47 protein-coding genes and 1 tRNA gene (1 of these 48 cut by a window edge) are annotated in these 50,396 nt (G+C 39.3%); 32 read left to right on the forward strand and 16 right to left on the reverse strand.

Features of this window, described 5'->3' with window-relative positions; genetic code table 11:
- The first annotated feature begins 20 nt into the window (after positions 1-20).
- The 8 genes from ACDD58_RS10135 (at position 21) to xerC (ending at position 6,698) form a co-directional block, all read left to right on the forward strand.
- Positions 21-959, forward strand: coding sequence for an ATP-binding cassette domain-containing protein (locus ACDD58_RS10135; RefSeq protein ID WP_370777283.1), 939 nt, complete (start codon positions 21-23; stop codon positions 957-959).
- Complete coding sequence (locus ACDD58_RS10140; RefSeq protein ID WP_370777284.1) at positions 937-1,635, forward strand: ABC transporter permease; 699 nt, start codon at positions 937-939, stop codon at positions 1,633-1,635. The genes ACDD58_RS10135 and ACDD58_RS10140 overlap by 23 nt, the downstream gene beginning before the upstream one ends.
- A gap of 15 nt (positions 1,636-1,650) precedes the next feature.
- Positions 1,651-2,388 carry an ABC transporter permease gene (locus ACDD58_RS10145; protein WP_317393083.1) on the forward strand — a complete coding sequence of 246 codons (738 nt, stop codon included), beginning with the start codon at positions 1,651-1,653 and terminating at the stop codon, positions 2,386-2,388.
- A gap of 28 nt (positions 2,389-2,416) precedes the next feature.
- On the forward strand, positions 2,417-3,319 hold the full coding sequence (locus ACDD58_RS10150) for a sensor histidine kinase KdpD (protein WP_118623783.1): 903 nt from the start codon (positions 2,417-2,419) through the stop codon (positions 3,317-3,319).
- Between the two features lie 459 nt (positions 3,320-3,778).
- A complete protein-coding gene (locus ACDD58_RS10155) occupies positions 3,779-4,327 on the forward strand; it encodes an RNA polymerase sigma factor (protein ID WP_370777287.1) in 549 nt (182 codons plus the stop codon).
- Positions 4,320-4,562 (forward strand): helix-turn-helix domain-containing protein, encoded by a 243-nt coding sequence (locus tag ACDD58_RS10160; RefSeq protein WP_025654191.1) that lies wholly within the window; start codon positions 4,320-4,322, stop codon positions 4,560-4,562. The genes ACDD58_RS10155 and ACDD58_RS10160 overlap by 8 nt, the downstream gene beginning before the upstream one ends.
- Positions 4,563-5,076: 514 nt before the next feature.
- Positions 5,077-5,283: a helix-turn-helix domain-containing protein gene (locus tag ACDD58_RS10165; protein ID WP_005541444.1), complete on the forward strand. Its 207-nt coding sequence runs from the start codon at positions 5,077-5,079 to the stop codon at positions 5,281-5,283.
- 20 nt (positions 5,284-5,303) lie between these two features.
- Entirely contained in the window at positions 5,304-6,698 is a 1,395-nt protein-coding gene (xerC, locus tag ACDD58_RS10170) for a tyrosine recombinase XerC (protein WP_187115995.1), read from the forward strand.
- 187 nt (positions 6,699-6,885) lie between these two features.
- Here the strand turns inward: xerC and ACDD58_RS10175 are convergent.
- The 8 genes from ACDD58_RS10175 to ACDD58_RS10210 all read right to left on the reverse strand — a co-directional run bounded on the left by ACDD58_RS10175 (position 6,886) and on the right by ACDD58_RS10210 (position 14,980).
- Positions 6,886-6,962 (reverse strand) — tRNA-Arg (locus tag ACDD58_RS10175).
- A gap of 607 nt (positions 6,963-7,569) precedes the next feature.
- Positions 7,570-8,460, reverse strand: coding sequence for a DUF3881 family protein (locus tag ACDD58_RS10180; RefSeq protein ID WP_370777289.1), 891 nt, complete (start codon positions 8,458-8,460; stop codon positions 7,570-7,572).
- A gap of 89 nt (positions 8,461-8,549) precedes the next feature.
- Positions 8,550-9,584: an HD-GYP domain-containing protein gene (locus tag ACDD58_RS10185; RefSeq protein WP_370777290.1), complete on the reverse strand. Its 1,035-nt coding sequence runs from the start codon at positions 9,582-9,584 to the stop codon at positions 8,550-8,552.
- 25 nt (positions 9,585-9,609) lie between these two features.
- Positions 9,610-10,131 (reverse strand): DUF4446 family protein, encoded by a 522-nt coding sequence (locus ACDD58_RS10190; protein WP_370777292.1) that lies wholly within the window; start codon positions 10,129-10,131, stop codon positions 9,610-9,612.
- 41 nt (positions 10,132-10,172) lie between these two features.
- Positions 10,173-11,081, reverse strand: a complete 909-nt coding sequence (locus ACDD58_RS10195) for a ParB/RepB/Spo0J family partition protein (RefSeq protein ID WP_118209755.1) — start codon at positions 11,079-11,081, stop codon at positions 10,173-10,175.
- Between the two features lie 3 nt (positions 11,082-11,084).
- Positions 11,085-11,852 carry a ParA family protein gene (locus tag ACDD58_RS10200; RefSeq protein WP_117920589.1) on the reverse strand — a complete coding sequence of 256 codons (768 nt, stop codon included), beginning with the start codon at positions 11,850-11,852 and terminating at the stop codon, positions 11,085-11,087.
- 1,467 nt (positions 11,853-13,319) lie between these two features.
- Positions 13,320-13,961, reverse strand: a complete 642-nt coding sequence (locus tag ACDD58_RS10205) for a response regulator (RefSeq protein WP_370777294.1) — start codon at positions 13,959-13,961, stop codon at positions 13,320-13,322.
- A 14-nt stretch (positions 13,962-13,975) separates the two neighbouring features.
- Positions 13,976-14,980, reverse strand: coding sequence for a sensor histidine kinase (locus tag ACDD58_RS10210; RefSeq protein ID WP_117920591.1), 1,005 nt, complete (start codon positions 14,978-14,980; stop codon positions 13,976-13,978).
- A 184-nt stretch (positions 14,981-15,164) separates the two neighbouring features.
- On the opposite strand from ACDD58_RS10210, the gene ACDD58_RS10215 reads away from it, so the two are divergent.
- A complete protein-coding gene (locus ACDD58_RS10215; protein ID WP_370777295.1) occupies positions 15,165-16,136 on the forward strand; it encodes an alpha/beta fold hydrolase in 972 nt (323 codons plus the stop codon).
- A gap of 108 nt (positions 16,137-16,244) precedes the next feature.
- On the opposite strand, the gene rsmG is transcribed toward ACDD58_RS10215, so the two are convergent.
- The 8 genes from rsmG to rpmH all read right to left on the reverse strand — a co-directional run bounded on the left by rsmG (position 16,245) and on the right by rpmH (position 23,628).
- Positions 16,245-16,961 carry a 16S rRNA (guanine(527)-N(7))-methyltransferase RsmG gene (rsmG, locus tag ACDD58_RS10220; protein ID WP_370777297.1) on the reverse strand — a complete coding sequence of 239 codons (717 nt, stop codon included), beginning with the start codon at positions 16,959-16,961 and terminating at the stop codon, positions 16,245-16,247.
- Between the two features lie 92 nt (positions 16,962-17,053).
- The gene (gene mnmG / locus ACDD58_RS10225; RefSeq protein ID WP_118209799.1) at positions 17,054-19,030 is read right to left on the reverse strand and encodes a tRNA uridine-5-carboxymethylaminomethyl(34) synthesis enzyme MnmG; all 1,977 of its coding nucleotides are present in this window, start codon (positions 19,028-19,030) and stop codon (positions 17,054-17,056) included.
- A 241-nt stretch (positions 19,031-19,271) separates the two neighbouring features.
- Positions 19,272-20,645, reverse strand: a complete 1,374-nt coding sequence (gene mnmE, locus ACDD58_RS10230; RefSeq protein WP_186900476.1) for a tRNA uridine-5-carboxymethylaminomethyl(34) synthesis GTPase MnmE — start codon at positions 20,643-20,645, stop codon at positions 19,272-19,274.
- Between the two features lie 128 nt (positions 20,646-20,773).
- On the reverse strand, positions 20,774-21,400 hold the full coding sequence (gene jag, locus ACDD58_RS10235) for an RNA-binding cell elongation regulator Jag/EloR (RefSeq protein ID WP_006857741.1): 627 nt from the start codon (positions 21,398-21,400) through the stop codon (positions 20,774-20,776).
- Positions 21,401-21,424: 24 nt separating this feature from the next.
- Positions 21,425-22,717, reverse strand: coding sequence for a YidC/Oxa1 family membrane protein insertase (locus ACDD58_RS10240; RefSeq protein ID WP_117920616.1), 1,293 nt, complete (start codon positions 22,715-22,717; stop codon positions 21,425-21,427).
- Between the two features lie 24 nt (positions 22,718-22,741).
- On the reverse strand, positions 22,742-22,951 hold the full coding sequence (yidD, locus tag ACDD58_RS10245; protein ID WP_117920594.1) for a membrane protein insertion efficiency factor YidD: 210 nt from the start codon (positions 22,949-22,951) through the stop codon (positions 22,742-22,744).
- Positions 22,952-22,978: 27 nt separating this feature from the next.
- Positions 22,979-23,317 carry a ribonuclease P protein component gene (gene rnpA, locus ACDD58_RS10250; RefSeq protein ID WP_006857739.1) on the reverse strand — a complete coding sequence of 113 codons (339 nt, stop codon included), beginning with the start codon at positions 23,315-23,317 and terminating at the stop codon, positions 22,979-22,981.
- Positions 23,318-23,493: 176 nt separating this feature from the next.
- Entirely contained in the window at positions 23,494-23,628 is a 135-nt protein-coding gene (gene rpmH / locus ACDD58_RS10255; RefSeq protein WP_015561063.1) for a 50S ribosomal protein L34, read from the reverse strand.
- Between the two features lie 690 nt (positions 23,629-24,318).
- Between rpmH and dnaA the strand changes: the two genes are divergently transcribed.
- From dnaA to ACDD58_RS10370, 23 genes are all read left to right on the forward strand, one after another.
- Positions 24,319-25,677 carry a chromosomal replication initiator protein DnaA gene (dnaA, locus tag ACDD58_RS10260; RefSeq protein WP_117920617.1) on the forward strand — a complete coding sequence of 453 codons (1,359 nt, stop codon included), beginning with the start codon at positions 24,319-24,321 and terminating at the stop codon, positions 25,675-25,677.
- 337 nt (positions 25,678-26,014) lie between these two features.
- Positions 26,015-27,127 (forward strand): DNA polymerase III subunit beta, encoded by a 1,113-nt coding sequence (gene dnaN / locus ACDD58_RS10265; RefSeq protein WP_117920595.1) that lies wholly within the window; start codon positions 26,015-26,017, stop codon positions 27,125-27,127.
- 45 nt (positions 27,128-27,172) lie between these two features.
- Positions 27,173-27,388: an RNA-binding S4 domain-containing protein gene (locus tag ACDD58_RS10270; RefSeq protein WP_015521388.1), complete on the forward strand. Its 216-nt coding sequence runs from the start codon at positions 27,173-27,175 to the stop codon at positions 27,386-27,388.
- Positions 27,385-28,491 carry a DNA replication/repair protein RecF gene (gene recF / locus ACDD58_RS10275; RefSeq protein ID WP_015561061.1) on the forward strand — a complete coding sequence of 369 codons (1,107 nt, stop codon included), beginning with the start codon at positions 27,385-27,387 and terminating at the stop codon, positions 28,489-28,491. The genes ACDD58_RS10270 and recF overlap by 4 nt, the downstream gene beginning before the upstream one ends.
- Positions 28,492-28,495: 4 nt before the next feature.
- On the forward strand, positions 28,496-30,433 hold the full coding sequence (gene gyrB / locus ACDD58_RS10280) for a DNA topoisomerase (ATP-hydrolyzing) subunit B (protein WP_370777300.1): 1,938 nt from the start codon (positions 28,496-28,498) through the stop codon (positions 30,431-30,433).
- An 89-nt stretch (positions 30,434-30,522) separates the two neighbouring features.
- On the forward strand, positions 30,523-33,147 hold the full coding sequence (gene gyrA, locus ACDD58_RS10285) for a DNA gyrase subunit A (protein WP_006857736.1): 2,625 nt from the start codon (positions 30,523-30,525) through the stop codon (positions 33,145-33,147).
- 33 nt (positions 33,148-33,180) lie between these two features.
- The gene (locus ACDD58_RS10290; RefSeq protein ID WP_370777302.1) at positions 33,181-34,272 is read left to right on the forward strand and encodes a hypothetical protein; all 1,092 of its coding nucleotides are present in this window, start codon (positions 33,181-33,183) and stop codon (positions 34,270-34,272) included.
- 37 nt (positions 34,273-34,309) lie between these two features.
- On the forward strand, positions 34,310-35,245 hold the full coding sequence (locus ACDD58_RS10295; RefSeq protein WP_370777303.1) for a hypothetical protein: 936 nt from the start codon (positions 34,310-34,312) through the stop codon (positions 35,243-35,245).
- Complete coding sequence (locus ACDD58_RS10300; protein ID WP_370777304.1) at positions 35,218-36,150, forward strand: tetratricopeptide repeat protein; 933 nt, start codon at positions 35,218-35,220, stop codon at positions 36,148-36,150. Before ACDD58_RS10295 ends, ACDD58_RS10300 begins: the two co-directional genes overlap by 28 nt.
- A gap of 324 nt (positions 36,151-36,474) precedes the next feature.
- Entirely contained in the window at positions 36,475-36,600 is a 126-nt protein-coding gene (locus tag ACDD58_RS10305; protein WP_022113191.1) for a hypothetical protein, read from the forward strand.
- A gap of 63 nt (positions 36,601-36,663) precedes the next feature.
- Complete coding sequence (locus tag ACDD58_RS10310) at positions 36,664-37,854, forward strand: radical SAM/SPASM domain-containing protein (RefSeq protein ID WP_022113190.1); 1,191 nt, start codon at positions 36,664-36,666, stop codon at positions 37,852-37,854.
- Entirely contained in the window at positions 37,847-38,749 is a 903-nt protein-coding gene (locus tag ACDD58_RS10315; RefSeq protein WP_158570866.1) for a S41 family peptidase, read from the forward strand. Before ACDD58_RS10310 ends, ACDD58_RS10315 begins: the two co-directional genes overlap by 8 nt.
- The gene (locus tag ACDD58_RS10320; RefSeq protein ID WP_022112183.1) at positions 38,746-40,359 is read left to right on the forward strand and encodes an ABC transporter ATP-binding protein; all 1,614 of its coding nucleotides are present in this window, start codon (positions 38,746-38,748) and stop codon (positions 40,357-40,359) included. Before ACDD58_RS10315 ends, ACDD58_RS10320 begins: the two co-directional genes overlap by 4 nt.
- A gap of 135 nt (positions 40,360-40,494) precedes the next feature.
- A complete protein-coding gene (locus tag ACDD58_RS10325) occupies positions 40,495-40,938 on the forward strand; it encodes a LytTR family DNA-binding domain-containing protein (protein WP_006857732.1) in 444 nt (147 codons plus the stop codon).
- Between the two features lie 54 nt (positions 40,939-40,992).
- The gene (locus ACDD58_RS10330) at positions 40,993-41,451 is read left to right on the forward strand and encodes a DUF3021 domain-containing protein (RefSeq protein ID WP_015561059.1); all 459 of its coding nucleotides are present in this window, start codon (positions 40,993-40,995) and stop codon (positions 41,449-41,451) included.
- Positions 41,452-41,593: 142 nt separating this feature from the next.
- On the forward strand, positions 41,594-44,461 hold the full coding sequence (locus ACDD58_RS10335; protein WP_370777307.1) for a glycoside hydrolase family 3 C-terminal domain-containing protein: 2,868 nt from the start codon (positions 41,594-41,596) through the stop codon (positions 44,459-44,461).
- A 255-nt stretch (positions 44,462-44,716) separates the two neighbouring features.
- Positions 44,717-45,583 (forward strand): Rossmann-like and DUF2520 domain-containing protein, encoded by an 867-nt coding sequence (locus tag ACDD58_RS10340; protein WP_370777308.1) that lies wholly within the window; start codon positions 44,717-44,719, stop codon positions 45,581-45,583.
- 32 nt (positions 45,584-45,615) lie between these two features.
- On the forward strand, positions 45,616-46,443 hold the full coding sequence (panB, locus tag ACDD58_RS10345) for a 3-methyl-2-oxobutanoate hydroxymethyltransferase (protein ID WP_118209743.1): 828 nt from the start codon (positions 45,616-45,618) through the stop codon (positions 46,441-46,443).
- 12 nt (positions 46,444-46,455) lie between these two features.
- Complete coding sequence (panC, locus tag ACDD58_RS10350; protein ID WP_370777310.1) at positions 46,456-47,301, forward strand: pantoate--beta-alanine ligase; 846 nt, start codon at positions 46,456-46,458, stop codon at positions 47,299-47,301.
- A gap of 13 nt (positions 47,302-47,314) precedes the next feature.
- Positions 47,315-47,707, forward strand: a complete 393-nt coding sequence (gene panD / locus ACDD58_RS10355; protein ID WP_370777312.1) for an aspartate 1-decarboxylase — start codon at positions 47,315-47,317, stop codon at positions 47,705-47,707.
- A gap of 179 nt (positions 47,708-47,886) precedes the next feature.
- On the forward strand, positions 47,887-49,032 hold the full coding sequence (locus tag ACDD58_RS10360) for a hypothetical protein (RefSeq protein ID WP_370777314.1): 1,146 nt from the start codon (positions 47,887-47,889) through the stop codon (positions 49,030-49,032).
- Between the two features lie 41 nt (positions 49,033-49,073).
- Entirely contained in the window at positions 49,074-49,919 is an 846-nt protein-coding gene (locus tag ACDD58_RS10365) for a fumarate hydratase (protein ID WP_370777316.1), read from the forward strand.
- 102 nt (positions 49,920-50,021) lie between these two features.
- Positions 50,022-50,396 carry the 5' portion of a Fe-S-containing hydro-lyase gene (locus ACDD58_RS10370; RefSeq protein ID WP_117920609.1) on the forward strand. 177 nt of this gene lie beyond the right edge of the window, so the window shows 375 of its 552 coding nt (coding positions 1-375); its start codon is at positions 50,022-50,024; its stop codon lies beyond the right edge, outside the window.

Below are 50,396 nucleotides of genomic sequence, written 5' to 3' on the forward strand. Positions count from 1 at the left end.
TCATAAAGGAGGTTGATAACATGAGTTCCATCATTTTACAGGCACATAGTCTGACAAAAAAATACCGGCATACTGTTGCCTTAGATCATATTGACTTGCAAATTGAGAAAGGGAAAATCTACGGTTTTATCGGTCAGAACGGAGCAGGTAAAACTACTTTTCTGCGATTGGTTACAGGGCTGGCTTTCCTGACCAGCGGTACTTTAGACTTATGGGGAAAGAGTTCGGCAAAAGATTTGCAGGAACAGAGAAAGCGGATTGGCTGCATGATTGAAACACCTGCACTCTTTCCGGCCATGACAGCTTATCAAAATATGGAGATACAACGCATCCAACGCGGCATCCCCGATAAAGCAGTGATTGAAAAGACTTTGAATATGGTTGGCTTAAAGGACACTGGCAAAAAGAGTGTTCGTAATTTTTCTTTGGGTATGAGGCAACGGCTGGGAATTGCAATCGCTCTCTTGAACACGCCAGAATTTTTAATTCTCGATGAACCGATCAACGGACTTGACCCTGCCGGGATTGTCGAAGTCAGAAATTTGCTGAAATCCTTGAACAAGGAATATGGTATGACAATTTTGGTGTCCAGCCATATTTTGGAAGAATTATACCAAACTGCAACAGAATTTATTTTAATTGACAAAGGAAAAATCATTGAAGAAATCTCCGATCAAGAATTGAATGAACGGTGTAAACGGCATATTGCAATCAAGGCTACCGACCCGCAAAAGGCGCTGCTTGTATTGGAAGAAAAACTTCATACAGAAAATTTCAAGTTGATGCCGGATGGGACAATTCGCCTGTACGATTATCTTGATGATTTGGAAAAAGTCGCGGCTGTTTTGTCGGATGCGCATATCCTCGTTACAGGGCTTTCTGTATCCGGCGATACATTGGAAGATTACTTTTTAAGTAAGATAGGAGGTTCAGAAAATGCTAAATCTCCTAAATACTGAGTTTTATAAACTGTTTCATAGCCGGTACTTTTGGGGGATTGTGGCGTTTAATCTTTTTTTGAGCAGTGTGCTGCTGTTAGACAGTATTGGAGAAACATCCAGTCTATTCTTTGCATCACTATATAATGTGCCTATTCTCTTTTTTCTGGCAATCGTCTTTTCTGCGTTGTTTGTTGGAAATGACTTTGGACAAAGAACGCTGCAATCATATATCATTGCAGGCCATAACCGAGGACAGATATTACTTGCAAAACTGGTCGCCTATCAAATAGCCTGCATGACGATTTTAGCTTTACCATTACTGGTACATGGATTGATTGGAGGGATTTGCTTCAAAGAAAGTTTCGTGAGTGTTAGCGGCAATCTCTATACCGTTTTGGCAGTTTTGGTTTCTTTATTTGCAATGTGCCTGTTACCGTTTTTCTTTGCTTTTCTGTTTCGTGATATAGGAAAAACTTTAGCTGTCCCGATGGTTCTCTTTTTCCTGATGATATTCTTGATGAATGGAGATCAGGCACTCTTTATTTCGCGAATATTGCCAATGGGACAGCTCCGACTGATTGCATTACAGCAATTTACCCCATCTATGGTGCAATTTGTTTTCACGGATTTTTGGTGGATATTCATTTTATATTTTGGCGCTTATTTGGGATTTAGGCGTTCTGACTTGAAGTGACAGGGAGGTGTCGAAATGAGTAATCTATTAAAAATGGAAAGATACCAATTATCACATAATTTCTTGTATTGGTGTGGCATGGTCGGCATCTTTCTAATTGGCTTTTTTACGGCAGAAACTTATGTCCCGGAAGTTATGGGGACAACCGGCGGGGCTGCTACTTCCCTTGCGGATATTTTCAACGGAATGGTTTATGACTCTACATTTCTTCTCATTCTGATGTCCAGTATTTTAGCTTTGATTTTAGGACAGGAGTTTTCTTACCGGACAGTCGATCTTGAAATAACTGCGGGCCATTCCAGAAAATCAATCTTCTTTTCAAAGGTAATCACATATTTGATTGCCTTTAACGTCATGGCTCTTGTTTATCCCATTGCCGGGTGTATAAGAGAATTTTTCAGATTTGGATTTATTGATGGAGGGAACTTTATTTATCAGGCTGCTAAGGCGGTTCTATACTCTTTACTTTTGAACAGTGCTACTTTTTTCATTGCAATCTGGATTTGCTTTTCACTGCGTAATTCTGCAAAAGCGATTGCTGTTACAGCCGTTACGACGTTTGTACTTAGTCTTTATCTGGGTTTTGGAATGATGTTGAAATTTCCAGTAGCTTTTTTGCCAACTTATCAAATAAGGGAGGCAGTTACCAGCACAGCAATCTTCCAACCATTCCCGATTTTGATTGGAATTGTTTGGGTCGTTGCGCTGTTGATTTTATCATGGTGCAGCTTTCGGAAATGTGAATTAAAGTAGATTTCAATTAGAAAACGGAAAGAGGGAGGTGTCTAAAATAGAGCTACTGCTATTGATTGTATTTTTGCTGTTGCTTATCTTGCTATTCAAATATCTACAAACAAAACGGCAAATCCGCAATCTATCAAAACAGATAGCTGAATTGGTAAATGGCAAATCTGAGAAAATGCTGGACATCTCTTTAATTGACAAAGATTTGGAACAACTGGCAGGAATACTAAACCAGTATAACGATAATCAAAGGCAGTTGATTGCCAGTACGCTACGCCACGAGAACTATCTGAAAGAGTCGATTGCAAATATTTCACATGACCTGCGGACACCATTGACCGTTATACTCGGACATTTACAGCTATTAAGAAAAGAACCTCTGACAGACAGGCAAGCACAGCGAATAGAAACCATTTTTCACAAAGCAGAAAGAATGAAAGAATTGGTACAGACTTTTTATGACCTGTCTATTTTGGATGCCGAGCAGATAACACCCCGGCGAGAAGATTTTAACCTGTCTAATTTGCTGATAAATCTTATTACAGAAAATGCTCCTGCATTGGAAGCAAAAAATATATCCCCTGAAATTGATTTGCCACCCCATTCTGTCTATCTCAATTCTGATTACAGCATGGTGGAAAGGATTTTACAAAATCTTTTGACAAATGCGATACGTTATTCATCCGGCGACATAAAAATGAGCTTAAAGCAGGCAAGGGAAAATAGGGCTATTTTCACGATTGAAAATCCGATTGATAGCAAAACTGAAATAAATCCCGCCCGCCTCTTTGAACGATTTTATACAGGGGATGCATCCAGACACAACAGTGGTACAGGAGTAGGACTTGCGGTTGTAAAGTTACTGACGGATAAACTGGGCGGAAATGTTTCTGCTGAAATTAAATCCAATGTATTGACTGTGACACTCGAAATACAATAATTTTTCATTCATCTGCCGGACGACGGCAAAAGAAAAAAAGCCGTCGTTCGACAGACACTACCCATGCTTATTTATCGCTGCGGCGGCTTTGAATAAATCAAGGCCGCCGTTCTTTATGCCCTCAACAAAGGAGTGTTGCCCATACGCTGACATGGCGGCTTTAGGAGGGAGCCGCCATGAAGCACACTGACCGCCGACAAATTCAGACGATATTTGCACTATCGACAAAAAAGCCCGGCCACCGAACCGGCCTCGTCTGGCAGGCAGCGCGAAAATTGTCAAAATATAACTGAATACCGTATTTTTTGCGCTCGAATGGCTTTTTGCTGTCCGGGCGCTTTTTCATACCTATGGGGCTGGAACATCGGGCCATCATGGCCCGAACCTTGCCCCCGGTGCCGCTCCCCGCCCCGTTTCGCTCTGACCCACTGGCCTGAACGAAACGAAAGGAGCTTATCTATGAGCGGCAAGAAAATTACATATAATCCCCCCGCAACGAAGCCAAAACGGCCTATCGCTGAACGAGTAGTGAGCGAAAGGGGAAGAAAAGAACTGCCTCCCGGCACGAAGGGAGGTGAGAACTTGAAACCTGACCGCCACTACGAGCACAAGCAGCACGCCTTTGACAGCTACTGCAAGAAGGTGCTGAAATACGAGGCGTACAACGGCTATCGTGAGATCAGCCGCCGCCAGAAGTGTGAGGCATTGTTCAGCGAACTGTCGGAGGAGGAATTGGCCCAGCTTGCGGTTTATGACCGCTACTCCTGGGAATACACGGCCTTCCCCGTGGGAGGCGCTGTGATCCTGATTGAGGATGACCGACTGGCCGAGGCGCTGAACGCCCTGCCCCAGAATAACCGGGACATCTTCCTGATGTACTGGTTCCTGGACATGGCAGACCGCGAGATCGCCGAGTACATGAACATGGCCCGCCGGACGGTCAACACCCGCAGGCAGAAAGCCTATCGGCTGCTGAAGGAGCTGATGGGAGGTGAAGCGGATGATTAAATCTGCGTGCACGCGGGCGTCGCTGATCCCTTATCCGGTGATCGCCGCCGCTGTCGGGGGCAACCCCGAAGCGGTGAACCGGGTAGTCCGGCACTATTCCGGCTACATCGCCGCGCTGTCTACGAGGACAAGCTATGACCTTGACGGTTTTCCTCGTCCCCAGGTAGATGAAGATTTGCGCCGGCGGCTGGAAACGAAGCTGATTATCTCCATCCTGGGCTTTGATCTGAACTGACCCAGGGCCGGGCGCTGCGTGTTTTCCCCCTTTCCACGCGGCGTCCCCGTATAGCTCCTTGACAAAGAAAGCCCGTTGGGAGGCCAACGCCGCAGTATAAGGCAAACGGATACATTCCTGTTTGTGCCGAGCCATACGGCCGGTGCGCCATGACCTCGTTTCAAGTCCGCAGGACGGGACCACTGTAACGGGCGAGCGAACAACGCCAGACCGCAAAGCAAGCGTGGCAGCTTGTGGGCGATGACACACGGGCAGGGTTAAAGATACTCGCGCATTGAACGCCCACAAAGCATTGTGCGCCGCACCCATCAGCATGGGCCGGGGTGAAACTCCCGTGGAGCTATGCCAACAGCCGTCCGTAAGCCTACTTTTCTTTTTTGAAAGTTTATGGATAGATCGTAAACTTTTCAATTAGCAGCAGACAAACACGGAGCAGCACGGTAAAATGATGGTGGAAGTTATATTACCCACACATATTCGTGCTGTTCCTTTTCATAACTGAAAGGGGGTTCTCATGTCTCAAACATGGAACGGCACGAAAAAAGAAACCCCTGAAAGAAGGACATATACGGTTGACGATATTGCTCAAATTTTGGGTATCGGAAGAACTTCCGCATATATCCTTGTAAAAGAAGGGCACTTCAAAATCGTGCGAATTGGTAACGCCATACGCATTTCCAAGCGGTCATTTGACGAGTGGCTTGACTCCCTCGACCTGTGATCCAAGAAAGGAAGAACGATATGGCATCTATAATCAAGCGAAAGAAAAACTATTCCGTTGTTTACAACTATGTGGATGAAAACGGAGAAACCAAACAGAAGTGGGAAACCTGGCATACCCACAAAGAGGCCTTGAAGCGCAAGGCGGAAATCGAAAATCAGCAGCACACGGGAACTTTTCTCCCTCCAAGCAATCAGACGATCACCGAGTTCCTTTATGACTTCGTATCTCTTTACGGAGAAAAGAAATGGGGCGTGTCTATGTATGACGGCCAAACGGCACTGATTGCGAACTATATCAATCCGATCATCGGTGATATGGAGGTACAGGCGGTTACTCCTCGTGCGGTTGACGGTTATATCCAAACCTTACAGAAAACCAAGTCGGTGTCTACCAAGACCCGAAAGGCCGTTACCACCTATGTCAGCGACAAGACCATTGAAAAGATCATCAAACTCCTGCGGTGTGCGTTTAAGCAGGCGGTACGATGGGAAATCATTGCAAGAAATCCCTTTGACAATGTGATCCTCCCGAAAACGGAGTATGCGAAACGGGATATCTGGACAGCGGATATGATCCGTCTTGCCCTGGACAAATGCACGGACAGCAAGCTCTATGTAGCAATGAACCTTTCCTTTGCCTGCTCTCTGCGTATGGGTGAAATCCTGGGGTTGACCTGGGAAAACGTCCATATTTCTGATGAAGATATTGCGGCGGATAACGCCTATGTCTACATCGACAAGGAGCTGACGAGGGCTTCCAAACGGGCGATTGAAACGCTGGGTGAGAAGGATATCTATTACATCTTCACTCCGCTCATGCCGAACACCAGCACAAGAATTATTCTGAAAAAGCCGAAAACCGATTCCAGTATCCGTAAGGTGTGGCTGCCGAAAACGCTGGCTTACATCCTGCGGGAATGGAAGAAGTCCCAGGACGAGCTGAAAGGCTTCCTGGGCGACGAATATCAGGACTTCGATCTGGTGGTGGCACTTCCCAATGGACGGCCCTGCGAGGATCGGATCATCCTCAAAGAGTTTGCAAAGCTCCGTGAGGACGCAGGGTTGCCGAAGGTGGTCTTTCATTCTCTCCGTCATTCCAGTACCACCTACAAGCTAAAACTGAACCACGGCGATCTGAAAGCCACCCAGGGCGATACAGGCCATGCCGAGATCGACATGATAACCAGTATCTATGCTCACATTCTGGACGAGGATAGAAAGGTCAATGCTCAGAAATTCGAGACTGCCTTCTATGCCAAGCCTGATCTTCGCAATGTCCGTCCGCCAGAGGAACCGGCAAAATCGGAGCCTGCGACCCTGGACCTTGAAAGCCTTGTGGAGCAGCTTCAGAAGTCGCCGGAGCTGGCAAGTGCGCTCGCAGCCCTGATAGCGGCGCAAGCCCCGGCAAAGTGATCCGAAAAATCGAATTAGCAAAACGCAGAATTTTCTTAGCAAATTTCTGAAAAGCGTTCGAGTCCAATTAGCAAATATACATCATGCGGCGCATAAAAATCTCCCGGTAACGGAAGTGAAATTACCGGGAGAAGGAGGAACAAAAAAACGCTGCAAACCCCGAAAAAAGGCTTGCAGCGGTGCTTTCTGGCGTCCCAGAGAGGATTTGAACCTCCGACCCCACGCTTAGGAGGCGTGTGCTCTATCCAACTGAGCTACTGAGACATTTTTAAGATTTATGCAATTTTTACTGCTCGAAGGAATCGAACAATCTGCCGCTTAGGAGGCGCTTGTTATATCCATTTAACTACGAGAACAAATGCCGTATTTTCAAGCTTTTCAGCCTTTTTCGGTTACGGTAACCTTCTTTATGAACTCAATCACTTTTGTGATGAATCATCTGTTTTCTTATTTCGACATTTCTATATGCCACAGTTCAAATCGAACTCTTAGTTATCGCCTTTTACTCACTCACGGCTTTAACCATGGTTATATCTTAGGAGGACCCCGTTATATCCATTTAACTAAGGAGACAAATGCCGTATTTTCAAGGTTTTCACACCTTTTGGGCTACGGTTGCCATATCTATGAATCCAATCACTTTCGTGATGAATTTCCATTGTATCTTACTTTGACATCTTCGTCAATCCCTGTTGGAATCGAATTCCGATTTACCACCTCTGTGTTTTCACTGGGTTTAACCATGATTAAACCTTAGGAGGCGCTTGTTATATCCATTTAACTATGAGAACTTATATAAGATATATGCTGTATGTGGTAAATCCACATACAGCTTTTTTATTCTATCATACTTCCTCAAAAATATCTATACTTATTCTCTATATTTTATACTTCCCTGCATCCATACAATGCCCTTAAATCGTCTGCCAACCTGTGGTTCCCCAACCAGATCTTTCTGATTGATACATACACCAAAATTCATTTCATTGCAACAGATATCAAGTACCCATACATTCTCACCGGTAAGATTATTCTGCTCCATCCTGCAGTCCATGATTTCGCCAAGGATTGCATACTGATCGCTTTCAATACCATATGGCATAAAATAAGAATCGACAATGCTGAGTACATCCTCATGGGTAATGCGTCTCGATAACATGGAATATGTATCAATATCTTCTAATGTTAAATTTTCAATCGCATTCTCATCCCCGTCTCTTGCAGCTGCAACCAAATAATTGCGATCTGTGGTATTCTGCTGATTCTGTTTATTTTTTTTCTCAGCTTTGTTAATTGGGAGCAAAATTTTTCCCTCTGTGGAAAGTGCACCTAAAATGACACCCTCTTCCAGATTCATATATCTTTTTGATCCTTTTACTGCCAGAAAATCAACAACATTCTGCAGATAGAAAATTAATGTTACACCTATCCGGACTTCATCACATATCCCCGCATAGGACTCTTTTTCCGCATGCTTTTCCACTTCTGCCTGTTCTCTTGTGGATAACATTGTGCCAAAAAAATATGGATAGTAATAATCCATCTCAAATGTATCATCTTCCCTATAGGTACCTCTTAATGTCAGACCAAAAAAGTCACCAAATTGATAACAAAGTTCTGCAAATTCATTTCCTTCAGAATCCTCTGCCACCTTAATCGTATCTGGTTTTGCTTCTATATCTTTACATATTTTTTCGAGTTCTTCTTTCTTAATATCAGAAAGACCGACTGCTCTTAAAAATTTATGCATACTTATCTCCATTCCTGCGCTTTCCTCCAGCGCATCTCAAGTTTGTGTGCCAGCACAAATCTTGTGTGTGAAAAATGTATTTTTCACACTAATCTCCATTCTTAAACCAACTGCAGAATTGATATTTTTTTATTTTTTGTCAGGTCATACCTGATTTCCGTCATTTGATTCGTCTGATCCAATACCGCAACGATTGGACGAATCGAATTATCCGTCTGGCATATGACAATCCCTGTTTCTCCTGTATTCAGCCTGATTTTCGTACCAACCGGATAATATGCAACAATTTTCTGTATTACTTTTACAATTTTCCGTTCAAATAAGAGGTCTGCCGCCTCGATCATTGTCTCAAGTGCCTGCTGTACACTGATTCTTTTACATTCCATTCCGGAAATCATACAATCAAATGCATCACACACCTGTAATATATTACACTCTATATCCTTTGTTTTTTGTTTTAAAGGATATCCTGATCCATCTTTTCTCTCATGATGTGTTAATACCATTTTTTTTGAGACCGGTGATATCCAGTCTTCACCTTCTAACGCTGAATATGCCAGTATTGTATGTTTTTTTAATTCAAATACTTCAGATGCCGGTCTGCTATCCATATCAAAATTAATATATGGAACCGTAGTATAACGCATACCAAGATCATGCAATAATGCCCCTATGGCAATATCAATATAATCCTCTTCTTTTACTTTTAACATTTTTGCAACTGCCAGAGACAACATAGTCACCTGTACCGTATGCTCATAAAGATTTCCATTGCGTTCTTCTATATCTATTACCTTAGGCTGTTCTGCTTTTGTTATTTCACTGACAATTTCATTTGCCAGCTCAGCCATTTTGCTCAGTGAATTTTTTCCATGGTATATATGATTCTCCAGAATTTTCTGTACTTCACTGACATAATACTTTTCTCTTTCTTCATTGATAATCAAATGTGTTGTTTCAAAGGCTTCATACGGATCTTCGATACATACTGTATCAATTCCCAAAAAAGAAATCAGATCCAAATACTCCGGTTTTAACACAGTTCCGCCGGATATCAATATTTCTTTTTCTTTCGTTATAACCGGTTCCGCCAGTGTTTCTCCGCCTACAAGTGATTTGACCTGCCGTATTATCATTATCTCTCCATTATCTTATTTTTCATTATTCCTCATTTGAATTTTTCAAATCGCTATTTGGATTCATTGCACGTTTTAAAGCTTCCTGCTCTTCCTCTGATAAAACAATTACAGAATTGCCATCAATAATTTCTTTAATATATGTATAGCAGCCTTCTCTGGTGTGCATTGCGTTAATAATAAATCCATTATTGCGCATATCTAACATTGCAAGAGAAAAACTTAATTTTCCGCCCATCTCATGAAATGCATCATACTTAATAAGTCCCATTTTCTGATAGGTACACTGCATATTTTTAGAGAGTACTTTAATATTTCTGTCATTTTCTTCATTTGATTCTAACAGGGAATCAACCTGATCGAGCCTTTGAATCAATGTATCTTCCAATGTCTTCGCATCTTTTCCGCTCATAAAAATACGATAATTCTTTTTCAGTTTTTTCATCTGAACAATATTTATAATCACCAATATAAATAAAATCAACAGACCCCCACAGAGTCCTATAATAATATAATCTGAATCAATTCCTAAATACTTTGAAATCATTATTTTACCTTTCGTTATTTAGAACAAATGTTCTGTGTATTTTATGCGATTGTACGAATCAGATCAATAATCCGGTCTAATTCATCCATAGAATAATATTCAATTTCGATTTTTCCTTTTTGATCATCCTTTTTATTGATAGCGACTTTTGTTCCAAGGATTGATTTCATCTTTTCCTCTAAGTCATGATAAATTGCTTCCATTGCAGGATCTGAAACCTTTTTCTTTTCTACAGGAACATCTTTATTCTTTTGGATTTTTTTTACCAGCTTTTCTGTCTCACGTACGCTCAAATTTTCGTCAAAAATTTTCTGAGCCGTTGCATATTGTTTTTCCGCATCTTCAATTCCAAGCAGTGCCCTTGCATGACCAGTTGTAATCATATCATCAATTACCATCTGCTGAACACGTTCATCTAATTTCAAAAGTCTCATCGAATTGGTTACTGCCGTTCTGCTCTTAGAAACACGCTCGGCAACCTCATCCTGTTTCAAATGAAATTCTGTCAAAAGTCTTTTATATGCAAACGCTTCCTCAATTGGATTTAAATTTTCTCTCTGTATATTCTCCACCAATGAAATTTCTACTACTTCCTGATCCGTAAGATTCATGATCCGGACTGGAACTTCTTTTAATCCTGCAAGTTTTGCAGCTCTCCAGCGTCGCTCACCTGCAATGATTTCGTAATAATCCTTTTTATCTAATACAAGCAATGGCTGAAGTACCCCTACCTGTTTAATGGACTCTGATAAATCTACTAATGAATCTTCATCAAAATTTTTTCTTGGCTGTTCCCTGTTTGGTTCTACTTTATTAATATTGACAAAAATTCCATCTTTCTTCTCAGAATCTGCATTTACCTTTATTGTCTCTGATTCTTTATTTACATTTACTTTATTTGGAATCAATGAATCTATTCCCTGTCCCAAACCACGTTTTTTTGTTGCCATATTTTATACATTCTTCCTTTCCATAACTTCTTTTGCTAACATGCGATAGCTCTCTGATCCTGCAGATTTCGTATCATACATGTTAATAGGTAATCCATGTGATGGTGCTTCTGCAAGACGTATATTTCTAGGTATTAATGTATCATAAATCTTTGTATCAAGATTTGTTCTTACATTTTCAACAACCTGGTTTGATAGATTTGTTCTTACATCATACATGGTAAAAACGATACCATCAATATGAAGTTCAGGATTCAATCTCTGCTGTACAAGATCAATAGTGTGTATCAACTGACTGAGTCCCTCTAATGCATAATATTCACACTGGATTGGAACAAGTACAGAATCAGCCGTAGTCATGGCGTTAATTGTCAACATATTCAATGACGGCGGACAATCAATAATTATAAAATCATAATCATCCCTGACATAATCTACAGCATTTTTCAAAATATATTCTTTATCTTCAATGCCTAACAGTTCAATTTCTGCTCCTGCAAGATTTACATTGGACGGTATAATTTTCATTCCTTCCACTACCGTATCTACCATACTTTCTTTGATAGAACATTCATCCAGCATTAATTCGTATACCGTGTTTTCCAATTCATTTTTATTTACACCTAATCCACTCGTCATATTTCCCTGCGGATCAAGATCAATTGTCAAAACTTTTTTTCCTGCTTCGGCTAAACAGGAAGCAAGGTTAATCGCCGTTGTTGTCTTACCTACACCACCCTTTTGGTTGGCGATTGCTATTATTCTGCTCATTTTAATCCTCATTTCCTTTTTTATTGTTTTCATTATAGCACTTATATATATGCATTTCTATAATAAAATGTTTCACGTGAAACATTTTGTATAATTTTACTTTTATTATTCATCTGGAATTAAAAGAATTATATATTTTTATCGAATTAAAAAATATTTACTTCTTCATCTGATAAAGAACCTTTTGTAGCTCTTTCGTATACTTGGACTGCCCCGTTTATAGCCATTTTTGATCAGGTACAATTTCTTGTCAAAATGACTTTTATATTCATAAGACACAATTATCTGTGGAAATTTTGGTAGTAAAAAACTTTTGTATAAATTATCAGCCAACAAATCACACAAAGTCAAGGCTTTTGTATAGCTTTAGTTAAAAATTATTTTTTTTGGTCATAATATAATATTTTACAATAATATAACATAGGTCTAATGTCTCATATGTAATGTCTCATTGTTCACGAATCATTCAAAAGATATATATTCCTAATAAAAAATTTTAATTTGACAGATAAGCATATAAATTCTATTCTGATGCTTTCAGATTGTGTGCGATTTTATTGATATAATAATATGTACCTCCTATTATCATGAGCTGAAAATGTTTCACGTGAAACATTTTTAATGTTTTCTTTTTTATATTGATATTAATATAAAATATATTTTTAGTTTTGTCCTTGTTACAAATTTCCATTATATAAGTATAATTTTAAATATATGAATCTTACTTTTACACTATTCTTCCTTGAATATTTATTTTAAGGAAACAATTAATTTATAAATATAATTAATCAACTTCTTTTTGAGAATGTTTCACGTGAAACATTCTATATATAACCATCTTTATAGATTTAATAATAGTCTGGTCAGATATCACTTATAAATTAGTTTTTAATGTAATATATTACAAAGTACCAAAATTAATTTTTCGAATTCAATAAAATCAATACATTTTTACTTTTTTTTATCTAATATGCTAATTTACTAATTTAATTTTCTGAGCAAATTTGTTGTAAAGTAGTAATGTAATTATCCCATTTACGATACTATCAAATGTATCTGTTTTGTTTAGGAACAATAAATAAGCTATTAAACTTATTTGTAACCTAATTTTAAAATAACCTATACCAAGAACAAGAAATGACACACATTTTAAATTCACTTTTACGCTAGAGCGGTGACAAAGTGGTGCTGTTTACAGCTAATTTTTCCACGAGGTGTTTGATCCTGACCAAAGGAATTTAATTCATAGGGCGCATTTTTCTGTAAAGATCCGGATGTCAAAAGATGATTTTTAATTTTTTGATTGGCATATTGCACAAAGTTATGAATCACCTTTTGACACCTAAATTCTATAAATTTAAAAAACCCATATAATGTTTCACGTGAAACATTACATGAGCTTTTTATTTATTACTAATCTTATATATTTAGTAGTAATTTTCAACTCCGCAAACGTATTGACTATGATTAAATTGTAATCAGATTATTACGAATTGCAAATACGGCTGCCTGTGTACGATCTGTAACTCCAATTTTCTTAAAAATATTAGATACGTGATTCTTTACCGTACGTTCACTAATATTTAACTGCTCTGCAATTTCTTTATTATAAGTTCCATAGGAAAGCATCTTTAAAACTTCAAGTTCTCTTCTGGTAAGACTTTCAATTTTACTGCTGTCGCTGTCACGATCAAGCATCTTAGAATTTAAAACCGGTATTAAACTTGGCTGTATATAATCTTCCCCATTAACAACTGCTAAGATTGCTTTTTTTAATTCTGCAGATTCAGAATCTTTTAATAAATAACCATTTACTCCAATATCAACTGCCTTCAAAAGATATTCGACCTCATTATGTACTGTTAAAACCATTACTTTAATTTTCATTTTCATATCTTTTATTCTCTGAAGGACTTTGAGTCCATTCATATTTGGCATATTGATATCAAGTAATAATATATCAGGTACAACTGTTTTTAATTTTTCAAGACAATCTACTCCATCACATGCTTCTGCAATAACCTCAAACTCGCCTTCTAACTCTAATAACTGCTTTAAACCTTCACGAATCATTGAATGATCATCTGCTATCATAACTTTTACTGACATCGTTTTGTACCTCCCTATTCGGCAATTGGAACTTCAACCTGAATCTTCGTTCCTGCATTTGTTTTTGAATGAATGTCTATTTTTCCAGATAAAAGATATACTCTTTCTCTCATCATTGACAAACCAAATCCAGAATTATCTGCTTTGCAATTACACTCATTCTCCTCATATACAAATCCCTTTCCATCATCTTCAATAGAAAGTATAATTGTTCCCGGTTGATAGTTTAAAACTACCTTTATTACAGAACAATCTGCATGGCGGATTGCATTACTGCAGGCTTCCTGAATAATTCTTAGCAAAGTAATTCCAATAACAGGATTTATTTTGTAAGACTCACCAACTACAGAAAAATTTATCTTTTTTGTTTCACTGCTCTCTAACTTTTCTAACGCACGTTCAATCGTAACTTCTAAGCCTATATCATCAAATGACATTGGTCGCAGATTGTAGATCATATTTCGTGTATCATTGATAATATCACGCAAAGTTTTAGACATGATATTTAATTCCAGTTTACATCTGACCTTATCCATATCGATTAATTTACTGCATAATTCTGTTTTATGAACCAGACTTGTCAGATTCTGCACCGTTGAATCATGTAATTCCCTTGATATGCGCTGTCTCTCATTTTCCTGTGTTTCTAATAATTTTAACCGGAATATCTCATCGCTTATATCAGAGTTATTATCATTTATTTTTTGTTCCAGCTCAGAAATTGCCTCATTTAATTCATTCAGCTTTGTAACACAGGATGTATATTCTTTTTTTCTGGTATCTAACTGTTCCTGTAAAAGTTTCTGCTGCTCCTCTAAATGTAAAATCTGTTCCCTGCCCTTTGGATTAACATCCCTGGGGCTGAATGATTCATAGTTTGAATCATTTTCTTCTTTTAAAAGCATTATAAATGCCTTATTTTCTTTCATCTGTAATTCCAGTGTCTGAATCGATTTATGTATATCTTCCTTATTAGTCATCAGCTCCGACTGAAATTTTTTTAAATATTCACTTATCATATACTTCCTTCGAACGTATGTTTTATATTACATAAATAATAAACCATTTTTATTTTATACTAAATTCACTTTGTTGAAAAGATAAATTTTTCATGAATCAAAAATTTAATTTGTATAAGCGGCCAAAAGCGGCTATAATATTATTATAAAAATAGCCTGTTATTTGGCAGATATGGAGGCATTTATGAATAAGAGTATGAAAAAAAATATCAGACATTTTTTTCTGTTAACTGCATTAGCTGCCGGAACCATTCATTTCGTAAATCGTTTTATCGATCTTACTGCTTCAATGAAAAACATCTTAAAGACGGAAAATGGTAATTTTTTTGATTGGAAGAATGGAAAAATCTATTACACAAAACATGGTTCTGGAACACCTGTTTTATTGATACATGATCTGAGTCCACTCAGTTCCTCTTATGAGTGGTGCCGTTTTGCAAAAAAACTTGAAAAGCAGCATACCGTATATACGATTGACCTCTTAGGATGCGGACGTTCAGAAAAACCTTATCTGACATACACTAATTACTTATATGTTCAGCTTATTACTGATTTTGTAAAAGAAGTAATAAAAGATACCCCTACAGTAATTGCAACGGGTTCTTCCATTTCATTTGTGACGTTGGCAGAAAATATGACGAATCATTTATTTCACAAAATCATTGCTATCAATCCGCCAATGCCTGAAAAATTTAACCGCACGCCAAGTAACTCTTCTACTTTAAAGAAGACATTACTGGAAGTTCCTGTTCTCGGAACATTTATTTACAATGTAAAAACGCATGAAAAAAATATACAGAAACTATTTTATACTGAATATTTTAACAAACCACAGCTTGCCTCCTCTAAAATGCTGGATGCCTACTACGAAGCATCACACATGAATGGCAGCCACGGAAAATATTTAATGGCAAGTATTGAGGGACAGTACACTGACAACTGCATTTTACATGCACTAAAGAAACTTTCCATTCCATTCTATGTTGTGGAAAGCCGGAGCAATCCTGATTCTGTTCAGATCGTAACCAGCTATGCAAAACAAAGTTCCTTTATTGAAACTTCATATATTTCTAATGTAAAATACCTTCCACAATTAGAAGCTCCTGATAAGTTAGCTGAAGTTATTCAGATGCTTTTTAATCGTGAAAAAAATTAATTTTATATCGAATCAACAGACGGTATGTTCTGGGAATATTTTATTACCATGAAAAAAGTGACTGTGAAAAGTAAATTTTCTACAGTCACTTTTTTTATGAACATAATATTAATGTAATGGCTCTTTCGTCGGCGTCCCGGCTTTTCTTGGATATATTTTCGGTGTGTGCTTTTCCTTGTTGATCACAACAAACGATCTTTTCTGTTCATACAGATCAAATTTATACACATCCGTTACTTTTCCACCTAAAACAAAAACAGCTTTTTTCGCTTCTGCCACTTCTTCTTCAATGCTGCCTGATTTATATGAAATAAATTTGCCACCAACTTTCACAAATGGTATACAGTATTCGCTAAGAGAAGACAAATTTGCCACTGCACGTGAAACACATACATCAAACTGTTCTCTGTAATCTTTATTTTTACCAAGCTCCTCCGCTCTGGCATGAACAGCAGTAATATTTTTCAGCTCCAGTTCATCAATTACCTGGTTTAAAAATTTAATCCTTTTATTTAAGGAATCTGCAAGTACCAGCTCTAAATCTGGAAATGCAATTTTAAGCGGGATTCCGGGAAATCCTGCCCCGGTTCCGAGATCTAAAATTTTAACATTATCTTTTAAATCGTATACACGACACAAAGAAAGACTGTCCAGAAAATGTTTTTCCACTACTTCATCAAATTCTGTGATTGCAGTCAGATTCATCACCTTATTGGTTTCTACCAGAAGTTCATAATATTGAAGAAACTGATTGATCTGTTTATCACTCAATTCAATCTGAAGTTCTTTTAAACCTTCTTTAAACTGTTCCAGATTATAATTCATTCTGATCTCCATTCTCTGTTTTATATGCAAATGTCCTAATTATATAAAATCTTCGTTTTTTTTAATCTGCCGACAATGTCATTAAATTTATTTTAGTCTTCCGATTTCTTCTCATGGTACTTCATCTGCTCCATATACACAAGCAGTACTGATACATCTGCCGGCGATACTCCTGAAATACGGGATGCCTGTCCGATTGAAGTTGGTGAATAAGTCTTTAATTTCTGACGTGCCTCAATTCGCAGACTTGGAACATCATCATAATTAAAGTTTTCCGGTATCTTTTTCTTTTCAAGTTTCTTAAAACTTTCCACCTGCTTCATCTGACGCTTAATGTAACCATCATACTTGATACTGATATTTACCTGCTCAGTAACTTCAGCAGGAAGATCCGGACGTTCCGGATCGATCGGTGCTAATTTATCATAATCAAGCTCCGGTCTGCGGATCAATTCTGTCAGAAATGTTCCTGTATTTAACGGAATACTGTCATAACTTTCCAGCAATTCCTGTACTTTTTTATTCGCACCAATTTTTACTTTTGCAACACGTTCAATTTCCTGCGCGATCAGCTCTTCTTTTTTGCATACCCAGTCATAACGTTCTTTTGAAATTAAACCAATTTCATAACCTTTCTTCGTCAGACGCAGATCTGCGTTATCCTGTCTTAACAGCAGGCGATATTCTGCACGTGAGGTCATCATTCGGTATGGCTCGTGGTTTTCTTTGGTCACAAGATCATCGATCAATACGCCAATATAGGCTTCTGACCGGTCTAAAACCAGAGGTTCTTTTCCTAAAATACTCATAGATGCATTGATACCTGCGATCAGTCCCTGACAAGCTGCCTCCTCATAACCGCTGCTTCCGTTAAACTGTCCACCGGAAAAAAGTCCTTTGATCTTTTTAAATTCAAGTGATGCATAAAGCTGATTCGGGTTAATGCAGTCATACTCGATCGCATATGCATTTCTTACAATTTTAACATGCTCCATTCCAGGCAGCGTGCGGTACATCTCATGCTGAACGTCCTCAGGCAGTGAAGATGACATACCTCCAACATACATTTCATTTGTATTAATGCCTTCCGGCTCAATAAAAATCTGATGACGGTCTTTGTCTGCAAATTTTACTACTTTATCCTCAATGGAAGGGCAATAACGCGGACCGGTTCCTTCAATAATTCCGGCATAAATTGGTGAACGATCCAAATTTGCACGAATGATTTCATGTGTCTTTGGATTTGTATATGTCAGCCAGCAGGAAACCTGATCAATCTGCACATCATCCGGGTTTGTTGTAAATGAAAATGGAACTACTCTCTCATCTCCCTTTTGTTCCTGCATTTTTGAAAAATCCAGAGAACGTTTATCCACTCTCGCAGGCGTTCCTGTCTTAAAACGAAACATCTCGATTCCATGCTCTTTAAGTGAATCTGTAAGATGATTTGCTGCCATAAGACCATTCGGTCCGGTATAAGTGATCATCTCGCCTGTCAGACAGCGTGCTCTCAAATACGTTCCTGTACAAAGTACAACTGCCTTACAATGATAAATTCCACCGGAAACAGTCTTTACCCCGGTAATTTTCTGAAGTTCGCCATTAACTTCTATAACCTGTCCATCTTTTTTTCCTGCATTTATATCTTCTTCTGTAACAGCAGAATTTACCGGAACCGTAATGATCTCGGCTACTTCTGCCTGTCGGATTGTAAGATGCTCTGTATTCTGAAGTGTTTTCCGCATCTCCATGCTGTAATTCACTTTATCTGCCTGTGCACGCAGGGAATGTACTGCAGGACCTTTGGATTTATTTAACATCTTAGACTGGATAAATGTCTTGTCAATATTAATCCCCATCTGTCCGCCAAGTGCATCAATCTCTCTCACAAGATGCCCTTTTGAACTTCCTCCAATATTTGGATTACAAGGCATCATCGCGATACTGTCCACACTTACTGTAAAAATAATTGTCTCCAATCCAAGCCTTGCACATGCTAATGCCGCCTCACATCCCGCATGACCTGCTCCCACAACTACCACATCATAATTTTCTTCAATCGCAGGCATCTTCTTATCCTTCTTTCTAAAAAATCTTATCAAAAAAGCCAGTACACCGGAAGAATGCTGCTCTTGCATTCTTCCAATAGTTGTCGTCCAATGGCGACAATAGTTTTTGCCAACACACCGGAAAAATGCTGCCTTTGCATTCTTCCAATAGTTGTCGTCCATTGACTTAACCATTCTTTCCAACACACCGGAAGAATGCTGCCTTTGCATTCTTCCAATAATTGGCACCCATTGGTGCCAATTATTTGCCCAGACAAAACTTACTAAATATCTCATTCACAAGATCATCTTCGACTGCCTCACCAATGATGCTTCCCAGTTCTTCATATGCATTCATCAGATCAATAGAATAAAAATCTTCCGGCATACCGTCCATAATACTCTGCACCACTAAATTTAAACTATTCATTGCTTCCTGTAAAGCAGTTTTATGACGAATATTTGTGATATACACTTCATCATTAAATGTAACTTCTCCGGTGAAAAACATCTCACGGATTGTCTCTTCCAGTTCCCCGATCCCGGTCTGCTCCTTCGCGGAAATTGCAATCATCTTTTTATCCAGATGCTTTCTGATCGATTCTCGATCAGTAACCGGAGCCAGATCCGATTTGTTTAAAAGAATGATTGCTTTTCTGTCTTTTAAAAGCTCCATAATTTCAAAATCATTTTCATCCAACTGTGTTGATGTATCCACAACATAAATCGCCAGGTCTGCATCATTTAAGTATTTTTTTGCACGATCCACGCCAATTTTTTCCACAACATCATCCGTTTTCCGGATTCCCGCTGTATCGATCACATTTAAAATAATTCCATTTAAATTGATCTGTTCTTCTAATACATCCCTTGTCGTTCCTGCAATATCAGTAACGATCGCCCGTTCTTCTCCAACAAGTGTATTTAACAATGATGATTTTCCGGCGTTTGGTTTTCCAATGATTACCGTTGAAATACCTTCTTTTAAAATTTTTCCATTATCGCTGTTTGCAAGGAGTTTCCTGATTTCTTTACCTGCTTCTTCCACGATACCCTGAAGTGTTTTAGGATATCCATCCAGACTGATATGTTCCGGATCATCTAATGCAGATTCAATAAATGCAATCTCATGCAGTAGTTTTTCACGGACTGTTTTTACTGCAGACGAAAGAGAACCGGAAAGCTGCCGTTCTGAACTCTTTAATGCAAATTCATTTTTTGCATGAATAATATCTATGACAGACTCCGCCTGCGCAAGATCGATCCTGCCATTTAAAAATGCACGTTTTGTAAATTCACCAGGCTCTGCCGGACGCGCACCGTATTTGATCACAGTCTCAAGCACACGCTTCATGACATATACTCCGCCATGACAGTCAATCTCGACGGTATCTTCTTTTGTGTAACTTTTTGGTGCCCGCATCAGCACTACCATAACTTCATCGATCACTTCATCCCCATCTTTGATGTGACCATAATGAATCGTATGTGTCGGCATATCGGATAAATTTTTTTTATTTTTCATAAAAAAAATCCGGTCAACAATCTGAACTGCCGCATCCCCACTGATCCTTATAATGCCGATTCCTGAACTTGACATAGCTGTTGCTATCGCAGCAATCGTATCTGTTCTCATAATCCCTCATTTCTGAGCAGCTTGTTAAACTGATCCCTCGTCTCTAATATACAAAAAAATTCGTGGACGTTTTCTCTATCCGCCACGAATTTTTCTGTGTCATTCATCACACACGGATGAAAACTGTTTTACTGTCTCTTTAATGTTACAACAACATGACGATAAGGTTCGTCTCCTTCGCTGTGTGTTGTCACAAACTTATCATTCTGCAAGGTAGAATGAATCACTCTTCTCTCATAAGGATTCATCGGCTCTAAAGAAACCGGACGTTTTGTTCTCTTTACCTTGTATGCAATATTCTTTGCAAGATTCTCTAATGTCTCTCTTCTTCTCTTGCGGTAATCTTCCGTATCAATTTTGACTTTTACAAAACTCTCTGCATTTTTATTAACAGCAAGATTGGTCAGGTACTGGAGAGAATCTAAGGTCTGTCCTCTTTTTCCGATCAGAACGCCCATGTCATCACCTTTTAAATCAACATTGATCACATTGCTGTTTTCCTCTGCAGTCATAACGATCTCAACTTTTAAATCCATCGCTTCGAATACTTTATTTAAGAAATCTTTGATATCATCATTCACAGAATATTTCTTGCGTACTTTGATAACTGCATCTTTTCTTCCGATGCCGAGAAATCCGTTATTTCCTTTTTCAACGATCTCATATTCGATTCTGTCACTGGTTGTGCCCAGTTTTACCAGTGCTTCTGTGATTGCTTCATCGACTGTTTTTGCTGAAATTTCAATATATTCCATATCCAAAACCCCTGTCCTTTCTTATTATTTTCTGCTGTTTTTCTCATTAAAATCACGAACCATATTGGCTTTTGCAGCCATACTTCCGGCTTTTGCCTTTGCTTTTGTGGCATTTGCTTTTTCTAATTCAAGTTCACGCTGTGCCTCACTCATACCGGACTTTTTATCTTCTTTTTTCGGCTCATTGATCTGTCTTGTATTGATTTTTGCCGCATTGGAAATCTGATTTTCAGCAATTCCCATTTTTTCACGTTTTTTCTTTGCTTTCTCCTGATTCTTCTTAATGATATCCTCAAGGTTGATCTTCTCAAAATGCTTATTTAAGAAGAACTGCTGAACACTTCGAACTACCGCACCGGCGATCCAGTAAATACCAAGACCTACAGGAACTGTAAAACACATTACAAATGAGAAGATCGGCATTGTACGGTTCATCATCTTCATCTGCTGTGCAGCCATATCATTTTCATTATTGCCATTAGATGGAGCAGCCTGTGGCATCAGCTTGATATTAAGTACCTGAGTCAGATAAGAAACGATCGGTACAAGCAGCGCTAAAACTACAAATAAAAAGTTATGTGATGCAAAATTAGATGTCATAACCTGCCATGGTGTATCTGAAATATTCAGTCCCAGAAAGTTATTTACATGTGAAACTGTATCATATGTTGCATTAATGGTATCCGTTAAAGAAGGGAATGCACTCTTTAAAGTATCCCATCCATTCGAATTCATTTTATATAAAACATCAACAATAGAGTTAGAAAGTGCAGTCGGATCTGATACTGTAAAGTCTGCTGCTGGCTGTGTCATAACTCTTAAATCTGTAACGAGCTGCGTCATCTTATCCTGATAACCGCTTGTTGCCATAATTCCATCAACCAGTGCAGAGAAATTGTTCTTTACACCGGATACATATGCCGGAACATTCAAAAATACACGGTAAAGTGCAAACAGTAATGGCATCTGGATCAGCATCTGAACACAGCTTCCCATCATGGAAACACCATATTTTTCGTATACTGCCTGTGTTTCTTCCTGCATTGCCATCATAGATGCCTGATCTTTTTTTCCATTATATTTTTTCTGGATTGCCTGTAATTCAGGCTGCATCTTCTGTGATAATTTTGAGAACTTCTGCTGTTTGTAAGTTAACGGGAATAAAATCGCATAAATTACGATTGTAAAAATGATGATAGAAAGACCAACATTCTCAATACCAATCATTGACATCAACGCATAAATACCATTCATTACCCAGCCAAGTACTTTGGCGATCGGTCCTAAAATAGCACCATTGTATGCTGTTAATAACATATCTGACACTTGTAAATACCTCCGCTATGGAACTGGATCATATCCACCTTTTGAAAAAGGATTACATCTTAAAATTCTCCATAAAGCAAGTGCTCCTCCTTTTATTGCCCCATATTTTTCAACTGCCTCTAAACCATATAGAGAACATGTCGGACAATACGGACACTTTGTCGTTTTCATTGGAGAAAGATATTTTCTATAAAACTTAATTAAAGCAATTAATATTTTTTTCAAAATGATTCCATCTTCTTTTTTCTGAAATTAACGATTGATTACTTTGTGAAGACCTCCAAGATGCAACAGGGCACTTTCTGTTTCATGATAACTGATATCACGTGCCGTGCTTCTTGCGATGACTACAATATCCAAACCATTATTGAACATGTCTTCATGTAGTCTGTAGCTTTCCCGGATCAGCCGGGTGAGATGATGTCTGATAACACTGTTTCCAACTTTTTTACTGACGGATATGCCAAGACGATTTCCTTCTGTATGATTTTCCAGAACATACATTACCAGATAACGGTTCGCATAGGATTTTCCCTGTCTGTACACTTTCTGGAAATCACTGTTCTTTTTTAATGATTCCGAAAACTTCATCCTAGTATGCCCTTTCTGATTATTTACCTAAGGCACCAATTACCTTCTGTCTGTTTTGAAGGTCTGCTTACTTCTCTTATAAAATATCTTTGAATGAACAAATAGGTGGTACAAAATGCACCACCTCATTATTCATCCATTCTTCTTAAGGAAAGAAAAGACCACAAAAATGTGGCCTATGCTGATAATTTCTTTCTACCTTTTAATCTTCTAGCAGCCAATACTTTTCTTCCGCCTGCTGTGCTCATTCTGCTTCTGAAGCCATGAACTTTTGATCTCTGTCTTTTCTTCGGCTGAAATGTCATCTTCATGTTATATCCACCTCCTCTGCCTGGCATTCACCATCATCCAAAAATGACGGTGCGATAGAAAACGTCCTAAGACGCATATTCTCAGTTAAAAAACATCATTTTCAATTATAACAGAAAAATGTTTCAAGTCAAGCACTAAAATTCTGATTGATTGGATTTTACTTATCTACATTTCAACATTTATCCATTTGTGGAAAATGTTGACCACTATATATATAAGGAAGAAACTCTATCTTTCTATATCTTGTTATTTGCATTTCCACAGTTATCCCCATGAAATGTTAAAAAATGTGGGTTAAAGAATGCCGATTTTTAGCGGGTTTGCAAAGTTATCCCCAATTTGTGGATAACTTGTGGATATTTTCTGGATAATCCACGGATAATGTGTTAATAAACAGTATAACCCCTTGTATTTAGCGGTCTATAACTTTTTTCGACTTATTCACACATATTTTTTTTATTTCTACAAATTTTTATTATTCAGGCTCTCTATTTTGCCCAAATCGGGATTTTTTTGCATTTACCCTAACTTGAAATACCCTGTACAAACTTTTCATTGATAAAAGCGAAAAAATAGTGTAGGATAGAACTATGTAGGATTTTTTATGATAGGCGTTAATGTGGAAAACTATCCACATGCAGATGAAAATACTCTTTTCATTAGAAAACAACGCAAAAATGAGGATTAAAATGGATAAAATTTTAGAAAAATGGGACGAGATTCTCTCAACCGTCAAACATGAACATGATATCAGTGATATTTCTTTTGATACCTGGATACGTCCGCTCGAAGTTTACGGTGTTGAGGGTAATACATTATATATACTGGTTCCATCTGAACAAATGACCCTGAGCTATATCTCAAAAAAATATTATCTTCCTTTAAAGGTAACGATCGCAGAGCTTACAGGAACAGAATACGAGATTCAGTTCATTCTGCCGGAACAGACAAAAAATATCCGTACCGGCAATAACAGTGTACCGAAAAAAAATGCACTTTCCGAAAAAGCGGACAGATCTAATCTTAATCCGAACTATACCTTTGACACTTTTGTCGTCGGCAGCAATAACCGTTTTGCCCAGTCGGCGTCACTTGCCGTTGCCGAATCTCCGGGCGAAGCATACAATCCACTTTATATTTATGGAGGACCTGGACTTGGAAAAACTCACCTTATGCATTCCATCGGTCATTTTATATTAGAAAGAAACCCGAATGCAAAAGTACTTTACGTTACATCCGAGGAATTTACCAACGAAGTAATTGAATCAATTCGAAGTGGTAATGCCTCAGCAATGAACAAATTACGTGAAAAATATCGTACGATCGATGTACTGATGGTCGATGACGTTCAGTTTATCATTGGTAAAGAAAGTACGCAGGAAGAATTTTTCCATACATTTAATGCACTCCACTCTGCCGGCAAACAGATTATCTTAACATCTGATAAACCACCAAAAGACATGGAAACTTTAGAAGACCGGATTCGATCTCGTTTCGAATGGGGTCTTATTGCTGATATCGGAACGCCGGATTATGAAACACGTATGGCGATCCTCCGGAGAAAAGTCGAAGCAGACGACATGAAACTCAGTGATGAGATTCTAAATTATATTGCAACGAACATCAAATCAAACATCCGTGAACTTGAGGGTGCCTTAAACAAACTTCTGGCTTATTCCAATCTTGAAAAGACTGATATCACGATGGAAATCGCCATGAAAGAACTTCAGAATATTATTACACCGGACAAGCCAAGAGAGATCACACCTCAACTGGTAATCGAAGTTGTCACTGAACACTTCAATATCTCGCTGGATCAGATGATCTCCAAAAACAGAAGTAACGAAATCGCAAGACCAAGACAGATTGCAATGTACCTCTGTAAAAATATGACTGACATACCACTTGATTCGATCGGGCAGTTACTTGGGGGAAGAGATCATTCCACCATTATTCATGGTATCAAAAAAATTGCTGACGAGTATGAATCAAACGAAAATACACGCAATTTAATAGAAACTATCAAGAAAAAGATCAATCCTAACTAAAGTTATCAAGGTTTTTCGAAGTTATACACGAAAAATTGTGGATATCTTGTTAAATTAAAGTGAATTCCGTATGGACAAGTCTCATTTTCATGTTTAAAACCTGTTTATGGCATTTATGAGCTTCATCCTCAATTCACATCATTTCAAGATAATTTCCGCATGGTTTTCACAGGGTTATACCACCTCAATTTTTTTTTAACCCCTTGAAAATTAAGGCTTTGTGCGGTTATCAACTTATTAACAGCCTCTAAGACGACTACGGCGGATTTCTATTTATTTTTTTATGAACACGTTTTGGCGAGCCACTACGTTTCACCAGGAAGGAGTTATCTACAACATGAAATTAATTTGTTCTAAATCTAATCTGTTACATGGCGTTAATATTGTTTCAAAAGCAGTTCCTACCAGAACGACCATGGCAATATTAGAATGTCTTCTGATTGATGCTTCTGCAAATGAGATTAAACTTACCGCTAATGATATGGAACTTGGAATTGAAACTAAGATTGAAGGTGAGATTGCAGAACGCGGAGTAATCGCACTGGATGCAAAAATCTTTTCTGAGATTGTCCGTAAACTTCCGGACAGTGATGTCACGATCGAAACAGATGCATCTTTTAAAACAACGATCACCTGTGAAAAAGCAAAATTTAACATTGTCGGTAAATCCGGTGATGATTTTTCCTATATCCCATATATTGAACGTAACGAACCTATCATTATGTCCCAGTTCACCTTAAAAGAAGTCATTCGTCAGACAATTTTTTCAATTGCTGATAACGATAACAACAAGTTAATGACAGGTGAATTGTTTGAAATCGAAGAAAATGACCTTAAAGTTGTTTCTCTCGACGGTCATCGTATTTCAATCCGTAACATCGAACTGAAAAATAATTATTCTCACAAGAAAGTTGTCGTTCCGGGAAAAACACTTCAGGAAGTCAGCAAAATTCTTCCTGGAAGTGCAGAAGACGAAGTATCTATTTTTCTGACAGACAACCACATTGTTTTTGAGTTTGAGAATACGACAGTTGTTTCGCGTCTGATCGAAGGAGAATATTTTAAGATCGAACAGATGTTGTCTTCCGACTATGAAACAAAAGTTAAAATTAACAAACGCGAACTGTTAGACTGTATTGACCGTGCGACTCTTCTTGTCAAAGAAGGAGATAAAAAACCGATCATCATGAATATCACAGATGATTCCATGGAACTGAAGATCAATTCATTTATTGGTTCCATGAATGAAGATATTGATATCGCCAAAGAAGGAAAAGATATCCTGATCGGATTCAATCCGAAGTTTTTCATTGACGCATTAAGAGTCATTGACGAAGAGGAAGTTACACTGTACATGGTCAATCCAAAGGCTCCATGTTTTATCAAAGATGATGAAGGTACATTTATTTACCTGATTCTTCCGGTTAACTTCAATGCAGCTGCAAACTAATCATTTTTTGATTGATATTGCCGTAAGGCGATAGAAAGGAATTCCATGATAGAGATTCAGATTAGAGAAACAGATGAATTTATAAAACTTGGACAGGCTTTGAAAAAAGCCGGACTTGTGGAATCCGGTGTTGATGCAAAATTTGTCATCCAGGATGGTCTGGTAAAAGTCAATGGTGAAACAGAACTTCAGCGTGGAAAAAAAATCCATGATGGTGATTTGATTTCCTATAACGGGGAAACGGTGAAAGTCTCAAAATGATCATTCAGTCCATTGAATTGAACAATTTCCGCAACTATGAAAATCTCCAGATTTCATTTGATGAGGGAACCAATATTTTATTTGGCGATAATGCACAGGGAAAGACCAATATCCTGGAAGCTGCTTACTTAAGTGGAACTACAAAGTCCCACAAGGGAAGCAAAGACAAAGAGATGATCCGTTTTGGAACAAACGAAGCGCATCTTCGTACCATGGTTTTAAAAAACGGCAAACAATATCAGATCGACATGCATTTAAAACATAACCGTTCTAAGGGAATTGCCGTAAATAAGATACCGATGAAAAAAGCAAGTGAGCTTTTTGGAATTTTAAACATTGTATTTTTTTCGCCGGAAGATTTGAATATTATCAAAAACGGACCGTCCGAACGCAGACATTTTCTGGATGCAGAGTTATGTCAGCTAGATAAAATTTATTTATCTGACCTGTCAAATTACAATAAAATCTTAAATCAGCGCAATAAACTGTTGAAAGATATGGTTTACCGGCCTGAATTATCGGATACACTCCCGGTATGGGATATGCAGCTTATTGATACCGGGAAAAAAATTATCAGACGGAGAGAACAGTTTGTAAAAGAACTGAATGAGCTTGTTCATGAAATACACTATCGGATATCCGGCGGGAGAGAAGAACTTTTTCTTTCGTATGAGCCAAGTGTTTCTGCGGATCTGTTGGAACAGGAGTTAGAACGGGTAAAACCGCGCGACCTGAAACAGTGCCAGACATCTGTAGGGCCACACCGTGATGATCTGCTTTTTTCCATTGCAGGTGTTGATATCCGTAAATTTGGTTCACAGGGGCAGCAGAGAACCTCTGCACTCTCTTTGAAGTTATCCGAGATAGAGCTGGTGAGAAAATCAATTCATGATACTCCGGTACTTTTACTGGATGATGTTTTATCAGAGTTGGACAGCAATCGTCAGAATTATTTGTTAAACAGTATATGTGATACCCAGACAATTATTACCTGTACCGGTTTGGATGAATTTATCCGTAACAGGTTCGAAATCAATAAGGTTTTTGAGGTAATAAGTGGTCAGGTATTTGAAAAAGGTCAAGTTATAGAAAGGCAAGGTTAGCAGAATGGCAACAGAAAAAATTGAAAATCCAAATGAATACGGAGCTGACCAGATCCAGATTCTGGAAGGACTTGAAGCAGTTCGTAAAAGACCAGGTATGTATATCGGCAGTACATCGGCGAGAGGACTCCATCATTTGGTCTATGAGATTGTAGATAATGCCGTGGATGAGTCACTTGCCGGATATTGCAAAAACATAGAGGTTACCATCAACCCGGACAATTCCATTACAGTTGAAGATGACGGGCGTGGTATTCCGGTTGGAATGAATCATAAAGCTGGAAAATCAGCACTTGAGGTTGTATATACGGTTCTTCATGCAGGCGGAAAATTCGGCGGTGGAGGATATAAAGTATCCGGTGGCCTGCACGGAGTAGGTGCGTCAGTTGTAAATGCGCTTTCCACCAAACTTTGTGTTGAAGTATACAAAGAGGGACAGGTTTATTTCCAAAGTTACCATATCGGAAAACCGGACGAACCGGTAAAAGTAATCGGAACCTGTGATTCGGAAAAACACGGCACGAAGGTTACATTCCATCCGGATCCTGAGATTTTCGAGGAGACCGTTTATGATTACGACACTTTAAAACAGCGTCTTCGTGAAACAGCATTTTTAACAAAAGGACTTCGCATTGTACTTACGGATACCAGAGAAGAATCGCATCATTGTCATGAGTTCCATTATGCCGGTGGTATCAAGGAATTTGTCACTTACTTAAACCGCAGCAAGGAGGCATTGTACCCGGATGTCATTTACTGTGAGGGAACCAGGGATGGTGTGTATGTCGAAGTTGCCATGCAGCACAATGATTCCTACAACGATGCGACCTACAGTTTTGTAAATAACATCATTACGCCGGAAGGTGGTACGCACCTCGCCGGATTCCGTAATGCGCTGACGAAAACATTTAATACTTACGCGAGAGCAAATAAGATTTTAAAAGATTCGGAACCAGCACTGACCGGTGACGATATCCGAGAGGGACTGACTGCGATCATCAGTATCAAGATTGAGGAGCCGCAGTTTGAGGGACAGACAAAACAGAAACTCGGAAACAGCGAGGCGCGTGGAGCAGTGGATTCCGTGGTAAGTGAGCAGCTCACATATTTCTTAGAGCAGAATCCTGCAGTTGCAAAGAGTATCTGTGAAAAATCTCTGCTTGCGCAGCGTGCGAGAGAGGCAGCGAGAAAAGCGCGTGACCTGACCAGAAGAAAAACAGCCTTGGAAGGTACTTCCTTACCTGGAAAACTTGCAGACTGTTCGGACAAAGATCCGAAAAACTGTGAGATCTTTATCGTCGAGGGAGATTCCGCGGGTGGTTCTGCAAAGACAGCAAGAAGCCGTGCAACACAGGCAATTCTTCCTTTGCGTGGTAAAATTCTGAATGTGGAAAAAGCGAGACTGGATAAAATTTACGGCAATGCCGAGATCAAAGCAATGATCACTGCATTTGGTACCGGAATTCATGAAGACTTTGATATTTCCAAGCTGCGTTATGACAAGATCATTATTATGACGGATGCCGATGTCGATGGTGCTCATATTGCGACACTGATGCTGACATTTTTATACCGTTTTATGCCGGAACTCATCAAGCAGGGGCATGTATATCTTGCAACTCCGCCGCTTTACAAGATTGAGAAAAATAAAAATATCTGGTATGCGTACGATGACGCTGAATTAAACAATATCCTGATTGAGATCGGACGTGACGGCAATAACAAGATCCAGCGATATAAAGGACTTGGAGAGATGGATGCTGAGCAGCTCTGGGAGACGACTATGGATCCGGAAAAACGTATTTTAAAACGTGTCATGATCGATGAGGAAAATTCTTCGGAGATTGATGTGACATTTACGACTTTGATGGGTGACAAGGTAGAACCGAGACGTGAGTTTATCGAGGAAAATGCAAAGTATGTACAGAATCTGGATATTTAACAGATAGGTGCAGCCGGATTTTTAGAAGATGTGATCCGTTTGCAGAAGTTCGGATGACAGAGACGAGTTAGAAATGGAGAAGAAATCAGATGGATGATAAAATTTTTGATCAGATTCATGACGTCGATTTGAAAAAAACGATGGAAACATCCTATATCGATTATGCCATGAGTGTTATCGCGCAGCGTGCGCTCCCGGATGTAAGGGATGGTTTAAAACCGGTACAGCGCCGTGTGCTTTACTCAATGATAGAACTGAACAATGGTCCGGATAAGCCGCATCGTAAATGTGCGCGTATCGTCGGTGATACGATGGGTAAATACCATCCGCACGGAGACAGTTCTATTTATGGTGCACTTGTAAATATGGCACAGGAGTGGTCGACCAGATATCCGTTAGTTGACGGTCATGGAAACTTTGGTTCCGTGGACGGCGATGGCGCGGCTGCCATGCGATATACGGAGGCGCGTCTCAGTAAAATTTCCATGGAAATGCTTGCCGATATCGGAAAAGACACCGTTGATTTCGTGCCAAACTTTGATGAGACGGAGAAAGAACCTACCGTTCTGCCATCCCGTTATCCGAACCTTTTAGTAAACGGAACTACCGGTATTGCCGTTGGTATGGCGACCAACATTCCGCCGCACAACCTGCGTGAAGTCATCAATGCCGTGGTAAAGATCATTGACAACAAAGTCGAGGAGGACCGCGATACCGATATCGAAGAATTACTCTCTATCGTCAAGGGACCGGACTTCCCTACCGGAGGCATGATTCTTGGAACAGCCGGGATTAATGAGGCTTACCGTACCGGACGTGGAAAAGTCCGTGTGCGTGCAATTACAGATATAGAACCAATGCAAAACGGCAAAAACCGTATCGTGGTAACCGAACTTCCGTACATGGTTAATAAAGCGAGACTGATCGAGAAGATCGCCGAGTTAGTCCGCGATAAAAAAGTGGATGGAATCACAGATCTGCGTGACGAGTCCGACCGTCAGGGTATGCGTATCTGTATCGAACTCCGCCGTGACGTCAATCCGAATGTCGTATTGAATTTACTTTACAAACATACACAGCTTCAGGATACTTTTGGCGTGATCATGTTAGCACTGGTAAATAACGAGCCGAAAGTTTTAAACCTCTACGACATGTTAAAGTATTACCTGATCCATCAGGAAGAGGTCGTTACCAGAAGAACCAAATACGAATTAAACAAAGCGGAAGAACGCGCCCACATTTTAGAGGGCTTGCTGATCGCACTTGACAATATAGATGAAGTCATCAGCATCATAAGGAGCAGCCAGAATACGCAGGAAGCAAAATCACGTTTGATGGAGCGTTTCTCCTTAAGCGATGCACAGTCACAGGCAATTGTAGATATGCGTCTGCGTGCACTGACAGGTTTGGAACGTGAGAAACTCGAAGCAGAGTATGCAGAGCTGATGGACCGCATTGCAGAACTGCGTGCAATTTTGGCAGACAAGAAAAAACTGCTCGGCGTGATCCGTACGGAGATTCTGCTTATTGCGGATAAATACGGCGACGACAGAAGAACATCGATCGGATTTGACGAGTACGACATTTCCATGGAGGATCTGATTCCAGTAACAAACACTGTCATTACCATGACAAAATTAGGTTACATCAAGCGCATGAGCCTTGACAATTTCCGCGCACAGAACCGTGGTGGTAAGGGAATCAAGGGAATGGAGACGATCGATGACGATTACATCGAAGAACTTTTGATGACGACATCCCATCACTACATGATGTTCTTCACAAACACCGGACGTGTATACCGTATCAAGGCTTACGAGATTCCGGAGGCAAGCCGTACCGCAAGGGGAACTGCGATCGTAAACCTGCTCCAGCTCCAGCCGGGCGAGAAAATTACGGCAGTTATCCCGATTCGTGAATACACGGAAGGACATTTCCTGTTCATGGCGACAAAGAAAGGCATTGTGAAGAAAACACCGATCACCGACTATGCAAATGTCAGAAAGACAGGACTTGCTGCGATCAGTTTAAGGGAAGATGATGAGCTGATCGAGGTAAAAAAGACAGATAACAATCAGGATGTTTTCTTAGTGACGAAATATGGTCAGTGTATCCGGTTTAAAGAGACAGATGTAAGAAAAACAGGCCGTACTTCCATGGGAGTCATCGGTATGAATCTTACGGATGGGGATGAAGTTATCGGTATGCAGATGCAGTCCCAGGGGGATGCACTCATGATCGTTTCAGAAAAAGGTCTTGGAAAATGTACACTGATCTCCGAATTTACCACGCAGAACCGTGGCGGTAAGGGTGTAAAATGTTACAAGATCACCGAAAAGACTGGAAATATTGTCGGCGTGAAAGCGGTAAACCAGGACAATGAACTGATGCTGATCACCACCGAAGGAATTATTATCCGTATCAAAGTCAGTGATACAACGTTGCTCGGAAGAATTACTTCCGGTGTCAAACTCATCAACTTAGATGAGAATGTCACTGTGGCAAGTATCGCAAAAGTCCGTGAGGATAAGAGTCTGATCGACAATGCAGACACATCCGAACTGCTCAGTGAGGAGGAAGAAAAGGAAAGTGCAGCCATCGCTGCGGAAAATGCAAAAAAGGCATCTGTAGAAAATACAGAGACAGACGACGAGCTGATGAAAGAACTGTTAGAGCGCGCAGAGGCTGATGGTTCCGAGGATGAGGAAGAATAGATAACCGTATAGTGAAGAAAGGGCAGAAGCTGAATGGAAAAAACAGTGTATGAACTAATGCATGGCGAAAAGGTAGTAGCAGACATTGGGACGAACGGAGTATGCACAGTTTTGGACAGGGCGTTTCTGCCCTTTTCGATTTATCTGGAGGATACAGCAGAAAATGATGATCTCGATATCCGCATGGATAACCTCACGAATTTTTATTACTGGTGTGCAACCCGTGTCCTGACACTTGACCGTGTCTATGCAAAGGAAATTTTAAACAGTATCGGGGCACTGCAGGCACAGACCGACCGTGACCGTGCCAAAATAGCGCTGTCCTATCACTGTCTGTCACTGACTGATATTTTCTGGGTTCGGGAAAAAGGGGAGAATATCACATTTGCGCAGATCAATCTTTTTGAAAATCATCTGGATAATGCACTTGTAGATATTTCCCTGCGCGGAAAACAGATGACGGTAGAGAACAGTTACCAGATCGCGGACGATCTCTCAACCAACGGTGTGTTTCCAAAAGCGTGGATCAGGGAGAAAAATTCGTTTGCACTTTTAAAAGATGGAAACATCAGGGCTGTGGAAAATGAAATCCTGTCAAGTAAGATCTGCCGCTGTTTTGACTGCAGACAGGTGCTTTATGAGGAAAGCATGTTTGACGGACAGAAAGTTTCAAAAAGCAGAATCATTACGTCGGTGGATTACAGCATGGTATCGATGGAGGCATTTGAGATCTATGCAGCAAATCATGACATTCACGTTATGGATTTCGTGTTAAAGCTGGATGCATATTCCTACTACATGATGAACCTGCTCGATTATCTGACCGGCAACACGGACCGCCACTGGGGAAACTGGGGATTTCTGGTGGACAACCGCACAAACCAGCCGGTACGCCTGTTTGATCTGATGGATCTCAACCAGACTTTTTTGGCATATGATACGCCAGATGGTGCAAATTGCATGACGACCGGAAACCGGAAAATATCACAGCGTGAGGCTGCGGTGGAAGCGGTGAAAATAATCGGGCTAAATCAGAGGAATGAGATCAAAGATGAGTGGTTCAAAGGCAGGGAAGAAGAGAGGGAGATGTTCTGGTGTAGATTTGGAATATTAAAGGAACAATGAAAAGCGTAAAAATCTGAAGTTGCAAAGAGCGTGGGTTATGGAACAAAAGACAATGGAAGTAGTATTAAAATATTACAGGGAGAAGTATCACCTGAGGCAGGAAGATATCTGCAGAGGAATCTGTTCTGTTACCACTTTGTCGAGATTGGAACAGGGGAACAGGGAAGTCGATTCACTTCTTGGACAGACACTGCTTGGAAGGATTGGAAAAGAAGTCACTCTGTTTGAAACAATTTTAAGTGAACAAGATTATGAATTGTGGAAAATGAGGGAGCAGATTGAAAAATCTGTGGAAAACAATCAGGTAAAAACTGCGAAAAAGAAGATTAGAGAATACCGGGGAGTCATGCCACAGGATGAATCTGTACATGAACAATATTGTCTTTATCAGGAAGCACGTACCATGATCGCAGAAAAGAATACTGGAAGCAGTTTGTGTGGGATTTTAGAAAAAGGAATCTGTCTCACAATTCCTGAGTTTAGGAAATCAATGGAAAAGGTGCGTCTGTACAGTCCGGTTGAGATCGGGATGATACTGCTGCTCATACACTATGATCCGTCGAAGACAGAGATGGCAGAACAGGAATTATTAAATATTTTAGCGTATGTCAGTGGGTATCAGTCCGGGGGCAAAAAAGAAAAAGTCAGTACGGATATCTTTTTAGAGCTGATCTCCATACAACAGAGAAAAAATGATTACAGAAAAATTATGTTTTACACAGAAAAAGCGATTCAATGTATCAGTGAGGGAGCGGGTTTTTATCATCTTGCAGACATCTATTTTCTGCGGGCAAAAACGAGAGAAAAGCTCACGCCAAAAAATGCGGATAAAAATATGCTGTTAAAGAAAGCGATGGAAGAATGTAAGATTGCTGCGTGTCTGTATCAGTTGGAGGGGCAGGATGAAAAGGCACGGGATGCAGAAAAGTATGGTGAGGGATTAGTATGTCAAACTACAGAGCCGGAGATATAATACGGATGACAAGAGAGTTTGTTGGAATGTCCAGGGAAAAACTGAGTGATGAGATTTGTTCGGTACAGACATTGTATCGTATCGAGAGCGGAAAGACTCGCGTAAAAAGAGAACTGTATGCAAGACTCATGGCAAAAATGGAGCGTGTACCGGAAAAGAGCTATGCCATCTGTGTTGGGAAGAACTTAGAACTGTTAGAGGAACGAAAACTTTTTGAGCAGGCAATGCAGAATTATGACTATGAAAAAGCAGATTTATATTTAGGCAGGATGAAAGAGAAAGCGGATGATAATGTGATCACCAGGCAGTATCTTTTAAAGTCAGAAGCATTGATGGACTATTACTGCAAAAGAAGTGACAATCAGACAACAATCGAAAAATTGCAGGAGGCAGTCCGGCTGACACTTCCGGATTATGAGGAATGTCTGAAAAAAGATTTCCCGTTTACCGAACAGGAAATCATGAATCTGATGAGCCTTGCAAATGCTTATGCACATGCCGGGGATGTGGATGAGGCGGTGTATATTTTTGAGAGACTGCTACAATGCTTGCAAAAGGATTATATTTTTGGAGCGTATGCAGATTATATGAAAGTGTTAATTCTTAGAAATCTGACGGTCACATATAACAAACAAAAAAGATATAAAGAGGCTTTAACATTATGTGAACAATGCCTGAGGGAGGCTTTAGAAAAAAATATTGGAAATATCATCAGCGATGTATTAAGTGATAAAGCATGGATTATTCTCAGACAGATAGAAACTGGGGAACGAAAAAAGGAAGATTTACAGATCGGAAGAGAATTGTTGCAGAAGGCGTATTATATAGCTGTTGCAAGGAGGAGTAAAGAAAAATGTCAGATTTTAAGAAATGCATATAGAAAAGAATTTCATATGGAGCTGTAAAAGTTAAAATTCACGTAAATCCATGTAACTGCCTTCAGATAGGGGCATTGTTTCATAGTAATTAAAAGAATAAGATGAATTATTATGAAAATTCATAGAAATATTAATAGTAAACAATAGTATTATAAGTATCTTTTTTAATAATTGTTTCATTTTAGTCTCCCTTTGAAAATATTTTTTAATATAATTCATAAGTAGCAAAAAGACCATACCATAACTGGAAAATAACATTTTCCAGTTATGGTATGGTCTTTTTTATATAAATTATTAAAATAATTTTATAGTTAGTGCACAAACTAAATAATATTTATGGAGGAAAAACAAATGAGAGATGAAAAAATTGTTGAATTAAGCGAAGAAGAACTGGAAAGTTTATGTGCATGTGGATGCAGTTGTGCAAAGGCATTTAGTGCAGGTATGGGGGCTGGAGAGGCTGAAAGTGAAGAATAACTAAAAAGGGGCTACTGATTATATATAAATTTATAATTAGTAGCCTTATAATATGGGGGAAAAATGAGAGTTAGTAGTGATTTAATATTTTTAGGTAAAGACAAAAAAGTAGTAATATATAATTATTTCATTAATAGGGCAATAATGGTTAATAAAGATAGTGCCCATTTTATTAAATATAATATGGGAAAATGCATAGAAACCAACATGATAGTAGATGAAAATTTAAAGATATTAAAGAAAAATGGTGTAATAATAGAGAATGAAAAGGAATACAAAGAAAAAGAATATAAAATAAAAGATATTAATGTCAATATAAATACTGTATATTTCCATGTAACACAAAGGTGTAACTTAAATTGTACATATTGTTATAATAAAAAGAATTTAAATCTTTCAAAGGAATTAGATACAAAAAATATAATAAAAATTTTAAATAAGTTAAAGAAAATAAATGTAGAAGTTGTTAATTTTACGGGAGGAGAACCGTTACTAAGAAATGATATAGAAGAAATTTTAAAAGAGGCCAAAAAATTAAAATTTAATGTTTGTCTATTGACTAATGGTACCTTATTGAATAAACATATATCTATATTAGGGGTTATAGATAAATGTATTGTTAGTATTGATAATATTGATAATAAAGAAAATTCCTTAACAAGGAAGGGAATAGATGGTTATGATGTATTAAGTACGATAGAACAATTACCAGAGAAATATAAAGAAAAAATATGTGTAAGATCTGTTGTTACAAAAGGAAATGAAAATATAATAGAACGAAATAGAAAATACTTTGACAAGTTAAAAATTAAATATATTGTAAGCACATGCTTGCCTAATAATAAAGACGAAGTAAAAAATATGCCTAGATTAGATAATAACTTAATAGATGGAAATAAGCCATCAATGTGTGGTGCAGGAAAAAGAATAATTGCAATTGATTCAAATGGGGATATATACCCATGTCAAACTTTTGTAAGAACGATATATAAGTTTGGAAATATACTTGATGATAATTGGTATGAAGAATTTCTATGTAATATTATGGATAAAAAAAATAGTTTTAAAAGTATTATGCATAAAGAAAGATGTAAAAAATGTAAATATAAATATATATGTTTAGGTGGATGCCCCAATTTAGCTTATAGAGTTTATAATGATGTAAATCATTCAAATGATTTTATGTGCAAAATATACAAAGAAAATGCAAAAAAATTTTTGTTATCACTGTTTGAAGGTAAGGATAATGTATAAAGATAGGTACAATGATAGTTTAGTAAGGTTTTTTAGTGTTTACTATGAAAAAATAAGTGAAAATGAAGTGAAAAGTATTATAAATTATACACTTGGTCTAAAAAATGATAGATTTAGTAGATTTATAGAAAATGGAAAGCGTGTTGATAATATATTAGATTTATTAGAAATAAAATATTTAAAAATAAATAATATTATATATATATTAGAGAGTGAAAATAAATTAGGAATACATAAAGATGATATTATTTTAAATGGAGAAAGTATATTACAAAAAAGTGAAAAAAATTTTAAAATCCTAAGAAATGAAAAAATTTTACAAGTACAGATACCTGATATATGTTTAAGTAAAAAAGAAACGTTTTTTTTTTCTAAGGAAAGTGAGCAAATCACATATGTAAAAATCCAATATTTCTCTGAAAGTACTATAAAAAAAATTAAAATGTTAAATTTAAATAATAGAACATTAATATTAGACTTGAGAGATAATATGGGGGGAAATGTATTGCTTGCAAATAAGTTTTTAGAAAATTTTGTATGCTCAGAAGAGCCTATTTATTATGTGGAGAACATTGAGAAGAAAAAATATGGTGTATATATTAATTCACATCTGGATAATAATACCAAGATTATAATTATGGTTAATTCATATACAGCCAGTTCTGCTGAGTTAATATCTTTAGTTTTAAAAAATGAAAAAAGGGCATTTATTATAGGGGAAATAACAAAGGGAAAAGGGGTAATGCAAAAAAAAATAAAAATATCACATAATTTAGAAATATTGTTACCTGTATATGAATACTATACATCAAAAACTAAAATAAATAATGTAGGTATTATACCAGATATAGTTGTAAATGATAAATTAATGGATGATTGGGTAAAAAAAATATGAAAATAGAAAAATTTGGAAGATACTATATTATACAAGCAATCTTGATTATATTTGAGGTTGTGATCAATCTGATCATTTTTGCAGTTCCGCTCGCGGTAAATCAGATCATCAATGGAAAACTTGCACTGACGGATCGTGTGATAGCATTTATCATAGGGTTTATGCTGCTTGAGATTTGTATCCAGTTTGTCTATCTATTGATCGAGCTGCACATGCAAAAAGAGTACAAGAAAAATTTGTCGAAGGAAATTTACCAGAAAATCTATTCCATGAAATACGCATCAATCATAAAGTACGGTGCAACGTACCTGACGGAGCGGGCAGACTCGACGGTGCTCACATTGGCGAATCTGTATATTATGTCGGTCCCGATACTGACTGCAAAATCACTGGTTATTTTGTTGATTCTGTTATACTCCCTGACCATCAATATTTTTATTTTTCTGGTGATGCTGTTTATCTTGATACTCAATGTGGCTGGATTTTATATCCTGAATAAAAATTTACTGAAAAAATCAGCCGAGATGCAGCGGATTATTCCAAAGGAGCGAAAAGACATTTATCAGATCGCCAATCAGGTAGATTTTATCAAGCAGAATGAAGACAATACAAATCTGAATGACATACTTGAAAAACATTTAGAAATTATCGAACAGGAAAATAAAAGGGTAAATGTTTATGCGCGTGGGATGAGTGAAGTCATCGATTTTTTTAACATGTTCGCCCAAAACATTATTTTGATCGTGGTATTTTATATGTATCTGCAGGGGAATACAAAATTAAACAGCATTTTTACAATTTCGATTCTCATGTCGTATCTTTTACCTGCCATCTCAAATATTGTGAAGGTAAACCTGAATTTAAGAGAGGTAAAGGCAAGCCGGGAATTTTTACAGCTTGTGGAGGATGAGCAGGAACAGAGTGGAGATATAAAGATAGATCATATTGATGATGTCGCGGTCGATATGGAAAAACTTCAGACGATGGACGGGATCTTACTGGCAAAAGATATTCATATCCAGGCAAAAAAGGGAGATATCATTGGAATCGTGGGGGAGTCCGGTTGTGGAAAAACGACACTGATGAAAAGTATTTTAAAATTCTGGGATCAGAATACCGGAATTAAGATCAATGGAATCCCGCTGGAGAATATTGAAAACCATTCCCTTCGGAAACAAATGTCATTTTATTCGCAGAATGTGCCAATCATAACAGGTTCATTTTATGATAACTTAAACTTTGGGCGCAGGAAAATGGAACCGGAGGTATACCAGAACATTCGTTTTTTAGATAAATTTACAAAAGAACGTGATATCTTTACACCTTTTATTCTGGAAAATGGCAACAATCTGTCCGGCGGTGATAAACAAAGAATCGCACTGGCTAGAATGTATACCGAGGAGGCAGAGGTTCTGATTTTAGACGAACCGACAAGTTCACTGGATGAAACGACCGAAAAGGATATTTTAGATGGGATCAGCCACTGCCCGGATAAGATTATCTTTCTGATCACACATCGAAAAGAGAATTTGAGGTACTGTAATAAAATTTACCAGATCCGTGACAAAAGAATGGTAAGCGTGAAAAACGTTGATGAGTTATCAAAATAAGTCAGAACAAAAAAACAGGGTGGCAGCACCCTGTTTTTTTACCATCCACCGCCTAAAACCGACCACCTGCCGCAAATCAGTAGAAACCGTTCCAGACATTGCCTATAATGACATCAGAAAGGAGGAAGTGAGAAAATGCAAATAGAAATAAAACTCGACGAATCCTGCAAAGAACCCAAGATCATCATCCATACAGACAAGATGACCGAAGAAGTATCGCAGATCGTAAAGTTGCTGTCGGAGGAAAAACCGGAAGTCTTTGCGGCGATTCACGAGAATGGCGAAATCATTTTGTTAGAACAGACGGAAATAATACGGATCTATGCAGAAAATGACAGGGTATATGCAAAGACAAAAGACGGCAGCTACCGGTTAAAGGCAAGACTGTATGAGTTAGAGGAGAGACTGAACAAAAAAATGTTTATCCGCATCTCCAATTCGGAGATCATTAACCTGAAAGAAGTAAAAAAATTTGACTTAAGTTTTTCCGGGACGATCTGTGTTTCGATGTCAGACAAAACAGCAACGTATGTTTCAAGGCGTTACGTCAGAAAAATCAAACAGGTATTGGGATTATAGAAATGGTGGTGTGTGTGAAAAATATATTTTTCATACACAGGAATGGAGGTTATCATGAAAAAAAGAATTTTATGCAGAGCGCTTATAGGTGCGCCGATCGGTCTGGCAATCAGTACTGCAATCACAATTTTTTCTTCACTCATATACGGTGACGGAAATTATTATCCGGTTGTCCCGGCATTGGTGGAGCAGTGTGGAAATGAAATTAATGCGGTCGTGGCGCAGATGATCGCATCTTTGCTGTACGGTGCAGTCTGGGCAGGCGCGTCCGTGATATGGGAGATGGATGACTGGAGCCTGCTGCGGCAGACAGTGACTCATCTGCTGGCAGGTTCGATTGCAACATTTCCGGTTGCATATCTGATGTATTGGATGAAACATAGCATTGCAGGGGTCGTTGTGTATTTTGCGATATTTATCGGAATCTATGTTGGAATCTGGATCACATTATACAGCAGGGCAAAGAGAGAGGTCACAAAGCTGAATGAAAAAGTAAGTTTACAAAACCGGTAAGAGATCTGTTTTTTATTGCAAAACACCGCTCCATTTGCAGGTATTTTTCTAAAAAAAGAAATGATACATTGAAGAAAATGAGAAACTTGCAGGAGGGGGACTGCTGTATGGAACACAGGTTCTTACAGCAGCAAGGCAGAAAATGGAGAAAAATATAAAATTTGAACAGAACACACCGCTGTGGGATAACAGTCTTTCGATAGAAGAACGTCTTGACTATCTGACAGGGGCAATGACGCTTGAAGAAAAAATACACTGTCTGACAACCGGATGCCCTGACATTCCGAGGCTTGGAATCCGGGCAACTTATATGGGCGGTGAGGCTGCACACGGGATTGAGGCGAGACATGACCAGGCATTTAATAAAGGGGAGCCGGAGCCGACCACAGCTTTCACTCAGCCGATCGGTATGAGTGCGAGTTTTGACAGGGAGCTGATCAGAGAATGTGGTCGCGCTGTCGGCGAGGAAGCCAGGGCTTTGTATACAAGAAATGGTGGAGGCGGGCTCTGCCGCTGGGCGCCAACGATTGATATGGAGCGCGATCCGAGATGGGGAAGGACGGAAGAGTCATACGGCGAAGATCCGTATCTGACCGGAGAGATGGCGGGCGCATATATCCGCGGTATGAGGGGCGAGGATCCTTTTTATATCCGTTGCGGGGCAACGCTGAAACATTTTTACGCAAACAATGTGGAGAAAGACCGCATTAAGATTTCATCTTCCGTAGACAGGAGAAATAAAAACGAATATTATTTAAAACCGTTCAAAAAGGCGATCATGGAGGGCGGCGCGGAGGCAGTCATGACCTCCTACAATGAGATCAACGGGATTCCGGCGATCGTCAATGACGAGGTGCGCCATGTCCTAAAAGGCACCTATGGACTGCCCGGGCATGTTGTTTGTGACGGAGGCGATTTTTCACAGACGGTGAACGACCATCATTTTTATCAGACGCACGGGGAAACACTGGCAAATGGATTAAAGGCTGGTGTTGACTGTTTCACGGATGATGGAGAGATTGTTTATGCTGCGGCAAGGGAGGCATTAGATAACGGCTGGATCACGGAAAAAGATATTGATGAATCGGTGCGCAATTCGTTCCGGACAAGGATAAGGCTTGGCATGTTTGATAAAGAGGGCGACTGCCCGTATCAGAACATGGGCGAAGAATATATCAACAATGAGGAACACAAACAACTTGCGCGTAAAATGGCGGATGAGGCGGTTGTCCTTTTGAAAAATGAAAATGAAATTCTTCCGTTTGATGAAAATACAGTAAAAAATGTAGCAGTAGTAGGTCCACTCTCTGATGTGTGGTACAAGGACTGGTATTGTGGCATCCCTCCTTATGAGGTTACTGTCTTAGATGGAATCAGAGAAGCATTTCCAAATGCAAAGATCAGTCATGAAACCGGTTTGTCTGAAATCCGTATCCGCCTGGCGGATCAAACCAGTGATAAATGCTATGTGGGACTGGATGAGAATACCCGGTTAAAACTGGTAATAAAAGAGCAGGCAGAAACATTTATTTTGAATGACTGGGGCTGTGGCAGCATGACCCTGGTGGCAAAAAGCAACGGCAGATTTGTCACTTTAGAGGAGGATACAGATATCATCAAGGCAGACAAAAAAGAGGCGTTTGGCTGGTTTGTCCGTGAGTTGTGGAATTTGAAGTGGGAAAAAAGCAGTTTTACACTGGAAAGCTGGAATAAGAAGCAGGTAATTGTGGATAAAGATGGTCATTTTTCCATCTGCGTGGATAATCCGCCGGCAAGATTTGAGATAGAGATCGTAAAAGACGGGAAAACTGCTGCGGAGAAAACAGCAAAAGAAGCTGATCATGTGATAGCAGTCATTGGCTGCAATCCGGTCATCAACAGCAAAGAGGAAGTTGACCGCACCACGATTGTACTTCCGACGGAGCAGGAAGAACTGGTAAAACGGGTGGCAGCAGTGAATCCGAACACCATTGTGGCTTTGATCAGCAACTATCCGTATGCCATCGGTGAATTGGAGAAAAATGTTCCGGCGATCCTGCTGTCTGCATCGGGCAGTCAGGAACTTGGACACGGAATCGCAGATGTGCTGACCGGAAAAGCAGCAGCTGCGGGACGATTAAATATGACATGGTACCGTTCGGATGAAGATCTGCCGGATATGAACGACTATGATATCATTCAGGGAAAACGCACTTACCAGTATTTTGACAGAGAAGTGCTCTATCCGTTTGGATATGGTCTGACTTATGCAGCATTTTCCTACGAAAAAATGCAGATCAAAAAAGAACGCGGCTGTATCAAAGTGAGCTGCTTTATCAGGAATACCGGAGAAAAAACCGGGGATGAAGTCGTACAGCTTTATGTGCATAAAAAGGATTCCCGTGTAAAACGACCGATCAAACAGCTGGCTAGATTTGAGCGTGTCCATAATATAAAACCGAAAGAAATCAGAAAAGTTAACTTTACAGTACAGTTGTGGGAGTTAGAGTATTATGATGTGATCTCAGAGCGTATGATCTTAGAAGACGGAACATATCAATTTATGGCAGGCGCGTCATCACAGGATATCCGCTTAGAACAGAGTATTGAAATTGATGGAACGCATGCCGGAAAAAGAAATCCGTTCCAGGCAACTGCTGCCGACTGTTATGATGCATATGACCACATGTTTTTACATCGGGGAATCAACGGTTCATCCTGTGTGATCCCTGGCTGTGCCGGAGATGATCCGGATGAGATGAAAGAACAGCCGGTGAGTGGAAAGTTAATTTATCATGATTTTGTATTCAGCAAAAAGCCGCTTAGGTTGAACATCACGTTAAAAGTATTAGAACCGGTCAAGGTGACTGTGACAGGGAAAAATGTCGCAACGGTCACTGCAGAGCCGGTGGACTGTTACCGGATGTTAGAGATGGATCTGCCGGAAAATTTTATTGAAACCGGAAAACCGGAAACCATTCAGATCCAGGTGGAGGGAAAATGTAAGATATCCAAATTTGTGTTTGCCTGATAAAAAATTCACAATTGAACCGTGCGCAGTGAAGTGTTATAGTATGTTTTGGATGATATTCCGTATACAGGAAATCATACCAGAACATATTTTTTATCAGAAAAAGAGAATAAAACCAGGAAAACCGCTTGTATCCGTCAGTCGACGGAATGAGACAGTCGCATGCTGCTTCACAAAACGGGGAGTGAAATCCGGTTCACATTTTGCTCCGCCAGACAAAGGGGGAAAATCCCCTGTCCGTCAGAGGAGGATCGCATGCAGATCAGTTTTATTGGCGCCGGGAAAGTCGGCGTGTCACTCGGAAAATATTTTATCAGTAAGGGCAGGAAAGTAGGAGGTTATTATAGTCTAAGCCCAGAGTCTGCCGCATGGGCAGCAAATTTTACACACACAAAGCAATATCAAAGTATCAAAGAAATCATTAGCAGCAGCGACATGATCTTTTTTACCGTACCTGATGACAGAATCAGGGAAGTCTGGGAGTCGGCAAGACCGTATACCCATGGTAAAATCATTGCACACTGCAGCGGGATTCACAGTTCGAACATCTTTTCTGATATAGATCGTACTGGTAGTATGGCCTATTCTATTCATCCACTCTGTGCCATCAGTGACAGGGAAACATCCTGGCAGGCGCTTGGTGATGTACTGTTCACCATTGAGGGGGATGCACGAAATATCTCCAATATCCAAGAAATGTTTACGCAGATGGGAAACCGTACCTGTTTTATTTCTGCGGAAAACAAAATCAAATATCATGCAGCGGCGTCTTTGGCATCAAACCATATGACGGCGGTATTTTTTATGGCGCAAAAACTGTTCTTAGAGTGCGGTTTTACGGAACAACAGGCAAATGAGGAATTGTACCGGCTTGCAAAAGGCAATCTGGAAAATATCCATGCACAGGGATGTATTGCTTCCCTGACCGGACCTGTGGAGCGCGGTGACAAAAATACCGTACAGAAACATCTGGATGCATTGAATGCTGACATGAAAAAAGCCTATCTGGAAAATGCAAAGCAGCTTTTAGAGATTGCGGAGCAGAAAAATCCGGATAGAGATTATGCGGCAATGAAAGAAGTTTTCATGCCGACAAAAATTAAAAAATCGTGTGAAAAATAAAGATTTTCACATGCAGGAATGGAGAATGAAAAATGAAAAACACAGTACTGACTTTGCAGAAGCAAAAAGACGAACACGACAAGATCACAATGGTAACGGCTTACGATTACACGACCGCAAAGATCATGGATGAATCCGGCGTGAACACGATCTTAGTCGGAGATTCACTGGGTATGGTCATGCTTGGTTATGATGATACATTATCCGTGACCATGGAAGATATGATCCATCACACGGCAGCAGTGACCAGAGGAGCAAAAAATGCATTTGTTGTTGCAGATATGCCGTTTATGTCCTACCAGACTTCCGTCTATGATGCGGTGGTCAATGCGGGACGCCTGATGAAAGAGGGCAGAGCAAACGCAGTCAAATTAGAGGGTGGAGTAGAATTTGCCCCGCATATCAAAGCAATCGTACAGGCATCGATCCCGGTCGTTGCACATCTTGGACTGACACCACAGTCGGTCAATGCATTTGGCGGATTTAAAGTACAGGGCAAAGATATCGAAGCAGCACAGAAACTGATCGAGGATGCAAAAGCAGTGGAAGAAGCAGGTGCATGCATGGTTGTTCTGGAATGTGTACCGGCAAAACTTGCGAAGAAAATCACGGAGACACTTAAGATTCCGACCATCGGTATCGGGGCAGGCGCAGATTGTGACGGTCAGGTGCTTGTTTATCAGGATCTGCTTGCCATGTACGGTGATTTCCGTCCAAAATTCGTAAAAGTATTCGCAAATGTCGGTGATGCAATGCGCGAGGGAATGGCAGCATACATCAAAGAGACAAAAGAGGGAACATTTCCGTCAGCAGAGCACTGTTTTAAAATAGACGATTCCGTGATCGAAAAATTATATTAGGGGGACAAAAAAATGAAAATCGTATCAACCATAAATGAAGTAAGAGAACAGGTAAAAGAGTGGAAAAAAGAAGGAAATACGATCGGTTTTGTTCCGACCATGGGCTATTTACATGAGGGACATGCGAGCCTTATTGATGCGGCACGCAAAAATAACGGCAAAGTAGTGGTCAGCATTTTTGTAAATCCGATCCAGTTTGGACCAAATGAGGATTTAGCCAGTTATCCAAGAGATTTAGAGCATGACGCAAAACTCTGTGAGGAGCATGGAGTTGATCTGATCTTCCATCCGACACCGGATGAGATGTATGGGGATAACTTCTATACCTTTGTGGATATGGATGTGCTCACAAAAGAACTTTGTGGATTAAGCAGGCCGGTTCACTTTCGTGGAGTATGTACGGTTGTATCCAAGCTGTTTAACATTGTGACTCCGGACAATGCATATTTCGGACAGAAAGATGCGCAGCAGTTAGCGATCATCAAACGTATGGTCAAAGATTTAAACATGCCGTTATCCATCCACGGCTGTCCGATCATCCGTGAAGAGGATGGTCTTGCAAAGAGCTCCAGAAATACATATCTTTCCCCGGAAGAGAGAAAAGCTGCACTTGTTCTGAGCCGTTCTGTTTTCCTTGGTGAAAAAATGGTAAAAGAAGGAGAGCGTGACTGTAAGAAAGTGATTGCTGCAATGACCGCGGAAATTGAAAAAGAACCGTTGGCAAAGATCGATTATGTCAAAATTGTAGATTTATCCACAATGCAGCAGATCGATACAATCGAACACGGCATACTTGCAGCAATGGCAGTATACATCGGAAAAACAAGACTGATCGACAACTTTATGATCGAGGACTAGAAAAGAGGAAAATATGACAATTTCAATGTTAAAAGGAAAAATCCACCGCGCGACCGTAACACAGGCAGAACTTGACTATGTGGGAAGTATTACCGTAGATATCCAGCTTTTAGAGGATGCCGGAATCTTCGAATATGAAAAAGTACAGATCGTGGATGTAAACAACGGCGCACGCTTTGAAACTTATACGATCGCAGGGGAGCGCGGCAGCGGAGTCATCTGTTTAAACGGTGCAGCAGCCCGTATGGTACAGACGAATGATAAAGTGATCATCATGGCATATGCACATGTGACGCCGGAAGAGGCAAAACAGCAGAAACCGGTTGTTGTGTTTGTAGATGAAAATAACCATACGACTGAGATTACAAACTATGAACATCATGGGGAGATATCGGCGATCCGTTAAAGAAATCCGGTAACAGCAGATATGAGAATGTGGCGTTGGTGAAACGGTAACAGTTGAATCATAAAAAGCAATAAGTTATAATTATTTATAATTTATTGCTTTTTTTAGTTATGTCAATTTATTTTTGCAGAACAAAATTCATTTTTTGAAAAATAGATCTGTTTACATGGAGGGAAAATATGCCGCATAATTTTTATGAACTCGTATGGATTTTTATCATTTATGCCTTTATCGGCTGGTGTACGGAAGTATCTTATGCAGCCTTAGACCGTGGAATTTTTGTAAACCGTGGATTTTTAAATGGACCTTACTGTCCGATTTATGGCTGTGGCGTTGTGATCGTCGTTGCGGTGTTAACCCCATTGAAAGAAAATCTGTTGATATTGTTTATCGGTTCATTTTTACTGACATCCATTCTGGAATATATTACAGGATATCTGCTTGAAAAAGTATTTCATAACCAGTGGTGGGATTATTCTGACAAGCCGTTTAATATTCATGGCTATGTCTGCCTCAAATTCTCCATCTACTGGGGACTTGCATGTACATTTATCATGGATGTTCTGCATCCGATCATTTATAAAGGAATTACACTGATGCCGCATATTCCAGGCGTAATATTGCTGTGTATTATCATGACTGTCTTTTTTGTGGACTGCGGCATTACCGTTGCAACAATCCTGAAATTTAATAAACGACTCAAAGTTATGGATGAAATGGCGGAACGTATACATAAACTGTCTGATGAGATCGGAGAAAACATTTATGAGAACGTGACGGACATCGTAGAAAAATCAGAAGAATTCCAGAAGGCACATGCGGAGCTGCTGGATAAATTAGCGGAAACAAAGGATAACCTGATGGAGATTCCGGGCAGTGCCAAAGAAAAGATCACAGAAACGACTGGTGCAGCGAAAGATAAAATTGTTGAGACAACTGGAACAGCAAAGGATAAGATTGCAGGAACGACTGGTGCAGCAAAAGATAAGATTACAGGAACAACCGGCGCAGCGAAAGATAAATTTGCAGATACTGCCGCAAATGCCAGACTTGTGCTGGAAGAAAATATTATGGAAGCTAAGAGCAGTTTTGAAGCTAAGAAAAATGCCTGGACTGAAAAATCCGAAGAGTGGAAGAAAAACCGCGAAAGACAAAAGGCGGAACTTTCCGAACTTTCCGAAAAATATGAACATCTTTTTGAGGAGAAGAACTTTGGTTTTAAGCGTCTTATGAAGGCATTCCCTGATATGAAGTCAAGAGAGAACGATAAGACTCTGACGGAATTTAAAAAACATTTTCATTTAGACAAGCCGGAACAAAAATAAAATAAACGCACAGCGGGCAGCAGTGCAGAAACGGAGAAAACATGATCAGAACAGTCGATACCCAGATAATTACAGAAAATATCAAAGAGATGTGTATTGAAGCAAATCATTATCTTTCAAAAGATATGGACATTGCAATGAAGCAGGCAGTTGAGACAGAAAAATCCGAACTTGGTAAAAAAATCTTAAACCAGCTTCAGGATAACTTAAAGATCGCAGATGAAGAGATGATACCGATCTGTCAGGATACCGGAATGGCAGTCATCTTTTTAGAAGTGGGACAGGATGTTCATTTTGAGGGAGATGCGATCGAGGATGCCATTAACGAAGGCGTGCGTCAGGGATACACAGAAGGATTTTTACGGAAATCTGTTGTAAAAGATCCATTGATCCGTGAAAATACAAAAGATAATACACCGGCAGTTATCCATTATTCCATTGTACCGGGAGATAAAGTAAAGATTACGATTGCACCGAAAGGATTCGGAAGTGAAAACATGAGCCGCGTGTTCATGTTAAAGCCGGCAGATGGTATCGAAGGAGTGAAAGATGCCATATTAACAGCCGTAAAAGATGCAGGACCGAATGCATGCCCGCCTATGGTCGTGGGAGTCGGGATCGGTGGTACGTTTGAAAAATGTGCAATTCTTGCAAAAAAAGCGCTGACACGCTCGGTTGGCGAACATTCCGATATCCCTTACGTGAAAGATATGGAAGAAGAACTGCTTGGAAAGATCAATAAACTTGGCATTGGACCGGGCGGACTTGGCGGTACGACAACAGCACTTGCAGTCAATATCAATACTTATCCGACACATATCGCAGGACTTCCGGTAGCTGTTAATATCTGTTGTCATGTAAACCGTCATGTAGTAAGGACAGTCTGAGATTAAGACTTTTCAAATGCAAAATACATTTTTCACACGCAGGATTTGTGCTTCGCACAAACTTGTGATGCGCTTAAAAGCAGCGTAAGAATGGAGGTTATCATGGATAAACACATTACAACACCGATTACGGAAGAAGTCACAAAAGATTTAAAATCTGGTGATTATGTTTATATTACAGGAACGATTTATGTAGCAAGGGATGCTGCACATAAAAGAATGATCGAGGCACTGCAGCGTGGAGAAGAACTGCCGATCGATATTAAGGACAGCACAATATATTATATGGGACCGTCTCCGGCACGAGAAGGGAGACCAATCGGTTCGGCAGGACCAACAACAGCTTCACGTATGGATAAATATGCACCGACATTACTTGACCTTGGAGAAAAGGCTATGATCGGTAAGGGAAAACGCACAAAGGAAGTTATTGATGCGATTGTACGTAACCATGCAGTTTACTTTGCGGCGATCGGT

This window comes from Roseburia sp., from assembly GCF_041325975.1.
Classification (GTDB): Bacteria; Bacillota; Clostridia; order Lachnospirales; family Lachnospiraceae; genus Roseburia; species Roseburia rectibacter.

Bases quoted from the DNA above. Each gene is read 5' to 3' on its own strand.
- ACDD58_RS10135 (WP_370777283.1), top strand. From the start codon at position 21: ATGAGTTCCATCATTTTACAGGCACATAGTCTGACAAAAAAATACCGG.
- ACDD58_RS10140 (WP_370777284.1), top strand. From the start codon at position 937: ATGCTAAATCTCCTAAATACTGAGTTTTATAAACTGTTTCATAGCCGG.
- ACDD58_RS10145 (WP_317393083.1), top strand. From the start codon at position 1,651: ATGAGTAATCTATTAAAAATGGAAAGATACCAATTATCACATAATTTC.
- ACDD58_RS10155 (WP_370777287.1), top strand. From the start codon at position 3,779: ATGAGCGGCAAGAAAATTACATATAATCCCCCCGCAACGAAGCCAAAA.
- ACDD58_RS10160 (WP_025654191.1), top strand. From the start codon at position 4,320: ATGATTAAATCTGCGTGCACGCGGGCGTCGCTGATCCCTTATCCGGTG.
- ACDD58_RS10165 (WP_005541444.1), top strand. From the start codon at position 5,077: ATGTCTCAAACATGGAACGGCACGAAAAAAGAAACCCCTGAAAGAAGG.
- xerC (WP_187115995.1), top strand. From the start codon at position 5,304: ATGGCATCTATAATCAAGCGAAAGAAAAACTATTCCGTTGTTTACAAC.
- ACDD58_RS10180 (WP_370777289.1), bottom strand. From the start codon at position 8,460: ATGGAGATAAGTATGCATAAATTTTTAAGAGCAGTCGGTCTTTCTGAT.
- ACDD58_RS10185 (WP_370777290.1), bottom strand. From the start codon at position 9,584: ATGATAATACGGCAGGTCAAATCACTTGTAGGCGGAGAAACACTGGCG.
- ACDD58_RS10190 (WP_370777292.1), bottom strand. From the start codon at position 10,131: ATGATTTCAAAGTATTTAGGAATTGATTCAGATTATATTATTATAGGA.
- ACDD58_RS10195 (WP_118209755.1), bottom strand. From the start codon at position 11,081: ATGGCAACAAAAAAACGTGGTTTGGGACAGGGAATAGATTCATTGATT.
- ACDD58_RS10200 (WP_117920589.1), bottom strand. From the start codon at position 11,852: ATGAGCAGAATAATAGCAATCGCCAACCAAAAGGGTGGTGTAGGTAAG.
- ACDD58_RS10205 (WP_370777294.1), bottom strand. From the start codon at position 13,961: ATGTCAGTAAAAGTTATGATAGCAGATGATCATTCAATGATTCGTGAA.
- ACDD58_RS10210 (WP_117920591.1), bottom strand. From the start codon at position 14,980: ATGATAAGTGAATATTTAAAAAAATTTCAGTCGGAGCTGATGACTAAT.
- ACDD58_RS10215 (WP_370777295.1), top strand. From the start codon at position 15,165: ATGAATAAGAGTATGAAAAAAAATATCAGACATTTTTTTCTGTTAACT.
- rsmG (WP_370777297.1), bottom strand. From the start codon at position 16,961: ATGAATTATAATCTGGAACAGTTTAAAGAAGGTTTAAAAGAACTTCAG.
- mnmG (WP_118209799.1), bottom strand. From the start codon at position 19,030: ATGCCTGCGATTGAAGAAAATTATGATGTGGTAGTTGTGGGAGCAGGT.
- mnmE (WP_186900476.1), bottom strand. From the start codon at position 20,645: ATGAGAACAGATACGATTGCTGCGATAGCAACAGCTATGTCAAGTTCA.
- jag (WP_006857741.1), bottom strand. From the start codon at position 21,400: ATGGAATATATTGAAATTTCAGCAAAAACAGTCGATGAAGCAATCACA.
- ACDD58_RS10240 (WP_117920616.1), bottom strand. From the start codon at position 22,717: ATGTTATTAACAGCATACAATGGTGCTATTTTAGGACCGATCGCCAAA.
- rnpA (WP_006857739.1), bottom strand. From the start codon at position 23,317: ATGAAGTTTTCGGAATCATTAAAAAAGAACAGTGATTTCCAGAAAGTG.
- rpmH (WP_015561063.1), bottom strand. From the start codon at position 23,628: ATGAAGATGACATTTCAGCCGAAGAAAAGACAGAGATCAAAAGTTCAT.
- dnaA (WP_117920617.1), top strand. From the start codon at position 24,319: ATGGATAAAATTTTAGAAAAATGGGACGAGATTCTCTCAACCGTCAAA.
- dnaN (WP_117920595.1), top strand. From the start codon at position 26,015: ATGAAATTAATTTGTTCTAAATCTAATCTGTTACATGGCGTTAATATT.
- ACDD58_RS10270 (WP_015521388.1), top strand. From the start codon at position 27,173: ATGATAGAGATTCAGATTAGAGAAACAGATGAATTTATAAAACTTGGA.
- recF (WP_015561061.1), top strand. From the start codon at position 27,385: ATGATCATTCAGTCCATTGAATTGAACAATTTCCGCAACTATGAAAAT.
- gyrB (WP_370777300.1), top strand. From the start codon at position 28,496: ATGGCAACAGAAAAAATTGAAAATCCAAATGAATACGGAGCTGACCAG.
- gyrA (WP_006857736.1), top strand. From the start codon at position 30,523: ATGGATGATAAAATTTTTGATCAGATTCATGACGTCGATTTGAAAAAA.
- ACDD58_RS10290 (WP_370777302.1), top strand. From the start codon at position 33,181: ATGGAAAAAACAGTGTATGAACTAATGCATGGCGAAAAGGTAGTAGCA.
- ACDD58_RS10295 (WP_370777303.1), top strand. From the start codon at position 34,310: ATGGAACAAAAGACAATGGAAGTAGTATTAAAATATTACAGGGAGAAG.
- ACDD58_RS10300 (WP_370777304.1), top strand. From the start codon at position 35,218: ATGTCAAACTACAGAGCCGGAGATATAATACGGATGACAAGAGAGTTT.
- ACDD58_RS10305 (WP_022113191.1), top strand. From the start codon at position 36,475: ATGAGAGATGAAAAAATTGTTGAATTAAGCGAAGAAGAACTGGAAAGT.
- ACDD58_RS10310 (WP_022113190.1), top strand. From the start codon at position 36,664: ATGAGAGTTAGTAGTGATTTAATATTTTTAGGTAAAGACAAAAAAGTA.
- ACDD58_RS10315 (WP_158570866.1), top strand. From the start codon at position 37,847: ATGTATAAAGATAGGTACAATGATAGTTTAGTAAGGTTTTTTAGTGTT.
- ACDD58_RS10320 (WP_022112183.1), top strand. From the start codon at position 38,746: ATGAAAATAGAAAAATTTGGAAGATACTATATTATACAAGCAATCTTG.
- ACDD58_RS10325 (WP_006857732.1), top strand. From the start codon at position 40,495: ATGCAAATAGAAATAAAACTCGACGAATCCTGCAAAGAACCCAAGATC.
- ACDD58_RS10330 (WP_015561059.1), top strand. From the start codon at position 40,993: ATGAAAAAAAGAATTTTATGCAGAGCGCTTATAGGTGCGCCGATCGGT.
- ACDD58_RS10335 (WP_370777307.1), top strand. From the start codon at position 41,594: ATGGAGAAAAATATAAAATTTGAACAGAACACACCGCTGTGGGATAAC.
- ACDD58_RS10340 (WP_370777308.1), top strand. From the start codon at position 44,717: ATGCAGATCAGTTTTATTGGCGCCGGGAAAGTCGGCGTGTCACTCGGA.
- panB (WP_118209743.1), top strand. From the start codon at position 45,616: ATGAAAAACACAGTACTGACTTTGCAGAAGCAAAAAGACGAACACGAC.
- panC (WP_370777310.1), top strand. From the start codon at position 46,456: ATGAAAATCGTATCAACCATAAATGAAGTAAGAGAACAGGTAAAAGAG.
- panD (WP_370777312.1), top strand. From the start codon at position 47,315: ATGACAATTTCAATGTTAAAAGGAAAAATCCACCGCGCGACCGTAACA.
- ACDD58_RS10360 (WP_370777314.1), top strand. From the start codon at position 47,887: ATGCCGCATAATTTTTATGAACTCGTATGGATTTTTATCATTTATGCC.
- ACDD58_RS10365 (WP_370777316.1), top strand. From the start codon at position 49,074: ATGATCAGAACAGTCGATACCCAGATAATTACAGAAAATATCAAAGAG.